Genomic DNA, 57,671 nt, shown 5'->3' with positions numbered 1-57,671 from the left:
TGAGTCCATTGCGCGCTCTTGCACTGCTTCATGGTCGCGGAACGTGCCTGATTGTTGTAGCAGTTTGTCAACCAATGTCGTTTTACCATGGTCAACGTGGGCAATAATTGCGATATTCCGTAAATTCTCTCTTGCTTGCATAACTTGTAATCCACTCCAATTGTTTTTTATTTAAATCTTTTACCAACGCTTGCGTTTGCTTAGCATCATCCAAACACCTGCTGCAATTAACGCAACAGCAATCGCATAAATCCCCCAGCTCCACAAAAGCACAAGAATGACAAACACAGCCGATGCGGCAGCAAGCGCAATCGATGCCGTGAGTACAACACGCGGTCTGGATGAACCGAACAAATAATATTCGTAAAGACCAGCTGCCACTCCAAAGATAAACAGCGGCCACAAATATTTCATACTATCCCATCCAAAAAGGTTGCAAACGACAAACAGCAGGGCATATACGACGAGCATTCCGCCTGGGACGAGCACGACCGCCGGAACTAATCTGCCGAAGTAGAGAACATGCAGAAGCACGCCGGGAATTAAGACGAGCAGCGGCCAGAAGATTGCGCCCAGAAAGCTGAATACACCTAACTTGCCCAACAAAATAACGACCCCGGCTAACAGCAAAATGATTCCAGCGGAATATTTGTTATTAGGCATTCGCGTTCCGCTCCTTACAGCGCCTTTCGCATATGTTGACGAAAGACGACAGTTTTTATCTATATTAGTTTATAGGAACTGAGGCAAAAATACCAGTACGTTGCGAGGGTCTTAACAAAAAAAAAACCGTCCCGCATTATTTTGCGTGAACGGAGCGAGTCATAATCCTTATAAAACAGCCTTTTTTTTGACAATTGCGAGTACAATGACAAGCGGAACACAGAGCAAAGGAATGGCTTCAGCAAGCGTTTTTGACCCATGAAACAGCAAATCATTCATGCCAGGGTCATGCATTAGCATTCCACCTGCCGCATAAGCGAGTAAAGCTGCCCCAATATAGGAAAGAGCAGGAAATTTTTGAAGGAGCGTTCCCAGCATTTGGCTTCCCCAAATAATCATAGGTATGCTGAGCGCAATTCCGAGCAAAATAAGTACAATATCTCCATCTGCTACCGCTGCAATAGCGAGAACATTATCAAGACTCATAACGAAATCGGCTACAACAATTGTCCATATCGCTTGACCAATCGTTTTTGCTTTTTTCACCGTATGCATATCCTGATTGCCGCCTGCCTCTGCAAGCAGCTTAACCGCTATGTAGAACAATAGCAAAGCTCCTACGGCTTGTAAAAAAGGCACCTGAAGCAGTTTAATCGCAACGACGGTCAACACGCATCTTAAGCCTACAGCAGCCATTGCACCCCACCATACAGCCCGTTTACGCTGCTCTGGCGGCAGTTGGCCGCTAGCCATTGCAATCACAATGGCGTTATCTCCGCTAAGCAATACATTAATCAAGACGATTTCGATAAATATAATAAGGCTGTCCAAGTTACATACCCCCTCTAATCAGCTGTATGAACAAGCTGTGAGGAATATGTCCATAAAAATTTTTGAATCCCTCTTCACTGTGCAGCGTATTTATTGTAGACTTCAAGATATTCCTTTTTATGGAAGGTGGAAATGACTTATGGAACTATTCTCTGTCGAGTTTTTCTCCGCCCTGCTGACCATCGTTTTCATCGACCTTATATTGGCTGGTGACAACGCCATTGTTATTGGGATGGCAGCACGAAACCTACCTAAGGATCAGCAGAAGAAAGCCGTTATATGGGGAACGGTTGGAGCGATTATCATACGAATCATTGCCACCTTGCTTGTTGTTCAGCTTCTAAATGTTCCTTGGCTTAATCTTGTTGGAGGACTTCTCCTAATATGGATCGCATACAAGCTTCTCGTACAGGATGATGCACATGATGGCATCAAATCAGGCAATACCCTTTGGCAGTCGATACGCACAATCATTATTGCCGATGCGGCCATGGGACTTGACAACGTAATCGCAGTTGCAGGCGCAGCCCATGGGAACACTTTGCTCGTTATTCTTGGGCTTCTCATCAGCGTACCAGTTGTTGTATGGGGCAGTACGATATTCATCAAACTAATCAATCGCTATAATTGGATCGTTTATCTAGGCTCAGCGGTTCTTGCATATACCGCTGCAAAGATGATCACACATGAAAAATCGTTTAAAGCATTTTTCGAGAATCAACTCCTCTTCTGGTCCTTTGTTATCATAGTCATTATTCTTACAATCGCAGCTGGATTATTGACCAATAAAGGCAAAAAACAAAAGGCAGAACAATTAAATAGCGATTCCACTAAGGGAGAACATTGAAAAGCCGTTGTGTTGTTGCATCCAGCAACGATACAACGGCTTTTTCTCATGCTTTAGAAATCATTTTATTCAGTTTATAAATAACCGCGCATTAGGAACAATTTGCTTCGCTTGCGATGGGCTTGACCAAGACAGCCGGGCATGCGCATTCCCGCCATTTTCTAAATATTCCATCTTAATATCGTACTTAACTCCCGCTGTTAATGATATAGTCGCGCTGAGCTCACCGTTCATCGACTGCCACTGGTTAATCAGCTGCTGGCCATTTACCCACAAGCGAACCCCATCGTCCGTATGGGTATAAAAGGTATAGGTTTCGGTGTATTGAGGCTGTACTTTGCCAGTCCACCGTGCCGTGAACCACTCTCCCGGCACATTTACGGTAGGTCGATCGCCGCCCCAATCGAAGTCAATAACAGCATCTACCCGCTCAAGCTCAAGACTGCCAAAATCGCCAGCAAAGTATTGCCCGAGCAAACCATTTCCAGTGCCGGTTCCTCCGCCAGGTGCCGCATTTGTTGTAACGTTAAGGGTATTGCTTGCGGCGGAAATATTGTTTGCAGCATCTTTGGCTTTCACCGTGAAGCTGTAAGCTGTGCTCGCCGTTAAACCGGTCACTGTAAATGAAGTCGCATTTGATCCTGTTGTCGTACCTGACAGATTGCTTCCATTATAGATATTGTAGCCTGTTACACCCACATTATCTGTCGATGCGCTCCAAGTTAGATTAACGCTTGTATCTGTTTTGCTTGGCGATGCTAGATTAGCTGGCGCGCTAGGTGATACAGTATCCCCTGGATTTGGATTTTGGCCGCCAGATGCTGATGCAAGTCGTGCATTGGCCCAATCTGCATGATCATAGCCGATTCCGTCACCAGCATCACCGACAACAAGCTTGAGCACGTTTACACCCGTAACATCAAGATCAATACTTTTTGTCGCTGTATTGGCATTCATAACCCCGCTGTCATAGGCCTTAACCCCATCTGTCCATACCTCAAAAGTAACCGTTCCGTTGTTCACAGCCTGTACCTCGTCATCTACTCCGACATCGGATTGAAACCGATAGTAGCCGCCATTTAAGTTATAAGTGATTTCAGAGATTGCATGAGTACCGATTCCTTTGGCATATGTTGTGCCATTTAAAGTAATCGTGCGCTGTTCATTGCTTTTATCCTTCTGCACATTGCCCCAGCCCGTCGTAGCTGATGCCCACGTCAGGTCGCTAATATACGTATTGACTGCCGGAGCGTTAGTCGTTACATTGACCGTATTGCTCGCCGCAGATCGATTGCCCGCTCCGTCCTTCGCTTTAACGGTAAAGCTGTATGCTGTGCTAGGCGTCAACCCTGTTACCGTTAAACTTGTCGAACTGACACCAGCAGTTGTTCCTGCCAATACGCCGCCGCGGAAAACTTCGTATCCTGTAACAGCCACATTGTCACTTGATGGTGACCAGGTCAAGCTGACGCTGACATCCGTATGGGACGGAGAAGCCAGATTGGCTGGCACCGTAGGCGCAGTCGTATCAGGAGCGTTCGTTGTCACGTTCAGCGTGTTGCTTGCCGCCGATAGATTATTTGCAGCATCCTTCGCTTTGACCGTGAAGCTATAGGCTGTGCTTGGAGAAAGACCTGTGGCAGAGAATGCTGTACTTCCAGCGCCAGTTGTTGTTCCTGCGAGTGTACCGCCTCGATAAATCTCATAGCCGCTTACACCTACATTATCCGTGGATGGTGACCATGTGAGGTTCACGGATACGTCTGTCTTTGAAGGCGACGCAAGGTTTGTTGGAGCGCTAGGCGCCTGTGTATCTGGCGGTCCGGCATTTACAATAACTGTTTGCTCCTTCAAGCTGGCTCTTCCTTCATTGTCCCAAACTACGAGTGTAACACGGTAGGTACCTGCTTTCTGATACGTATAGGTAGGGCTTACCGTTGTGCTTGGTACACCTTCTCCGAAATCCCATAAATGTTCAGAAATGGAGCCATTATCTGTTGAGCTGTTTGTAAACGTTATTGGTGTGCCTAATTGAACAGCAGCCGGTGAAGTAAAGTTTGCCACCGGCTTCGGATTCGAGAATCCGCGGCTTGTCAGCTGCGTATTCGTGCCGTTACCGCTAACGGTGTTGCCGCTCCACTCCAAATTCGCTGCACTAGCAGGATACTGATCAATGGATTCACCTGTATTGCCTGTAATTACATTATTGATGAAGCTCAAACGGTCGATGCCTGATGCGGTTGTAATCTCGATCCCCTTGCGACCGTTGTTGATGATCTGATTGCTGTCGAACGTCAGATTCTGTGAATTGCCATGGATACGAACGGCATTGCCGCCATAACCAGAATAAGCGGCTTGCGGGTTGTCGCGCGGACCGTCCTTAAATGTATTTTTGTAAAAATATTGATATTGCTCCGTTTGGCCGGTACCCTCTCCTTGCAGCTGCATTCCCCACATGACTATATTTTGAATCGTATTGTAGCCCCAATATTGATACCCCGTTCCAGGCGACTGCTGCATTCCGACCTGCTGGCCTCCATCAACAAGATTGCCTGTCGTTACGCCATGCTCAACCATCACCTCAAGGCCCATATTCCCCACAGAGCCGTCTGTAGCCTTAACGACATTATTGCGGACTGCGATATACTTGGAGCGCACAGCGCTGATCCAGTGGTCAACCTGGTTGTTCTCAATTAAGGAATAATCACAATCGGTGTGAAGCTCGATGCCTAATCCCTCCGTATGATGGCCCGTTCCTGTAATATTGTTGCCTCGGACGACTACGTATTGACAGCCGTCATTAGCAAAAATGCCTCCTCGCCCCGTATCTTGAATCGTATTATTCAAAATTTGAGCGCCATTCGAGCCCCAGCCTGCTCTTACCGCACCGCCCCATGCGGAGTTAACGCCAATATTTGTGATGATATTGTCGCTAATCTCAATATTTGGAGAGCCGATTGCATACAGCGCAAACGGTCCAAACCCCGCAGAGGCTGTAAAATCCTTTACGCGCAATTGGCTCATCTTATTGTTGCTGCCGCCCTCAGAAACAACCGCTGACAAAATCGTATTATTGCTGTTGCCATCGAGTGTCAGGTTAGATATTTGTACATTGGATAGATTATAAAAGCTGAACATTCGTTCTTGCCCTGTCGAGGTTGACTTAATTATTGTCGTATCGCGGCTTTCTCCTTTAATATGAACACCTGATTTTCCAGTAACCGTTCCGCTCAAATAATAAGTCCCTGCTGGAATATAAACGGTATCACCAGAGACTGCAGCATTAATCGCATTTTGGAACGCCGTTTTATCGTCTGCGCCATCCGCTCCATTCGCGCCGTAAGCGGTTACATTTAAGTTTGCAGCAAATGCTTCTGGCACTGGAACAAACGGCAGCATCAACGCAATAGACAAGGAAACACCTAGCAGCTTAGCTTTCATTGATTTTAAAGTCATCTTCTTACATCCTCTCTTTAATCAAATGTTAAGCGACTTCCTTACTATCGACCTAATGTCATTAACGATCCTCCCTTCCTTTTTCTATGGAACAGCAAAGTATCACTCCTGCCTCTCTCTACATCTATCATGTCAAATCTACTTCACGAAAAAAAACTGTACAATAACATAATCCTTGCAAAAGATGACTATATTATTTACGGTTTACTGGATTAACTAGGAATGAGAGGAATAGATCATAGAAGCTCATTTCGAAAAAATCCCACCCCTTTCTATAGGGATGGGATCTATTTGTATTTTTACAGCGGCATTTGAATCGTTTCGCCTGCATTTAACTTGATTCGCGGCCACGAGATGGAAGCGCATTGTCCTAAAGGATTGAAACTAGCATCCTCTTCCTCAACGAATAGCTTTACCCGCGCGGGGTAGTTTGTATTATTGATTATGGTTAGCATTAAACGGCCATCCACACTTCCCTGAAGGCGGCAATCTACCTGATCGATTACGATAACCTGTTCTGTCTTCTTATTTACATAAATGCCCGGAAGCTCTGTATAAGATAACATTAACGCTACCTCGCACCAGCAGGAATAAGGAATAACCTCGCCGACGCAAGCTGCTCCCTCCCAATCGCTCATGTTTACTCGCTCACTCATATAACCAGGCGGCATGTTCAATCCATCCCAGCCTTTAACCGGCCGTTCCTCACGCGATAAGTATTGCGGCAAGTTCCCAGCAATCTCTCTTAGCAGCTCTATATACTGCTCATTTCCCGTAGCACGGTATAGCTTGAACAATGAATCCCCGGATAAAGTACATATTCCTGGGGCGCTATGCTTGTTCTGAACATTGGCAATAACCGAACCCGTCGTTCGTATGCCAAGCTTCTCAAAGGTTGATCCTGCCGGAAACTGATAGTCATAGGAAACGCACCAGGTTATGCATTGCAAAGCAGCTTCCTCCGCACGCGAGAGCCATATGCGGTCGCCGCTCTCTTCAAAAAGTACGATATAAGACTCGAGCAGAGCAAAAGCAGATTCGCTGTCCGGACATTGCAATATTTCGCCTGGTCCGCCTGTTGTAACCCCCTTTAAGGTAAACTCGTTATAGAAATAGTCCGCCGATTGTTTAGCTGCTTCAATAAAAGCTTCCTCTCCAAAATAAGCACCGCATAGAGCGAGTCCAGCTGGGGCTATGCCTGCACCCGCTGAACCGCCAACTAGAATATCTCCAGTACCGGTATGGACCCATTGGCCGAATTGGCCATAATTATTCCACAGTCTAACAAACGCATCAGCAAGCCGCTTTGCACCTTCAATCCAAAGCTCAGGTACAACGAATTCAGGTCGAATATGCTTCAAAGCGATGATATGCTTCATCATAAAATACAAAGCATCCGCACTCTTGCGTAAAATATGCCACTGCTCGGGGGCATTCCGATTCGGGTCGTCGTTGAACTCATCGCCGTACCATTGCCCCTTGTAGCATACGCCATGAAAGAATCCTGACTCGGTCTGACTGCTGAACATAAACGAAAGCGTCCTTAGCGCACGTTGCAACGAAAGCTCAGTACCTTCAAGCAGCAGTGCATAGCTTGACATACCGCCGCCAACCCAGCCGATTTGCCAATCCTGATGCTTCATATCGATCGTTCCTACCGCATAATAACCCAGCTGATCATTCCAATTCATCGCATTGTATTTCTGTTCTTGAATTTCCCAAGCAGCGGAGAAAGGCAAGCTAGCAGCTAGAGTTGTCTTGGGCTGACCACTCTGCCTTACAATGGAAAAATAATGAAACAACTCGTTAACCCGTGTGCATGGGAAACGATATACCCGAATTCTCAGCGTCACTTTATCTCCCGGCTTGAAATCATATCCTTTATCTGTGCTCGGCACTTTCGTTGTAGCCATTTCATATTTCAGCTTAGCTCTAACTCCAGGCGCTTGAAATGAAATCTTAGCAGTCCTACGATCTTCACTCTCCTCGACATGCATCGAAGTATTCCCAAGTGCAGTCGCTTGTTCTGTTATAAACAACCAGCCTATGCCCGAGCTTTCATCTGCAATGCCAACAGCAGGCACAGCTGCATCGCCCGTCAGCAAATGAAAGGCGGAATGGTTGCCTTCGTCTAACGATAGCCGTGGAACATCCGTAATCAGCGTTGGTACCTCAGGACCTTGGTCGCTAAGCTTACTCCAGCATGGGGCATAAGGAAGCTCACGCACGCCAAATCGATTGCCGGCATATACAGCACCAGGTACAAGTACATAGTTTCTCTCCGACCATTCGCTATAGTGAAACGCTAGTGACACAGCCGACTGCTCTGAATACCCGACCGATTGGAACTCAGCATTCAGCTCCAGCCCCGCTGAATGGTCAATAAACCCTTTCGTTTCGAGCTTTACGAGCCATTCCGCTCCAGCTGCAGTTGCACCTTTTCCTTTCCCCCCGTTCCATACAACATCGCAATCTTCAAGCGGTTCTGCATTGCTGTACCTTGTGATATGGCCTGTAAGCTTTAGGTCATCCAAATCCAGCGGTAATCCCATATTTGACATCCGGCTCCCCTCCTTCTCTCGCTCTATGAATTAAGATCTGACTAGTTTAGTGACTAGCTGACCTCAATGATTGCATCTGCAGACTGCAACCCGGCGGAGATAGCCTTCAGCGTTATGCTGCCCGCATCCGCTCCTGCTTGCAATAGCGCGAGGGCGAGGCCGTTAAATGCTCTTCTGCTGCTTGCTTTATCTGATTCATGGCTGCTTGGATTGCCATTGCCTACACCGATCAGCGCACCTGATCCTTCCACATAGAAATCTACATGAGAGTCTGCGTAAGGCACTACATTTCCGTTCTCATCCACTATGCTTACCCGGACAGCAGCAACATCCAGACCATCAGCTTGTATAGCTGTTCGATTAGGCTCAAGCCGAATCGCATGTGGTTTACCTGTTGTAACTCGCTTACCCTCTGCTGCTATAACCCCGCCTATTTTACCGACTGCCTTAAGCTCACCGGGTTCATAGGCGATATCAAAGTCCAGACTTCTGTGCGGCTTAACAACCCGTTCACCAAGCGAGCGGCCATTTAAAAATAGTTCAATCGAATCGCAGTTGGTATATGCCGTCACTCGAATCGTCTGTCCGATTAGCTCCGGCCAATTCCAATGCGGAAGCAAATGAACGAGCGGCTCTTCGGTCCATAATGCTTTCATGAGATAATAAACATCCTTCGGAAACCCGCAGGTATCCATTATGCCAAAATGTGAGTTAATGCAAGGCCACTCATACGGCGTAGGCTCTCCTCTGTAATCAAAGCCCGTCCAAACGAATATGCCAGTCAAATAAGGATGTTCCATCACATCGGACCACGATTTTTCAGGACTGCAGCCCCATGATGGAATGTTCGTACCATGAGATGAGCAGTACCCCTTGTTCGGATCATCTGCGTAGATGCCTCTCGTCGTCGTATAGCTTGATGATTCGCTCCCGATTATAAGGCGGTTCGGATATTTTCTACGTCCATCTACATCTGCACCTCTGTGGCCGTAATTATAGCCTACAATGTCGACAGCGTCCGCATATCCGCCGCTGCTCCAGCCATGATTCATCGCAGCCATCGTCGGTCTGGTCGGATCGAGCTTATGCGTAAGCTCTGTCATTGATTTCAAGATGCGCGCGCCCATAACGGTTCCTTCCAGAACCTCTTCATTCTCCAAGCTCCATAAAATAACCGATGGATGGTTGCGGTCACGCAAAATCATGCTTTTTAATTCGTCCATGCCTCGTGAGCTGCTGTCGAGCTTCCGATTCTCGTCCATGACGAGCAAGCCAAGCTCATCACAAAGTTCCAGCAACTCAGGCGAAGGAGGATGATGGGCGCTTCGATATGCATTGCAGCCCATTTCCTTTAGTAAGCTCAGCTTATACGCAATCAGCGCTCTTGGCATGGCAACGCCGACGCCGGCGAAGTCCTGATGATTACAGGTGCCTTTGATCGGATAAACATTTCCATTTAGCAAAAATCCTCGTTCAGCATCAAAATGTATCGTGCGAACCCCGAAGCTGGTATCGAATTGGTCAATCAACACCCCATTTTCATACAGCTCCGTAACAGCTGCATAGAGGTAAGGGTGCTCTGGAGACCAAAGTTCAGGCTCTGTTATCGTAAGCTTCTGCTCAACCGTTATTTCATCCAAGCCGTCTACACTTGATCGAACAGCTTGCTCGGCAACCTTGCGCCCACCTGCTCGCTCTGTCATAACGGTAATCAGTTCAAAAGCTCGATTTGAAGCAGATTCGTTCAATACTTTCGTTTCTATTTTGACTGCTGCATGACTTTCGGAAACTTCTGTTGCCGTAATGAACGTCCCCCACTGAGCAACATGGAGCGAATCCGTCGATTGCAGCCATACATGGCGGTAAATGCCGCTGCCTTCATACCACCAGCCCTCATAATCAGTTGCATCTACCTTCACGAGTACGATGTTGTCTCCTTCTGAGCCATACCGAAGTACATCGGTAATATCGTAAACAAAGCTCGTATAGCCGCCAAAGCGTTCACCGATCAAATGCCCGTTTACCCATACGGTGCTCCTGCCTGTAACGCCATCGAAGCATAAGGATATTTTTCTGCCCAGCTGATCAGCTGGAATAGTAAACATTTTGCGATAAAAACCAACCCCCGTATACAAGTAGCCATGACTGCCTGCTCGCGAGCCCATTGAAGGGTCATTTATAAAAGATCCATCTGGGCACCAATCATGCGGTAAGCGAACTGCTTCCCAGCCCTCTTGAGCCTGCTGCGCCTCCTTATCTACATAGGCAATATCCAGCCATTCCCCTTCCTCCCGCTTGGCGCAATCCGTTAGGCCGCCTGTCATTCCCCCTTTAACTGCATAAGGAATATGAATATCACCTTTGTGAAAAAACCAGTTTTCATCAAAGCTTTCTCTGCTTCTTTCTATTAATGTCATCGCCTTCTCCTCCATTCAAAAGCTTCACTGCAATGGCCATGATCCTCTTTTTCGATCGATCGAAGGTTAAGTTAACACGGGATTTGACAGCAGTCTACTGTGAAAAAAACGATTAAGTGTACTTTATTTGAAAGCCCTTGCAACAAATAGGACTTCGGTTTTATAACTATAATGTACAGTTCCTACAAGGGGGTCTTAAAAAAATGATTACCAACTATTATGTTGCACCAAATGGTAACGATAACGCACTCGGAAGCTTGGATGATCCATTCCTGACGATACAGAGAGCGCAGGAAGAAGTACGTGAACAAATCAAGAACGGAATGAGTCATGACATTTCGATTTTTCTGCGAGGTGGCCTTTATGAACTAGATGCCCCGCTTCGTTTTGATAATAGAGATTCCAGCAGAGACCGCTGCCATGTTCAGTACACCAGCTATCCGGGTGAGAGAGCCACAATTGCTGGCGGCAAACAAATTACAGGTTGGACGCCATATAAAGGAAAGGTTTGGATCGCTAAGCTGGAGTGCGGCATGCACTTCCATACCCTTTATGCTGACGGACATCGAATTCATCAAGCTCGGCTTCCAGCCACTGGTTATTTTGAGACCGAGATGCCCTCTGTTCATGATGATGAACAGAATAATAAACAAGGCATTCACTATCGCAGCGAAGACTTGCCCTCTCATTATGATTTGACAGGGACTCAGCTTTTCGTCTGGCCAGGTGAGGGAGAATGGAATTGGTTCACGGAAACAAAGCCAGTCGCCTCCAATCATGCAGAGCGCCAGCAATTGCTATTCGAAAGTGACGCCACATGGCCCATTGGAGCAGGTTCGAGGTACTATATACAAGGTTCGCTCGACTTCCTCCAAGCGCCTGGTCAATTTCATCTTGATAAGGCCTCTAGCACGCTTTACTACTATGTTTCCGATGACGTGTCAGATCCAAATGAACAGACTATCATTGCGCCAACAATTAAACGTCTGCTTGAAATTAACGGGGAAAGCCCGCATGAACCCGTGCAAAATATTAGCTTTACAGGACTGACTTTTGCGTGCACCGATTTTTTTCGCGAATATCGCATGATGGATGATAATGTCGAGCAAGCCGAACACCGCGAGGGCTTAATCTATATCAACCATGCGAGGCATATCCAAGTTACCTCCTGTAAGCTGGAACAGTCCGGAAGCTGCGGCATTTATTTGGACCACTACACATATGACATAACGATAGATAGCAATGACATCCAACATTTCGGCTACATCGGCATTAGTTTGAATGGTTTTGCACCGGGAACTGGTCCATTCACAAGCCCTTTAGCCTCTTATACAAATAGTTATCACAAGATTAAGAACAATCGGATCGAGCATGGCGGCGAGCTCGTTGGACATGGCTGCGGCATCCTGCTCTACCAGAGCGGAAACAATGAGATTACGAACAATTTGATTGCCAACATGCCAAGATACGGCATTTCCTTGAAGGGTCTTCGCCATAAAACGATGCCCTCTAAACTTTACGGAATTCCCGTCACTTGGGAAAATCATTGGGATTTCCTTCACAGCAGAAGCAACTTTATTGCTTATAATGATATCTCTAAAGTGATGACAGACAGTCAAGATGGAGGTTTGATTGAAGCATGGGGTGTTGGGAGAGGCAATGTCATTCATAGCAACTATCTCCATGACAGCGGCATTCATTTTTCTTTTGGGTTTGGCATTTATTTGGATGATGCAGCCGATGATTTTACAGTTACGAACAACATAATCACCTCTCTTTACAGCACTGGCGAAGGCAAGCTGTGGATGCTTATTTTCTCGAAAGGAATCGGCAATCGCATAAAAAACAATCTGCTTTTTGCTAATCCTGATGCGATCTCGGCAATCGGCTCTCAGGAAATGGCTGATGAAGAAAACAAGCATATCGAAATATGCAGCAATATCATATACAATTCAGGATATTTATATTATTTTGTTAATTATAGCGATGAACGGTTCAGCTCCTCCGACCGTAATCTTTATTGGATGAACAATAAACCATGCATAATAGCAGGTAGTCTCCCACTCCTCGCAAGCGGAGATGATGCCCTTGGAAGACAGGAGTACAGCTGGGAGCAGTGGCGATTGCTCGCTCAAGGCAAATACGATAAACATACCATTCACGGGGAGCCACTGTTCCAGTGTGCTAAGGATGGCGATTACCGCCTGCATTCAAGCTCGCCTGCTTATCAGCTAGGGTGGAGCGATATCGAGTTCGAGAAAATCGGACCCAAATAATCAGGATCATAATAGGGAGGCTTGGATCGGATGAAAGTATTCGGATTTTACAAATCCAAAAAATATTTGCAGCGAGTCATGTTCTCCATTATGGCTACGATGGTCATTGTGCTTGTTGCATCATCGATAACCAACACATACATTCTTGAAAAATCGGTTAAGAACATTCAAGAACAGTCCAATTTAAAGGTGCTCTCGCAAATTCAGTACAATCTTTCCTACATGAACGATATTATTACGAGGCTATCGAACTTTGTATATCGCGATCACTTTCTAATTCCGCTTATGTTCAACGATGACTTGCCAAAAATGGACCTGATTCGCGGCCATAGACAAATGTCCAATATTATGGAGAGCTCCTCCTTTCTGCACTCCATGGTCATTTATAACAAATCACAATCCAAGCTATATGGCACAAGCAGCAGCCTTCTGCTTGATGGCGGCATTACGGATCAGCGTATCAGGAGTATGCTGCTGGACCCGAAACAGCCACAGCCAACCAATCGTTTAATTCCGATGAGCCTTGAGCAAAATGATGGACTAATCGATACTTTTGCGTTTATAGTCACCGATTCCTTGAAACCGTTTACAAAAAATAATTCAGCTATCATATTGTTTATTAAATCAGATTGGGTATTCGACAGCCTGCAAAAAATGAATGTCGCTAGTGATCGAGATCAGGGATTAATATATATTCAAACGCAAAACGGAAAGCTTTTGTCCTCCGATCCGAGTGCACCATTCACTGCTTCACAAGATCAAGCGAAGGTGAATGAGCTTGTCCTTGCTCACAAAACAAATGAAAGCCATTCCGCAGGGTTCTTTATCGGCAAGCTTTCAGGGAAAAAAGAAATGGTCACCTATATGGAAGACGGTCTCGGCGCTTGGACTATCCTCTATATCCAGTCCTATGACAAGCTGATGGGCGAGGTGAGCCAGACACGGAATCAATCGCTGCTTTTGTCAGCATTGTTCCTGCTGCTCGCGATCGGATTGTCGGTAGGGCTCTCTTACAAGCTGTATAATCCGATTGAAAATATGCTGAAGCGAATTCGTCCTCATCTTCAAGGTGAGAAACAAAATGCATCCGGCGTAAGCGATGAGCTGCTCCTGATGAGCGATAATTATATGAGGCTGTCAGAGAAGCTGAGTGAAATTAGCTCCGAGCAAATCGTGAGCAAATATTATATTCGCCGATTTTTATCGGACAGTCAGCTTTTCTCCGACCATGATATGCAGCATCTCATTGAAAAACATGATTTAAACATTTCCGTCAAAGATGAGCTGCTTGTCTGCGTGTTGAAGATCGACCACTTTGCTGCCTATGACAACAGCATCACAGGCGCTTCGAAAAAGCTGTATAATTTCGCCATTATTAATATTGCTCAAGAAATTATTCGTGAGCATTATCTTTGCGAAGCTGTCGAGATTCGAGGCGATCATGTCGTACTCATTTTATCCTGCAGCGCTAAGGGTACGACATTGTTATTTCCACAAGTGGTACGACAGCTGCGCGAGATTCAACAAATGATTGAACATTATTACCATATTTCACTATCCTGCGGAATCAGCGACATCATTTCACAGTATAGTTACCTATCAACGGCTTATACGCAGGCTCTGCGGTTTAGCCAGTATATGATTGTAAAAGGGTTCAAAGCGATTATTACGTCGGAAGACATTAAAGAAAACCTGGGAAGCAAGCAAATGTCGCTGCCCGATTCGATCGAGAAGAAGCTAACTGAAGCGCTCAAGAAAGGTCAGCTAACGAATGCCGGCAATGAGCTTGAGAAGGCATTCTCCCTCATTTCCACCTTTCAGTATGATGATATGATTCGGGCGGTATCCAATCTAGGATGGGTCATTAAAAATGCATCAAGCGAAATAAACGATAATCGGATCGTTCCTTTCTCTGTTGATCTGGATTACATTCAACAGATTTCGCAAGAGAAAGAAACGCTCGAGGAAATGTACCTCTCTTTGCTCTCGCTTTGTGCCAAAATCTGCGAAAATCAGCGCCCAGCAAATATGGAACGAAATGAAATGATGCTCGAGACGGTCAAAGAGCTGATTGAGCAGAAATTTCCTGACATTAATCTTAGCCAGCAATCCATTGCCATGAGTGTAAAGCTATCTTCCGCATACATCGGCAAGCTCTTCAAAGAGAATTATAATATGTCGATTACGGAGTATATTAATGAGGTTCGTCTAGGTCATGCCCAATCTCTCTTGGAGCAAAACAACTATACGATTGCAGAAATTATGGATAAATGCGGATACGCTAATCAAAGCTATTTCTTCCGCTTGTTTAAAGGAAAGGTCGGAAGCACGCCAAAGGAATATCGGATGAAGAAATCAATCTCATAAGTCCATGTATTCCGCTAAAAAGGTCCCTCGTTCACTGCTTTCAGTGAGCGAGGGATCTTTCTATTTCCTGTGATATCGATGAATATTCACAAAATCGAATATTTTACACTCACGAAATACAGTAATTCGCAAAACCTATTCTACCCGCCGTCGTTTCTACGTGGCATGATGGGCATCAGAACAGGAACGCTTCAGATGGAGGAGATCGCAAGTGGCCAAAACAGAGCTCGGAGCTCCTGAGCTATCGACAAGGGGCTCGAAGAACAAGGTCGGATGGCTGAGCAAGGAATGGAAGCATTTGAAAAAAAACCGGGAGCTGCTGCTGCTCGCTATGCCCGGCATATTATTTAAATTTGTAATCGCCTACATTCCTATGATTGGACTCATCCTTGCCTTTAAGTATTTCAGGTATGATCAAGGAATTTTCGGCAGCAAATGGATCGGATTCGATAACTTCGAGTTTCTATTCAAAGCCCAAGATGCTATTCGCATTATCCGCAACACGCTGCTCTACAACATTTCTTACATCGTTCTAGGAACCGTTGCCGCTCTTCTGCTCGCCCTTCTTCTTAATGAGCTTAGCGGGAAGCTTATCAAGCTCTACCAAACTACCATGTTTCTCCCTTACTTTATTTCTTTTGTGCTAGTCGGCTACATTACGAACGCTTTTCTGGATCATAAGGGAGGTTTCCTCAACACCATAATCGGTTGGTTCGGATTAGAGCCTCACAAGTGGTATTTAGAAACAACGCCATGGATCTTCATCCTGCCGCTCGTTGCTTTATGGAAAGGAATTGGTTTCTCCACTTTGGTCTATTACGCAGGAATTACCGGTATCAGCACCGATTATTACGAAGCAGCTAGGTTAGACGGCGCTTCTCGCATTCAGATGATGTGGCGAATTACTTTGCCGCTGCTTAAACCGCTTGTCATTATCCTATTCATATTGGGCCTTGGCAACATATTCCGCGGTGATTTCGGCTTGCATTATTTTGTCCCTAATAACGTCGGACCGAATTTTCCTACAACGGATATTATCGATACCTATGTATACCGCGCTTTAACTAAGCTGGGAGACATTAATTCAGCAGCTGCTGTCGGCTTCCTGCAATCCGTCGTTGGATTAATTACCGTAGTATCTGCAAATTATTTGGTGCGCAAAGCGGATAAGGATAATGCATTGTTTTAAAAATGGAGGAATCTTTTATGCCAAATACTAAAGGCTTTAACCTGATGAATGGGTTCATTAACATCTTTCTAACCATCCTGTGTCTTATGATTGCCCTTCCATTCGTTCTCGTTATCATCATTTCATTGACCTCTGAGAACAGCCTTGTACAGAATGGCTATCAATTTTTTCCCAAGGAATGGAGTATGGAAGCTTATCGTATCGTCTTTCAAAAACCCGACCCACTGCTTAAAGGATATCTGGTCACCATCCTCATTACAATTGTCGGTACGGTCTTATCCCTCCTGCTGACTGCGATGACGGCGTACCCTATTTCCCGAATGGACTTCCGTTACAACCGTCCAATTACCTTCTACATTTTCTTTACGATGCTGTTCAACGGCGGGCTTATTCCGTTCTACATCATGATGACGCAATATTTGCATCTAAAAAACTCTTTGTTGGCTTTGATTCTTCCAACGCTGCTCAGCCCTTTCAACATTATGATTATGAAAGGTTTTCTAGATAAGATCGGCAAAGAAATCATTGAATCAGCAAAGGTAGACGGCGCCAAAGAATTCCGAATCTTCTTCCGAATTATTTTACCCTTGTCGACACCTGCTCTAGCAACGCTAGGTTTGTTCATCTCTTTTGGCTACTGGAATGAATGGTTTTATGCCCTGCTGTTCATAGACAATGATAAATATATCCCGCTTCAATTGCTGCTTGTTCGCATTCTGTCTCAAATTGAGTTTTTGGCTAATTCTCCGCTCGCTCAGGTAGCCGACAAGCTGGCTTATGCCAATTTCCCGACTTTATCCGTTCGCATGGCAATGGCAATTCTTGCAGGCGGGCCGATGCTAATTATTTTTCCTTTTTTTCAGAAGTATTTCGTAAAGGGTATTACGGTAGGTTCCTTGAAAGGATAAGGAATGACTACTGTGCCATATATAAAATCATATACATGGAGGGTTTAATGTGAAAACAACAAAAGCAGCGTTACTACTCAAGTGCTTCGCTCTAATGCTTTGCTTGGCGATGATCGCAGCATGCTCGAACAATGGCAATACCCCTGCAAACCCAAGCACCAATGAGCCAAGCAAAACGGCAGAGACCACGCCGGATGCGACTGCTTCAGCAGAACCATCCCTTCCTGAGGCTAAGCTGACCTTCATTTATCCGGTATCCGCAAATCCCGGCCCGGATCAAAAGCTAGTTAATGATGAGATTAATAAATATTTAAAAGAGAAAATCAATGCGACCGTTGTGCTCAAGCCGCTGACGTTCGATGAATACGAGCCTAAGCTTAATGCCATGCTCGCAGCTGGTGAAGAATTTGACCTTGCGTGGAGCTCGAAGGGCTGGCTTGGCAATTATCAGCCTTATATTGATAGAGGTGCCTATCTAGAAATTACAGATGATATGATCAGCAAATATGCACCAGAAGCGCGCGCTAACATCCCTGATAAATTTTGGCCGGATATGCTTGCTGTTGATGGCAAGGTGTATGGTTTTCCAATCTATCAGGTAGCGGCAAAAACAAAAAGCTTAATTATCCAAAAACGCTTCATCGATAAATACAATCTTGATGTAAGCACGATTCAATCTTACAAGGATATCGAGCCTTTCCTAAAAACATTAAAAGAAAATGAACCCGGCATTATTCCTCTCGGACTTGCACAAAATTCTTGGGGCTTGTACAGCGATCGCACAAAAGTAGGTGACGGTCTTGTTCTAAGCTATGCGAAAGACGATGCATCGCTTGGTTATATTGGGACATTGCAAACGCTTGATGAGAAAAAAGGATACTACGATGATATGCGAAGATGGTACCAAGCAGGCTACATTAACGAAGATGCGCCAATTATACAGAACATCAATGACTTGAAGGGCAAAGGCAATGTTGCGGTCTCGCTGGAGTTTACGTCCAAACCAGGCGGAGAAGTTGGCGAGATGGCTATAAACGGCGGCAACGAAGTCGTGTATGCTCCAATCGCCGACAGCTACTTTACAGGAATTGCGGGAGCGATGCATGTCATTAATAAAAGCTCCAAAAACCCTGAACGCACATTGATGCTTATTAATTTGCTTAATACGGACTCCTACCTCTACAACTTAATTTGCAATGGTATTGAAGGCAAACACTATAATAGAGTAGATGATAAAAATATCGAACCGATTAAAGATTCAGGTTATGCGCCAAACGGCGACTGGGTATTCGGCAATCAGTTCAACGCCTTCCTTAAACCAGGTCAGGCCGCTGATACATGGGAGCGGACGATCGCGCTTAATGACAGCGCCCTTGTGCCTGCGACTAACGGCTTCGGCGTGAACGAAGAGAACATCAAAGCCGAAATAGCTAACGTAACGGCAGTTAACAACGAATATCAGGCCGCTCTCGAATCCGGTTCGGTGGACCCCGCTAAGGAGCTGCCAAAATACAAAGATAAGCTCATTGCCTCCGGTCAAGAAAAGATTCAAACGGAAATCGCAGCGCAATGGGATAAATTCAAACAAGAAAAAGGGCTAGTAAAATAATAGCGATACAAAAAAGAAGCTTTGCAGGAACTATACGCCTGCAAAGCTTCTTCATTCGCAATTAAAACCAGCTATCCTCGCCAGCGGTTTGGGCAGCCGTTTGAAGCTGCGGTGACAATAAAACTTCCTCCGTACCGTCAACAGCGGCAGTAAGCAATTGATTATAATTAGGAATTAGAGCCTCAATCTTCTCAACGATACGAAGATTCGGATTCGTACTTGGCGATTTCGGCAAAAATAACGTACAGCAATCCTCATATGGCAAAATCGACGTTTCGAACGTCCCGATTCTCTCCGCCATCCGAATAATTTCATGCTTGTCCATCATAATTAACGGCTTAAGCTGCGGCAGATCTGTTGCTCGACCAATGACATTCATGCTCGGCAGCGTCTGGCTCGCAACCTGCCCTAAGCTCTCGCCAGTAACGATACCGTTTGCCCCATTGCGTTCTGCCAGCTGCTCTGTGATCCGAAGCATCGCCCTTCTCATTAATGTAATGATCAGATTATCGCTCTTCGCTTGTACTAGCGTAGTTTGAATTTCGGTAAACGGAACAAGATGAAGCTTAATCGGCTCCCCGCTGAAATAGGATAATCGCTTAGCAAGCTCGATTACCTTATCTTTCGCCTGCTCGCTCGTGAATGGATAGCTATGGAAATGCACAGCCTCCACTTCAAGACCTTTACGCAGTGCCAGCCAGCCTGCAACAGGACTATCTATCCCCCCGGATAGCAATAACATAGCTTTGCCATTTGATGCAAACGGAAATCCGCCAGCGCCAGGGATGACATCGTAGAAGATGTAAGTAGCTTCCGCTTGAATATCCACCCGCAGCTCAATTTCCGGCTTGCTGACGTTAACTTTAAGTCCCGGCATCGCACGTAGAACATGTCCGCCCACCAAATGATTCATTTCCTGCGAATTATGAGGAAACTCTTTCCAAGCACGTTTCGCACTCACCTTGAACGTTTTTGGTTGCTCAGGCAATGCTTGCATAAGAGCTAGCGCAGCTGCTCTTATTTTCTCAAGATCAGCCTCTGTGCTGACAACTGGACTTAAAGAAACGATGCCGAACAAGTCCTTCAAGCGATCCGCTATAGGCTCATAGGGATGTCCATTCAGCTTGACATAAAGACGTCCAAACGATTTGAAATAAGTAATATTATCATAAGAAATTAATGCCTGCTTTACTTGATCAAGCATTCGCTTCTCGAATTTGTTCCGATTTCTTCCTTTTACCATTAAATCTCCATAACGGAGCACGATCTGATCATAAAGCAAAATTAAGTCAATCTCCTCTCAAGCGGCTTAAGTTGTGCGACAACATGACGCAGTGCAGCTCCTAAGGCTGCAATATCCTGCTCTCCATGCTCGTCTCCGAGACTAATCCGAATGCCGCTGCTCGCTTGCTCATGACTTGCACCGATGGCTAGAAGCACGCGGCTCGGCTTGTCATCCTTAGAAGAACATGCCGATTTCGTTGAAGCCATTATACCACGTTGCTCTAACATATGGATGACAACCTCTGGCTTCATGCCCGGATAGGAGAAATGTATAATATGGGAAGCAGACGGTTCTGCCCCGTTCAGCTTAAGCTCTGGAATTTGCTCTATATGCGTTAATAGCTGCTGTTTGAGCACTTTCAATCGCCTTTCTCTCTGCTCCATCGAAGCAAGCGACATGCGCAATGCCTTCGCTGACGCAACGATAGCGGGTACGTTTTGTGTTCCAGCGCGATGCCCATACTCCTGGGAGCCGCCACTAAACAAAGGGGACAGCGTAATGCCATCACGCACGTACAAATAACCTACGCCTTTGGGGCCACGAAGCTTATGAGCCGAACCGCTAAGCAAATCGATGCCCCACTTTTCCAAATGAATCGGCAGCTTCCCAATACTCTGAACGGCATCGACATGCAAGATGACCTTCGGATATCGTTTAAGCAACTTTGCAATATTCTCGATTGGCTGAATGGAACCGATCTCGTTGTTAATATGCATCACGCTAACGAGAATCGTTTCCTCAGTAATTGCCGCTTCCAATTGCTCAAGCTCTACATGACCCGATCTGCCTACTTGCAAATAGGTGACTTTGAAGCCTTCTTGCTCCAGCTGCGCAAAAGATTCGTATACGGAGGCATGCTCAATTTGTGTCGTTATCAAATGTTTGCCTCGTCCAGCGTACTGACGAGCAGCACCCTTTATCGCTATATTATTTGACTCTGTACCGCCGGAAGTAAATACCCATTTCCCCTTAGAGGTTTGCATCTGCTCGGCTAGAACAGCACGCGAGCGTTCAATTAACTTGTCAGCGTCAGTACCTGCACGATGCAGCGAGGAAGGGTTCGCATACTGCGACTTCATCACTTCCATCAAGGTCTGAACCACTTCTTCATACGGTGGTGATGAAGCACAATGATCAAAATATAACATTTTCGATTTATCTCCTTTTCAAAAAGAAAAAGATCATCGATTGCTCCCGCCTGCATGACGGATCGCTAAATCGTGATCTTATTGCTGTCGTTCTACTTGGCCTGAAGCACCTTGGCAACATAGCGCTGCGTCTCTTCTGGCAACGCTTCAAGATTTTCTATTAGCTGCTCGTTCGTTTTTATTCCTGCACGGTCCACTCGGCCCGGGCCTGCATTGTATGCAGCCAGCGCAACCTGCTCATGTCCATTATACTTGTTTAGCAGCATCGATAAATATTTAGTTCCGCCATCAATGTTTTGCGCGGGATCAAAGGAGTTGCTAACGCCTAGACCTCTTGCTGTTCCGTCCATTAGCTGCATAAGGCCCTTAGCGCCTGAACCTGATTGTGCATCTGCTTGAAAGCCGGATTCAGTTTTAATTACCGCTTGAATTAATGAAGAATCTACGCCATATTTGGCTGATGCTTGTTGAATAAGCTCGTCATAAGCAGAAGGAGAGCTGTTAGACGCGCCTTGACTGCTGAACGACACGTTAGGCATGCCGCTAAGTGAACTCAGTTGCGCGAGCGCATCTGCTGGCATGACTTGCGCCAATGCATTATTTTCAGAAGAAGTATCGGTCATATATTGGGATAAAAGAGTATCAAATAAGGATGCCGAGCCATCGCCTGTTGTCGCTTGCAACGGATTAGTCGCTGCTTGTAAATTTACATTTGGTGAAAGCTGAAGCTGCAATAATGTTTTGATTATCCGAGGGTCAATACTCATCATATCCTCCTAGCTGAATCATTATGTAAGTTTGTTAAGTGTACTTTAAGTATATCGGTTTTAATTGTACATGTTTTTAGAGCAAACAGCCAGTTTTCCCTCATGAATCCTTTCAATGAGCGGCATTACCTGTTTTATCGTTTGACACTCCAAATATTTCACATGCTCATCCTCTGCAAGAGGCAGCTGTTTTCTGGGATTCAGCCAAATAGGCGTCCATACGGCATAAAAAAAGATCGCCCCTATAAATAGGAACGATCTTTGGCTCAAAGCTATTATATAATATAGTGCTTATTTAAATACTTTCACACGCTCATCGATCGGTTGATACGTTTTTTCGCCTGGAGCTGCTGTTGGTTTGCCAAATGGCATTTGAGCAACAAGCTGCCAAGAATCCGGCAATGACCATGTCGTTTTTACTTCTTCATCAATAAGTGGATTGTAGTGCTGAAGCGAAGCGCCGAAACCTTCATTCTCAAGCGCCGTCCAGATTACAAATTGATGCATGCCTGAAGTATGCTGCGACCAGATCGGGAAGTTGTGAGCATATGCTGGGAAGTTGGCCATCAAGCCGTCAACGACTTGTTTATCTTCAAAAAACAATACGGTACCGTATCCGCTTTTGAAAGCGCCCATTTTTTGCTCAGTTGCCTCGAATTGATCTGCTGCAATCATATTGCGAAGCGTATTCGTCGTAATATCCCACAATTTATCATGATTTTCACCAAGCAATACAACTACACGAGTGCTTTGTGAATTAAATGATGATGGAGTATGCTTGACCGCTTCATGTACCAATTCTACAATTTTGTCATCGGAGATAACGGCCTCCTTGCTAATGCCGTAGATCGAGCGTCTTTTACTTACTGCTTCCAAAAAAGCTTGTGATGTCATTTTTTCTCCTGCCTCTCACATGTTGTGTGTCTTCCATCTGTGAACTAAGTATCCGCCTTAAAAGGCAGTTACAAATCCAAATAAATTTAATTACTTTACGTAAGTAACTTTATTGTATTGGAGTACACTTGTCAAGACCAACAGGTTCATTATTCCCCCTGCGTTCTTAATTATGATTCAGTGACAGCCTCTTCACCTTTGCCATTAATTTCTCCATTCTTAACACGCCATTTGCTATTTATCCACGTAATAAAAAACGAAATCGCTCCTAGTATTAACAATACACCTACCTTGTAAAGTGCCTCTTGCCCGCTTAAATCCATAAACATCGCTTTAATTGCAACGATAACAAGTACCGCTGAACCGAATGCACGAAACAGCAGCTCGCGATAATAAGCCCCCCACAAAATTAGCAGCAATGCATAGCAGCCCCAAGAAACAGACAAAGCCAAACCTAAATAACTTGAAGCGGAATCATACATATATTCTGTGAACATATTTTCAATTTGCCTTGTCAGCAATCCGCCGACGATGAGATGGGATAACAGCGCATACACACGAGCAAGCATCCGATTCGCTTGATCAGTGAGCTGAGGAATGACAAGCCTTCTAGAAAAGAAGAAACCCAGTGCAGCTAGCACCATCCATGCAACGGCCCCCCAATTCAGAAACGGGATGTACATCCCAAACCATTCGCCGCGAGGAGTGTCCCAAGTGACTACATACCAATAACATCCGACCACAAACCAGATAGCGAGCGAGCCGATGCTCAGCAGGATCCAGCGCTTAACATAGCCGATTGCAGCTGCTATCGCAGCTATGCAGCCCCATAGCAGCACCGTAATTAAAGGCTTTGACTCATATCCGCCGCCAATGCTGCTTACCGACACGAGAATCAACAGCAAACCGCCAAGGAAATACACGCCTGAGGATGGCGTAATCTTGTTTGTTAACATATAAATAACGAAACCACCGATTAAATAAACGATTCCGATAAAAGAGAGTATGTACCCATAAGCCACTTCACCGTTCAAAATGAATAGTGCCCAAAATCCAAATAAAATGCCATTTATCGCGTTCATATACAAATCGATTCCCTCAAAGGATAACTTATTGCTCCATGAAGAGACCATTAGTCCGATTGTATAAAAGAGAAAAGCTGCGAGCGCATATCGAAACGGCATACTCCAAAAACCTTCAGTCGATGGATTATAATGAATGAAATATACGATATACATCAGCCATGATCCGATAAAGCTGATGAACCGCAGCTCATGCCAATTGCGCGAGATGCTAAGAAATAGGAATGCAACATTTAATACAAGAAGATAAAGGAATAAAGCAAATACTTGATCTGTTTCCGGCCGCATAAGCAGCGGAGATAATAAACCACCCAGCATCGCTATATTCATTAGCAGCCGAGACATAAACTTATACGCATAAACGGATATTCCAATGGTTACTGCACTCATTCCAAGCAAGACGGTCATTGGGTCCCACAGCCGGTAATAAATTCCCGCAAAAGAAAACGTGGCATACAAAATGCAAGCCGCCATGCCAATCAAGATTTCACCAATCGGATTGCGCGGCAGCCGGCTTGCGAGCTTCAAACCGGCTGCGCCTACACCCGCTCCGCTTATCATACCGAAGCCAATTTTCATCGACTCCGTAATCCAGCCTTGATCTATCGAATATTTGAACAACGTAATAAAAGCAGCCATAACGAACAATACCCCAAGCAGTGAAGTCCAGTGTCTATTCACCATTTCCTGCATCTCTTTCACTTTCCCACCTTCTCTCTGTTAATAATAAAATCTTATATGATGTTACTGAGCAGAACTGCTTGGTTTAACGAATATTAAGCGATCGAGCAGCCTTACAGCGGCATATAGCAGCAAAAATATAACAAATGCAATAAGCTCCAGCTGTAGCAAATACCATGGCCATGGTCCCAGCATATCAAGCAACGAGGCTGTTCCCGGTTTTTCAGCTAAAAACATAAAGTTTGTTTTACCCGATGCCACGTTCGTAATCGCAGCCGGAATAGCGAATACATGCAGCCAGAGCTGAGCCTTCACTACGGAAAAGAAAGTCGGTCGATAGCGTTCTACTACGACGATAAATAGCGCTGCGCTAACGATACCTATATGTGCGATGAAAAATTGAAAATAACGAAAATGCGGAAACGCTTCATCTAAATTAGGAGTTAACAGCGCCTGCAGCGCCCCCATGCTTCCAAGAAAAAATAAAGCATCATACAGACTTTTTGGATTCCAAAGCAATACGACCGCGCTAACCAAAAGCATTAAGCTGCAAAGCTGAAATGGCAGAGAGCCTACTCCCCAATTATCATTGAGAATATAAGATAGCTGAAGCGAGATCTCGCAGCATATTAGCAAAATAGCCAGCCCTACTCGTACCATCTTGTTTAATCTCGGCACTCTCATTCGCTTCCGGAAAACGATAATACAGATAATGGCTGCAACGAGAATCGCCAATGCCCCAAAATGAGCAGCCGAGAACATTTCAAAATCCATCGGTATGCCTCCAATCTGTTGATGTAAGCGTTCTTCTACTCTCTATTTTGTAAAAAATGACATAAAAAAAATAGTACCAACTTTACATGGTACTATCCTCGTCCTTTTTCTTATGAAATAAGCCCATCTCTTTGGCTTTATTTGCTGCTTCGCGCGACCCGCTTAAATTCAGCTTTTTTAATATATGATTAACATGGTTTTTGACGGTACGAATCGATACAACCAGCTTGTCGGCAATCTGCGGCTGGGTATATCCTTGATCAATTAAATCAAGCAGCTGAAGCTCAGACGGCGTAATGAGATCACCGAGCTTCTTCGCCTCGAACTCGCGCTCCATCTGCTTCAGTCGGCGGAATTCCTCGCGCATCCGTTCTGCTACAGCCGCGTTAATGGGGGATTGGCTCCGGTATGCCGAGCGTACAGCTTCAGGCAAGCTTTCAAAATCAGATTTGATTTGGTAATCGATAGCTCCCGCTTGGAAGGATCGAAAGATAAGCTCCTTCTCCTCCATTGACGTAAGCATGATGACCCTTGCTCTGGTAGCTATTGCCGCCTCCTCAGCGAGCAGAACGCCTTCCGGCCTTCCGTCAAGCATGATATCCATCAGCACTACATCAGCAGGCACAGACTGCTGCTTCCCTTCCATAAGCGCTTGTCTAACGTCGTCAGCCCTGCTGGCAGTCCAAACCACTTCAATATCTTGCTCCTTGTTTAAATAAGCGACAAGGCCGCGCAGCCAATCACGATCATCCTCGACGATCCATACCTTGATTTTATCCATTTGCTTCCCTCCTCTGCGAAACATGTACATCTATTTTTGTGGCTTGAACATTCCGTTTCGGAAAAGTCATGTAGACCGATGTTCCAGCTCCCGGCACGCTTCGTAAGCCAAGCATACCTTTATGCTTGCGCATCACATGGTACGCATAGGGCAGTCCGAGCCCAAAATTAGTATCACTGCCGCTTTTGGTCGTATAGAACGGCTCCATTACCTTCGTTATCTCACTTTTGTCCATGCCAAGGCCCGTGTCTCTAACCTCAATAATAAGCTCTCTTTTGGTTTCGCTTAACAGAATAGACAGCACGCCTTTGTCTTGCATAGCCTCTAAAGCGTTGGCTATTATATTGCCTAAAGCCTCGCTTACCTGCGCGGGGTCGATGCGACAGCTCCAGCCTTCGTTTAACACGCTTTGCAGCTTGATGTTGCCAAGGCTTTGGGCGTATCCTTTCATCGTCTTCTCGATAAGCGCTGCAATATCGGTCACTTCCACACGAAGCACCAAATCCTCTGTTCGACGATGCACCCTTTGCAGCATCTCCTGCATATGGCGAGAAGCGTTCAGCACCGTTTCAACATCCGCCAGCAGCTCTTGTTGATCGGTTTCGATGGCATAAGCTTTCATCTTCTCCGAGAAAAGCCGCATTTTTCCTGCATCGTTTTTGATCGCATGATTAAGTATGGCAGTTCCTGAGGTGACTGCTCTTAACGTGGAATCGTATCTGCGGCGATCGATCTTCACTCGCACACCCATGAAGCCATAGGTGAATAATGCAATAACAAATACAGTTACGGCTAAACCAATGATCCATGTATTATAGACCCACATCCGCAGCATCCCGAAGCTCGGAAATACGTAATTCATGACCATACAGAACATAACCGGCGGCAGCACGGTTGAACATATTATCCAGTGTGTGCGAGAAAAAGAGGCATGCAGCTGCCGCTTGAGCAGTACCTGTATCGCCCCGTACATAATATAAGGAACCGCCCACCATACGACAATCTTGAACGATATGGGATACATCGTATTATAAAATGGAGTAAACAAAACACATAAAACAATCGGAATTAACAGTAAAAAGGGCATAAGCTGCTGCAGCCGTTTTGGAAGCCGTACAGGTTTGTAAGCTATAGCAAACAATGCAAAGGAATACGGCAATCCGTAGTAGGAGGTCAACGAGGAGAACGCTTGCAAGCGATAAAGAAGCTGCTGCGCTACTTGATTCATTCCAGCTTCCGCTGCTGCTGGCAGCCATTGCAGGTCAAGCACGGCAGCAAGCGCACCAGCTCCTCCGCTAAACGCCACAGCGCCTAACCAATGATTAACGGATGCTCGCCGATCGGAGAGCCATATAATGGCTGCAATAGCCCACAAAGCAATAAGAACGAATAGCATAACGCAGCTCCTTCATAACAACTTTACTCTTTGATTTCTATTGTAATGGGAGACCATTCTCCGATCACAGTCTGTCCGTGCACCGACACGCTGCCCTCCGGCGACAAATCCTTTTCCGTCATAATGCCTAGCGCAACGATAAATTGGTTAAATTTAACCGGAACATCACGCTCTCTCCGCACTTCTTGGCCATTCACAAAAAATACGACTTCATCATTGGTGCGATTGTACGTAATTTTGTACGTATTAAATTCGCGCGCCGCAAAGTTTGTGTCTTCCTTAAACACACAGAAATATCTCGTTTTATCCGTCTCCGGCACCTTTACTCCCGGAAAAGGAAGAACGGCATATACACTTGCATATTTGTCATTTCCCGCAAAAAAGTCGAGCGCACCGCCCGTCGTGAAATCGAGCAGATTCAAAGAAACAAAACCATCATAAAGATCATCAGGCGCTGTATTTTGCGAACGTGCGCGAATTTGCAGCTCAAAGCTAATCTCACCGAATTCAGGTACAAGAACAGGTTCAGCAGAATAATACATATGCTTAGCATTATCCAGTATTTGAATTTGATCGTTCGAGCGGCTAAGCGGTGCTCTTACATACAGCAGTCCATTGCGAACAATGACAACCGCATTAGGCTCTCGGTACTGCCAGAAGGTTCCGTCTTGCAGCGGAAAACCACCGATTTTCCATACTTCCCCTTCATTTAGAATCGTATGAAAATCTCCTAAAGTCCATTGCTTCTCCATATCCATGACCTCTTTCTAAGTTGTATGTTTTAAATAAGACCTTGAATGATTAAGGCAACGATTAAGATCACACCGCATCGCATCGTTGCTTTCAGCGAGGCACCCATAAGCGGTACGTATGCAGTCGATACATTATTTGATGATAACCTGCCGTATACCAAATATAAAGGTATCGCTGTTGGCAGCGCCAGCAGCCCGTAAATAGGCAATGCTTTCACGACCACGCATAGGATAAGCGAAATATAGGCGAGAAAAAGCAAAACGCGCGAGAAAACGAGTGCTCTCTTTTCTCCCCAAACGACGACTAATGTTCTTTTCCCTGCTTGACGATCAGCCTGCCAGTGCAGGAAATGGTGATTAAACAAAATTAGGGTAGTCAAAAGTCCTATTGGCAGCGATAGCCAAAATGCCCGAGAATCTAGCTCCGAGGTTTGTACAAAATAAGCGCCTACGACAGGCAGTATGCCGAAGGAGATCAAGATCGCGACTTCACTGTAGCCTTTGCCGCGGTATCCGAACTGGATCGGCGGAGCTACATAGAAATAAGCAATTAACGCCCCAAGCCCGCCAAATACGAGCACTGGCCATCCGCTTGTTATACTAAGTATAATGCCGCAAATCGCTGCAATGCCAAATAATGCCCATGTTACGGTCGCAAAGGTGCGAATGCTCCACGTCCCTTTTGTCAAATAGCCAGAGTTGGTTGCAATTACCCCTTCCGTCGATTGAGCGGCCGTATCCGTACCGTTATAATAATCCCATAAATCATTGATCATATTAGAAAATAAATGGGCTGTTCCTGCCCCAACTATGGTGATGATAAATAATAAAGGATTGAAAATGCCGTTCCACACAAAAGCCCCCAGCGCACCTAACGCCACGGGAATAAGCATAACAGGAAGAACGCTCAGCCTGGATGCTTTCATAAATTGTTTAAACATAAGCTGCCACTGCCCTCTCTGTTGTCGATCGTTCAATTGAACCACTTCCATTTGCTATACGTCAACACATGGATTAAAAATGGCTTAGTTTTTGAACTTGTTTAAGCTTCTGTTTGAGCAGCTCGGTGCAATAATGATTTTGGTTTCTTAGATCAAAAGCAGCAGCTAATTGTTCGGTATCCTTTACAATCATCTCATACGTAATATCGCTGCTAACATTCAGCTTTCTCCGACGGTTTTTCGCATGCCACAATTGTAGAAATGCTCTAGCTGAAATCATATACAACAACCGATCCCAGCCTACTTTCGTATCCAGCGCATATTGTACGGTTTGTTCAAACCATTTGGCGGCTTTATGAATGTCGGTTGCTGTGTAATAAGCAAGGAAGCTCCCATATTCACTTAAGTAACCAGGGCCCTTTAACAAACGCGCGCCTTTTTTTGCCATCTTTACAGCTTCATCTGCTTGCTCTGTCTCAAGGAGCGGGAGAAGCAGATGGCTGTACGTATTTTGCGGAATGGATTTGCAGGTCATTCGACCATCCATAATAGGCTTCATAGCTTGCAGTCCTCGCCGATATCTGCCAACTGTAAAATGATAGTAGCCAAAGCCATTTTGCTCACAGGCGCTACAATCAGACATTCCATCTCTAGCCGTCTTGCGCCAAAGCTCATAGTTTGCTTGAGCCGACTCATGATCGCCTTGAGATAGCGCGTATCGATGAAGACATTGATAATATGGGCGCAGGCTGTGACCGTATTGTAAGCATTTTGCCTTAAAATCATTAAAGATCGAAGTGATTTGATCCGTACCAAATTGCGGAAACCGCCAAATTTGATTAACAAACCATTTATAGTGCCAAATAAGGGTGAAGCTCGAATAAGCAGCCGGATCTTTTTCAAACTGAGTTAAGCACCAGGTAAATGAAACAAGAAATCGCTCTTCATAGCCCGAATCAAGCGCTGCCTCGGAATAAGACATGCGGGCGTAATAGGAGTCTTCCTTCGTCATATGCAAATCGGCTATCCGAATAGCCTCCTCAAGCACCGCAAGCTTCTGTTTTCCCTGCGGCAAGCTCCATGCCTCGCTTCGCAATTGATCATATCGCTGCTTCATAGCTCTCGCTCACCAGCCTGACTAAGACCGATTTCCAGCACCTGCATAAACGATTTGTTCATTAACTTCAGCTCCTCAGGGCCAAGAGGATATTGACCAAGCAGCAAGGCCTGCGTATAAACGGTCTCAATGCTTAGCTTCTGCATATCCGCATTCTGACAGGTCATAGCCTGCTGCATAAGCGGATTGTTAAAGTTGTAGCAAATCGTCGCATATGGCACCTCATATAGCTCATGGATGACGACATCCACAATGTTTGCGAACAAATCATTAGCTTCATCTTTCGTTTGCTCTGCCATTCTCAGAAAATTCACTTCATCATTTGTATTGTATAAAGCGGCCAAATCCACTGGTTCAAATCGCTTTACTACGCTTCTGCATTGAAATGGAGCTAGCAGCTGATCCGAGAGCTCCAGAAAGGAAAGAATGCTTTTATGCTCCGCGGGAGTTATGGATTGGAAGACGTTCGAGAAATTAATCGGATCTAGAACTAACGCCTCGATATCCTCATCCAGCTCCGACAGCTTGCGCACAAGCTCAAAATCATGGACATAACCGCCATTAATAACCATCACATTTTGCGCTTTGGCAACGCGAGCCACTTGGCGGAATTCATCAAGCGTTGAAGATACAACGATACGTTTGTTCTGTTCCAATATTTCGCTCATCTTCATCATGCCAAATGAAGTCTCAAACGACAAGAAACGGATAAACAATCGATAAAGCTCATCATCTTCGGCAGCCATCGCTTTAATGGAAGCAGAATGAATAACAATAATTTTACCGAATAGTTCAGGGTTTGATTCTGAAAGCTGAATCATATGCTGTTTAATGTTTTCGCCAATTTCATCCTTTACGGTGTGAAAAAGCTCATTTTCCATAAATGACTCCCGAGAAGCCGTTGGTCGAAGTCCATTCGTATTCATGATACACGTAACAAAAAAAGCCCAATCCGGAAGCATATTGTTAACTTGATCGGAAAGCAGCATACGTTTCATATATACCTTATGTTTTTTCTCGGCTTGCAAGCTTACAGCATAAGGAAGAATATAAGCGACACCCTCAAGCTCACCAATTACTGATTTTAAAGGTATGGCATCCAAGAAGGTTTGATACAAGTGATCTTCGCCATAGGTGAGCGCATCACTGCTATTCATGGACCACGGAGGAGTTTCCTCGTTAATCCTAATATCTGTTTTCCCTTCGGACAAATGAATCGGAACAGGCAGGAACTGACCATAATGGCTCATTAACTCCATCACACGATCCCATTCATAATAATCCTCGTAACCCTCCTTGCATGTCAAAAACACGGTGGTGCCGATTGGAGCATCCTTCTCAAGCTTGCGAATCGTGTACGTGCCGTCAGGCCGCCCACGCCATTCTAAAGTATCGCCTTCTAGAGCGGAGCGGGTAATAACAACGATCTCGCCGCTCACTACGAAGCAGGACAGCAAACCCACGCCAAATTGTCCAATATAGTCGTCTGCTGAATCCATTTCGTCACGCTTGGAGGTACTTCCGATTTGAGCCAAAAAAAGCTGGATTTCGGATTCGGACAAGCCTATCCCATTATCGTGAACGGCAATCGTTCGAGAACCGTAAATTTCAACTGTTACGCGTGCATCAAAGCGGTGTCCAAGCCGTTTGCGTGCTGTAATCGCATCAACGCCATTTTGCAGTAATTCCCTAATGAACACGCCTGGGCTCGAATATAAATGCTTTGAGAGAAGCTCGATCATCCCTTGTAAATTAACTTGAAAGTTCATTTCGCTCATCCTGTCTCCCATAGTGGATCTGTTTTTTATTGGTCTATTCCATTCATTGATTCGGCATTATACTCGCTTATCCTTCTTTATTTGCACAAAGAGGCAGGCAGCACCCCAAACCTATGGATGCTGCCTGCCTCACTCGATTATCATTTTTGTTGCTTACACTTTGAAAACAGCTGCTTTCTCCTTCAAATCCTGTGAGGAAAGTGAAAGCTTCTCCGCAAGCGTGCGCAAATCATCGGAAATATCATTTTGTTTAACTGAAAGCTCGCTCATATGTTCCATTTTCCCATTCACTTCTGAAGACGTCGTCAATAGCTTGTCTACTGCAGACACGATATGAGACATGCCTGTTGTAATTTCACTAATTGCCGTAGAAATCTCGCTCACTTGATCTGACAGCATGCTGCTTTGTGATTCCAATGCTTGGAATGTGCTGCTTGCGGTTTCGGATGCTTGACGCGTCGTGTTAATAACATTCGCGAAGCTGCCGATCGTGCGGCTGCTTGCTGCCACATCGCTTTGTATGAGTGTCAGCTCCTTCGTGATCTGCTTCGAGATCATATCGGTCTGACTGGACAGCTTGCGGATCTCATCAGCAACAACTGCGAACCCTCTGCCATGCTCACCTGCTCTTGCCGATTCAATGGATGCGTTCAGTGACAACAAATTCGTCTGTGTGTTCAAATCCTGAATGCCATTCAAAAACTTAGCTACATTGTTATATCGTTCATTCATCGTTTCGAAAGCTTCAGTTAGCTTTGAGAACTGGTCTACTGTTTCATTTACCATCGAGACCACGCCAGCCATCTGCTGCGTGCCGTTATGAGATGATTGCTTCATATTTTGCATATCATTGTTTATGTATTCACTCGACGCAGCAATTTGCTGAGAGCTTGCTGAGATTTCTTCCGTAACTGCCGAAATGGATGAAGCATCGTCATACTGCGACAGCAACACTTTTCTGCCCAGCTCCACTTGGCCATTTACATCCTCTGATGCTTTTCGATTAATACCAATCATATTATCCATATTATTCGAAATGTGGAGCACAGATTCGCTCACTTCAAGCGTAGCTTTAATCGTTTCTCGCAGCTGATCGCCCATATTAGCCAAAGCGTGGTCAAGATCGCCAAATTCGTCAGAGCGAACGAGTTTTTCTTGACTTGTAAAATCATTATTGCCATACTGCTTAATTCTTTTTGTAATGCCTACAAGTCCTGTTCTAATCGATTGTGAGATGACAAAAATCATAATAGCAGGAAGAATAGCTAGCAAAATGACATTTATAAGCACAATAAGGTTCGCACTGGATATGTCTTTATCGAGAAGCTTCTGCGTCGCGTTAGCGTCTGCGGTCAAACGCTCGTGCATTGTATCGTTGGAATAACTTAGAATGACGGTATATACGCTTATTAGATTGCTTATGCGGAGCGATTTCTCATCTGATGATAATCCACTCACATCTGTATTCGTCACTTTCAAGTTATCTAATGCAAGCTTAAGAACATTAACCTGATTCGCATAATAAGGACCATCTTCCGTTGCAGGCGGATATTTCTTATCCATATCGATAAGCTGTTTCTCTAATTCATCGATGTTGGCAGGCATCGTTTCCAAATCCTTCATGATCAGCGTTGCATCGCTTTTGCCATTTTCAATGGCATCTACCATTAGAAGCATCACTTTCAGCAGCCTATTCGATATACCTTGATAATTGCGTTCAGCACGCTGCAATTCCTCTGAGCCTTCGACTGAGGTTGCTACTGAATGATTTTGAAAATAAATCAAAACGCCCGAGCCTACATTAAAAAGTGTGATGATTGCGGTAACAAGCAATAATTTGCTCGTTATTTTCTTCAAACTCAATTTCTTAAACAGTATTTTTGCTCTCTCTATCCTATCCTTAAAAACCATCCTGCTTGCTCTCTCCTCTGTCTCCTGAAAACAAAAAAAGCTATCCAGCCACAGGAGGCGGACAGCTCAGTTAGCTTATTATCCTTCCGGCGGTCTGGCAGCCATAGTGCGTACACCTTAGGCCCATAACTTTGCGTCCTTGTCTTTCAACAAGTTTGCCTTTTTCAGTTTGTCTATTTTGTAGTTTACAACTTAAACCAGTATAGGACTATTTAGTGAATTTGTCATCCCTTGAACCATATTTATTCTGTGGCTAAAAATAAGGTTGCATTGCAATAACGCCTTGCTAACGAATGAAAATAGGAGGTTTGGATGGAAATAACCGCAACGAGCAAAATATTTCGCACCGCTTCCCATTGTTTTTCCGTTAAATTCGGCAATCTGCTTGCAAATTGATTCGCTGAAGAGCGAATGACATGCTCTGTCAATAAATCTTGATGCGGATTTTCCTTCAAATGACCGGAAATGTCGAGCAGTTGATCGTTATTCGCATCTAGCTCCTCAAACATACTGGTATAAGATGCATATAATTCAATAGGCCCAACTAAATCGTCTGCTTCATCCTCTGGTTTCTTGAATACGATCTCAAAAAGCTTGCGTATTGATTCAAAATCAAGATTTGACTTTAAATCATCAATAATGAATAATAACGCAGCTTGGTTCAGAGAATATTTTTTCCCAGCTTTCGGACAATCGAAATAAGGTTTGAAATCTCGCTTTACCCAGTTTTGCATGGAGGTAATCGACAGATTCGAATATTCGATTAGTTGGCCCAACGCAGCAATTTCATGTAGTGAAAAGCCTTTAATCTCATTTCCTTTAATGAGCTTTTCAATAATTGGAGGCAGCAGCGTAGACATAAATGCAGGCAGTCCCGTGCCTTTCTCCAAGTCACATTGATGCGTTTTGGTCCATGCGGCTTGCAGCACTTGCAGTGGCTTCAAATTATACTTTCCGTCCAGAGCCAGCAGCAAGCAAGCCATCTCTTTTCGAGTAAGCGTAAAGGACTCCATATCGCTTCCTCCTCGCGCATTCGTCTTGCATTCCTATATTACAAGTTCATATGAACTCATCATATGCCGGAGAATGACGCTTGTAAAGGCTCGAAAATCAATGAGAATAAGCCTTTCATTCTCGTTAAATCGCTTTTAAAGCGCGTATAAGGCTGTTACCGTTGGATATGGCATTTGTCATATCATGTAATCATTCGTTATAGTAGATCATAAGAAAAAAAAATATAAACATAAAAGGGTAGTGAAAAACGAAAATGGGTATAGGATTCAATTTATTCATGATTGCTCTTCTTATTTTATTAACTGCTTTTTTCGTCGCAACGGAGTTCGCCATCATCAGACTTCGCTCCAGTCGGATCGATCAGTTAGTGCTTGAGGGCCGGAAGAACGCACTTGCCGTTCAACGGGTTACGAGTAATCTGGATGCCTACTTGTCAGCCTGTCAATTAGGTATTACTATTACAGCGCTCGGGCTGGGCTGGCTGGGAGAACCGACAGTTGAAAAAATGCTTTTACCCTTGTTTGAACGTTTTGCTATTAACGATGACATCAGTCATATTCTATCCTTTTTAATCGCATTTATTTCAGTCACATTCCTGCATGTTGTTGTCGGGGAGCTTGCACCAAAAACGTGGGCGATCCAGAAAGCTGAATTTATTAGCTTCTTAACAGCAAAACCGATTATTTTATTCCACAAAATTTTATATCCTTTCATTTGGTTGCTAAATGGCTCGGCTAACGCTTTGGTTCGCTTGTTCGGATTGAAACCAGCTACAGAGCATGAAGAAGCACACTCGGAAGAAGAAATTCAAATTATTCTTAACGAGAGCTACCAAAGCGGAAAGATTAACAATACAGAATACGGATATGTAAGCCGCATTTTCGCTTTTGACGAATTGCTGGCCAAAGAAATTATGGTGCCCCGCACCGATATGATTTGTTTGTATACAAACAAATCATTAGCTGAGAACATGGAAATTATTCGCAAGGAACAATATACGCGTTTCCCGGTTGCACTTGAGAGCAAGGATAACATCGTCGGCATGATTAACACGAAGCAGCTTTTCCTAGAATATGAATCTGATCGTGATTTGGATTTCAAAAAGCTTGTTCATCCTGTACTGAGCGTTTCCGAGGTTACGCCAGTCAAAATGCTTCTAAAGCGAATGCAATTAGAACGTGTTCACATCGCTATTCTCGTCGATGAATACGGCGGTACTTCCGGACTAATTACAATTGAAGATATTTTGGAAGAAATCGTTGGTGAAATTCGTGATGAATTTGATGCTGACGAACGCAAGGAAATCGAACAGTTGGCCGATAACTGCTATCTTCTCGATGGTAAAGTATCACTTAGCGAGTTGAGCGATCTAACCGGCATGAACTTCGAGGAAGAGGATGTGGATACAGTCGGCGGCTGGTTGTACAGTCAAGTGACCGATCCAAAACCAGGCAAAGAGCACTTTTACGAAAATTATAAATTTATCATTCGTGAGACGAGCAAAAACCGGATTCGCAAGGTCGAAATGCTAATTGAGCAAAATCAAGAAGCCGTTGAAGGCGAAACCGCATAACGATAGGTTAACAAGAAAGAAGCAGCCTTTGCTCACTGCATAGGCTGCTTCTTTTTTGTTATGTCTTTATAACAAGCTGAAAATATGAACGATACGATCAAGCAGCCACTCATCCGTGTGGTCTATCGCCTCTTCTACAGAACATGGACCCGGCACGAGCGAGAAGCCTGCACGAAGACCAAGCTCCGACGTGTATGCTGAACTCGCATCAATTGACCCGCAAACGGCGATTACAGGGATGCGCTGCCCCCGAGCGGCATCACATATCGCCTTGATCACCTTGCCTGATCCCGTTTGGCTGTCTAATCTCCCTTCGCCTGTCAAAATCCAATCAGCGCCAACAATATGCTCCTCAAATCCAATTCTATCCATTACAAGTTTTGCTCCAGCGTGCATAGCGGCGTCAAAAAAAGCTAAAAGTGCTGCACCTGTTCCTCCTGCCGCTCCGCTGCCTGGCAAATTCGCCACATCAATCCCAGTATGCTTGGATATACATTCAGCAAAATGAGCTAATGCAAGGTCAAGCTGCTTGACTGCTTCTGACGATGCTCCCTTCTGAGGACCGTAAACCAAAGAAGCTCCATGCTCCCCGCACAATGGATTACTTACATCGCCAGCAATAATGAAGCTGCTTTCGCGAATGCTCGAATGGAAACCAGCATCATCAATCGATGCAAGCTTCGACAAATGAACGCCTCCAAGCGGCAGCTCTGCTCCACTTTCATCTAACAGCTTCATTCCGAGCGCCTGCAGCATGCCCGATCCGGCATCATTGGTCGCGCTGCCTCCTAAGCAAATAATAAATTGACGATAACCAGAACCGAGTGCATGCCGAATCAATTCACCGGTGCCAAATGTTGAAGCGATAAGCGGATTTTTCTCTTCACTCTTGAGCAAAGCAAGACCAGATGCTTCAGCAAGCTCAATAACCGCGGTTTGGCCATCTCCCAGTACGCCATATCTTGCATGAATGCTTCGGCTGAGCGGATCGTGAACAGGAACCTCGATAAAACTCCCGCCTGTAGCTTGTACCAAAATCTCCATCGTACCTTCACCGCCATCAGCCATTGGGAGCTGTACGATTTCAGCATGTGGATGTACTGTGCGAATGCCTGCTTCCATTGTGCTAGCAATTTGAAATGCGCTGCTTGACCCCTTAAACGCATCCGCTGCAATAACGATTTTCACCCTAATCATCCTTTCAGAAAAAAAATTAAAAAAACACTTGCAATTATTTCAGTTTATATGCGATAATACATCTTGTGTTTAGCGAATACATCTTGCCGTTGTAGCTCAACTGGTAGAGCAACTGACTTGTAATCAGTAGGTTGGGGGTTCAAGTCCTCTCGACGGCACCATCTTTTCCCGGGACGTAGCTCAGCTTGGTAGAGCACCTGGTTTGGGACCAGGGGGTCGCATGTTCAAATCGTGTCGTCCCGACCATCCTAAACATAAAGAATTGAATATACATAAAAGAAAGAAGCTTGAGCAATCAAGCTTCTTTTCTTTTATATTTGATCGCCTAAATTTTGCAACAGCTCGGCGAGCTCGTCAAACCCAGCATCAAGCGCATAATCCTCAGCTGTATATCCTGTTTCATCAACTTTCAACGGATCAGCCCCTGCTTTTAGCAAAAGTTCCGCTCCCTCTATGTCACCATTTTTTGCTGCGGTCATTAGCGGTGTCCATCCGGTACTATCCTGTAAATTCGGATTAGCTCCTTCATCCAGCAATAACGCTACCATCTCTATGCTTTCATTATACAACGCTATCGTTAATGCCGTTTCTTCATAACTTTGCTCAATCACATTCAATTGCGCTCCCGCATCTATCAAAGAAGAAGCGATAGCTGTTTCATTTAGCTGGGCTGCCCACATTAGCGCTGTCCACCCTTCATCGTCTGCTGCATTCGGATTTCCTCCAGCATTAAGCAGAGATTTAACGAGCTCTAAATCAGCCTCTGAAGCTGCACCAAGCATTTGATCATCGGTTGGCGGCCCATCAAGAGAAGACATGAAGGTATCAATCGATTTCGAGAAGGTCACTCCGATCGTAACAGATCCCCCGAGAACAAGAATAACAGCCAAAACGATGATAAGTGCTATTCGCGAAGAGGATGTCTTAAAAATGATATTCGATGAGATGCCTGCATATTGCTGAATCGCGTAGATACGCTTCGGCAGGGGCGGGTGAGTCGATAGCTTCTCAGCCAGCCATACAAATAAACCTTTCTCATAGCTGCTTTGCAGCATATATTCCTCACGGTCTACCCGTTTGTAGAGCGTTTTGCCGATCGCTAATATCGTTAAACCATTCATTGCGGCTTCAGCATCATTGGTGTAATAAGCAGCCATACGGTCGCATGTATATTCGCAAGCCCGCGAGTATGCTTCACCAAGAAATGGAAGCCATAACGCCGGCAATATGAGCAGCTGCTTCGACAAATGATTTCGTTTGATGTGGGCGAGCTCGTGTGAAATGACAAAAGTGAGCTCTTTTTCCCCACCCGCCTGAATCATTTCGAACAAATCGGAATAAAGCACCACCATATTGCGGCCAAAAAAGCGCGAAGCAAACGCATTTAATATCCCGCTCGACTCCATGACATAGAGATCAGGTACAACAGTAAAGCCCATCCGCTCACACTGTGCCTGGGCAATTGCGAACACTTCCGGGAATTGTCTCGGCGTGATCCGAACGCCATTGGTTCGAATGCTTGCCATCATAATCGCTTGAGCGAATAAGGGCAGGAGTATAAGAATCGGTAGGATGAAAATGAAAATAATAGAAATAAACAGACATAAATAAATGAAAACACTAAAGATAAGCGCAAGAACGAAGTAACGATTCTCTTTCTTATGTATGAGCGACGTTTCTAAATCAATTGCATTCAATAAATGGCATCCCCTTCTAAAATAATACCCACATTATACACGATTTCCCAAAGTTATTATACAACCTTCAGCATAACAAAAAAACTCATCTGCAATTTAGGATAGCAAATGAGTTTCTTTCAGTGAATGACATCTAGCTTTGCTCAAGAAACTGATATACAGCCATCATTTCTTGTTTATTCAACTCACGAATGCGATTGAAAATTGGAATATCAGCCACTGCCTCAATATTTGAGCTGTCTTTAACAACATCACTTACTTTGCCGGTCAGCCATGTTTGCACGTCTATGCCTTCAACAATTTCCTTAAGCCCTTCATCATTGATGCCACTTGCATAACAGCTAACACATGGTACCGATAATTTGAACACGCCATCATGGAGCCCATCTTCCGAAATTACTCTTTTCCCTTTGCAGAATGGACATGGCTGGCTAGCTTTAATTTTATTTATTAAGGTGACAATTTTTTTGTAACCAAACGCTTCATAGACATAGGTCAGTTTTTTGTATTTACCATTAGTGAAATACTTATCAATGATCGTTTCTCTCGTTTCGGTGATATTGGCAAAATCACAGACGGTGATCCGATTATTAATACTGATGGATTCGATACTGTTGCTAATACTGCCCCAGAATGGCAGCACATTTTGCAAGACCATTTCGTAGTGGGAAAAGCTCGCAACCTCTAGTTCAAGCATTTTCAGCGCAGCTTGCGTCTCCCTAGGCAATAGAGAAACCTCTTCCGTCAAAACCATATCGCCCCCGACAATCGCTTTCATTTTGTCTAGAACCTGTAGATTTCCAACGGTTTTAATGACTTGATCAAGAGGCTGCTGAATAATCTCACGAATATCCGTCTCGCCAAACTTTAGCTTTTTATGATGCTTTAATACCGTTCCTTGACAAATTGGGCAAGTAATCAATTTTTTGGATTCTTTTATACGCTCTTTAATCTCCGATTTCGATACCACCATATACATCCCAATGATGTGATTAAAGCCTTCCCAAGTCCTTGATGCCTTGCCTACTTTATCATAGAATGACTTTTCCCAATATCCGTACAAAAAAGTATGCTTTTCTGCGTCTGTCATCTCTGCATAACTTTTGCTTATATCCTGGCCGAGCTCATTTTTAATCTCTTCAAAAATAAATTTTATTTTTGGGAATTGATAAAACTTCAAAATATCCATCACATCTGGATGCAATAAGCCATCCCAGAATGGCGCGGTTTTGTCCTGAATAACAATATCAAAATCAAATTTTTCAATTACACGGCGGCCCGAGCAGCATGGGCAATGATTGCCTTGATTATAGAAATCGAAGCTATTCGTATCTTTATTGGTTGGATGTGCCGCCACAATATGGTTGATTAAGCCGCCAATTTCGTAGAGAAAAGTATATTGGCTGTACAAGTGGCGTTCCAAATCAATGGCGATGACGGGTGCAATGGTATCCGATTCATATTCGCCATAAATGAGACGAGCCATAGATGATAAGCTTTTTAAGATGCCGCCTTTATAAACGTTTTCTGCATTTTTAAAATAGGCAATCTGGTTTTCTTTTAAATAATTTACGCCATTTTTTTGATCTAGTGTTGAAGGAATATGGAAAGGAGCAGCTTTATCTTCATGGTTTTGTTCCCGGTAATAATCATCATGACTGACCACATCAAGATGCTCCACGGGTGCAAGCTGTCTTTTGCCAAAATCAACGATAAAATCAGAGCTTTCCAGCATATACGAATTATGTTCAATCATGATTATGGAGACGGATTCATCCTGTAGAATGACCCTCACACTATCAATGAATTGATTCAAAATATTTTGTGATAACCCTTTTGATGGCTCGTCAAAAATAAATAGCGTATTCGGGTTTCTGGAGCCCGCAAACAACTCAGAAACTAAATGAACACATTGAAATTCACCCGTTGATAAGGATTGTGTTTTTCTCTCCAACGTCAAATAACCAAGTCCTAGCTTGATCAATAAGCTCAAGCGTTTATGAGCGATGTCTTCATTTGGCAGCTCAACAATAATATCTTCAATCGAGCGCTGAAAAATATCATCAATATCATCACTATATTTTGTAAGCTTCTTTTTAATATCTAGAAAAGTGGCAACGGTTGACCGGCTAGTGATCGATTGGTTTCGATCTTGCCCAACCATAACCAGCTTATCTTTCGGATAGCGCTTCACAAAATCTTTGGACATGCACTCATTAACAAGTGTGGATTTGCCACAGCCTGACTCGCCTGTAAATGTGACAAGTCTATTTTTAGGAATCTGAATTTCACTGATTTGAATATTCCGGCAGTGAAGATCAAGAAATTGATAATATTCTGTTGGTGCTGCCTCGTTTCGTTCCCCGTGGATTGGCTTTGGACGTGGTGATTCTTCCACTATTTTTCCGCCGTATTTACCGCTGCCAGGGCCAAAAAACAAATGCTTATCCGCTGTGTCCAGCACCGTGTCAGAATGGTCAATGAGCCAAATTTGATTTTTAACTCCCAATTGTTTAATCTCAGCTAAAATTTTCAATAACGTTTGATGATCAAGACCTACGGAAATTTCGTCGATAATAATAACCGTATTCTCACTTGTAGCCATAAATTCAGCCAAGTAGAGCCGAGTTACTTCTCCACCTGACAATGTTCCCATAATTCGATTTAACGTTAAGTAACCAATATTCATATTGATTATATTTTTTAAAATGTTTTGTTTACCTTCACTAATCTTTAGAACTTCTGCTAGTGAATAAATTGTTTCCACACTGAAGTCGTTGATGTCCGATACACTCTGTGCTTGATCCAATAACTCAAATTTATATTGTTCAACTTCTTGATTGTAACGTTTCCCCATACATTTTTTACATTCGATATTTTTAGTTGTTCCGCGGCCTTTACAGTCTGGACACCAGCCTAATTCATTATTAAAAGAAAAAACTTCTGGAGAAAGATTATACTTTTCAGCAAGAGCAACTCGAATTTCAGTAAACACGCCAGTATGCGTACCAATAGTTGAACGAGGATTTGAAGAAATGGATGATCGACCTAGAAAAAGGACAAGCGGCATTTCCTCCATCTTAATGGCACTGAAATTGGTTTCCATAATAGTAGGAAATAGATACTGATACTCCGCCTTTGGCAATAAGGAAACGAGACGTTTCTTCGACTCTTCACCAATGGTTTGAGAAAAAGTTGTTTTTCCAGATCCAGATAAACCAGCTATGCCTAACGATTTATCTACTGGCAGTACTTCATCTAATTTGTTAATATTGTTCGCAATTAATTGCTTTATTTTCATTGTGATCTCCTCTCCAATCTCTAAAAATTTGTCTCTGTATATGATAAAAGCAAGCTTCTACAGCCAACCTGCTATGTTTGCTCATTTAAAATGATTTCAAAAGGCATCTTATCAAAAAGAAAGAGCACAATTCTTACTGCGGAATTGCGCCCTATTTTTTAAAAATGATTCATTTGTATTGATGAATTAAGTTTGGTTCTGAAAAACTGGCATCATGAAAGTTGAAAAATCATATTACAGTTCGGCTAACACTTTTCCAAGCTGATTGCCCTTGTAAGTCCAAGCAGATTTAGCTCCCTCAATTGCTCCCGGACGAGATTTTGTTTCTTCACTAAATCCAGTTTGATCGAGGTGTAGATGAACCGTTCCATCTGAACCTTCTTTCAAAGTCCATGTAATTGTCGTATTTTCTCCGGCACTTATCCAAGTGTAAGATAATGTATGAGGCTCGTCCACTATAAGCACTTCGCAATCTACAATGCCGTTCCACCATTCGGAAGGCTCCGTTTTGAACTGAAATTTATGTCCAACGACCGGTTCAAAATCATTATTCCAAATCCATTTCGCAAGCGTATCTGAATCCGTTAGAGCATTCCACACTTGGTCGATTGAGCTTGTAAATTGATAATCTAATGATACATCTGGTTTCATTTCTTTTCCTCCAATATAAGTTTTAATTTATCTATTCTTTCATTCCAGAAACCTTCATAAAAAGATACCCAATCTTTTATTTCTTTCAACGGATTAGCATTCAATCGATATCTCGTTTCTCTGCCAACCTTTTGAGCAATGACGAGATCGGCATCTTTCAGGATTGCCAAATGCTTGGAAACCGCTGTTCGACCCATTTGAAAATGAACCGTTATCTCATGTAGGGGCAAGTCTTCAACTTCTGCCAACAATTGAATTAGTTTTCGCCTTGTTGGATCGGCAACAGCGTCGTAAACATCCCTCATTTGACCTTTATCGTTCAAAACCACCCCCACCTTTTCATTATTATTTACTGTAATGTTGCCGATTAAACGACATAACAGCTTATTAAGACACCTTTTGGAGTCATATTGATTATAGGACACCAAAAAGTGTCCTGTCAAGTTTCTTGCTCATCCACTATGTGGCCTTTAAATCTTACTTTGTTAGTTTAACAGAGTACCCTGCTTACACAAAAAAGACTCTTCAGCCGCTTAGCTAAAGAGTCTCTCCTTCTATCTCTTCTTATCTAAAGTTTAGTTTATCATTACAACTAATGATCCGATTCATCCCATTTTTTCGAATAGGCTTTTTTTGTAACCCAAAGTGTCAGCCATGTGAGCAATACAACGATAATACCCGAAAAAATCCATACACCTGCAGGAACGTTCATCTATATGTACCCCCTCTTTGTCTACTCCCTCTATTTTACAAGATCCCATTCGATTATTTTCAACAGATCCGTTAACAAATTCGTAACTTTTCTAATCATAAATCATCATGGACGGAGTAGCAAATAACGGATTACACTTCATGAATTAACCTCTATGGTGAACGATAATATCGATCGGATAACGACCAGCATTGCGTCCGTAAAGCGTCAAACCGCCTTGTTCAGCTTCGAGCTGAAGCTTAAAGCTGCGATTTTTGTTCAGCTTAGCAGTCAATGCACTAGGTAAAATAACTTTGCAGAGATAACCGTATGATCCTGCATCCTCCAGCTTGTTAGAAACCGCTTGATAGTGCCAAGACAGAACGCCACGGCTATCCGCTGGATCATCTCTCAACACAATCGTATCAACTAGCTGTCCATCAATGAGAACATTCAGCTTAGCTTCATGGCGATCCGAATCCGTCATAAAATATGAGTTTATGTTGTACTCAGGATCTGACAGCGCACCATGCATAAAGGAAATGTCCAGCTTTTTCTGAATGCTTTCCTCAAGATCACGTTTTAGCAGACGCTTGGAGCCCGCTTCAAAAAACAGTTCAATATCATAAATCATCGTTTGCTCCGAAATGGATGGCAGCTGTACATCATACGTAAATTGTCCTGCAATTCCGCCATTCACTTTCTGATTCTGCAACGAATTCCAGCTATGCGGCCACTCGCTATTGGTGAAGCTTGCAACCGGTACGCTTATCGTTTGGCCGTCAACCTCATATTTCCCATTGGTTTGACCGCTGCGAACGTCAAAAGTAACGAAGTTGCGTGTAATCGTTTTGCCATCGGAAGACAAGAGACGTACTGCAATTACCGCAACCGCATCCTGCTGAGGCATTTTCAAGGAAAGCGGCTGCAATACACTCACGCCGAATCCGTTCCAGTCAATGATTTCGTGTCCTGATTGTGCGACAGTACGTACACCAAAATGATCATACGACAGCTCCCACGCCAGTTGAAGCGCTTGACCATGATAACGGTCCGAGAAGCTGGAACGCAAAAGCTCCAATGTAACCTGCGAGCCTGTATCCAGCGTTTGACAAGGAGGTGCATCAATAACGATAAAATCTGGCGAGTGCAAATCTGCGATCGTCATGCCGGGAACGAACCACTCGTAGCCAAAATGCTTGTCGGTGCCGTCCAAACGGTAATAACCGTTAAACTCATTTACAACATCGCGGAATTCTGTAAATACGAAACCGCACATTTTATCATGACGGCGGAATTCATTCATCATATATCGGTAATGCCAAGCTAAGTCGCTATCTCCTGCTCCGCCTTCGATCCCCCACACATTGCCGCATTCGCTGTTCATTAATGGTGCATCTGATTGTACATTGCCCGCAGTATAGTTAAAGGTAGAACCTACGAACGTTTTATCAACGACCTCTGTTACATGGTTGCGTAGCTCATTGTAGCCATTAATGTAGAAATGCCAAGTGTTAATATCAGACTCCACATGATCATAGTTACATGGTGAGTTATCTTCAACTATACGGGTTGGATCAACTTGTTTGGCCCAACGATAGATGGAACGAACCCACTCCTGCGTTTGCGGCAAATAATTTTGCGGATGTGATGCATCTGTTGTTAGTGACGCGGATTCACTTTCCGTTTTCAAGCCCCATGTCTCATTAAACATGACCCAAGAGAAAATCGACGGGTGATTGTAGTCACGATCAATAATTTCACGCGCTTCACTCTCGTAAGCAAGCCGTGCCTGCTCATCCGGGTCCCCCCAGAAGCATGGCATATCCTCCATCACGAGAATTCCAAGTTTGTCGGCCCAGTAAAGCTTGCGCGGCTCTTCCGGCTTTATGTGAATCCGAACAAAGTTCAATCCTAAACGTTTTAAAAGGAAAATTTCATCATGCATTTCTTGATCGGACGGGTACGTGAAAAATCCGGTTGGATGGAAGGATTGATCCAACGTTCCATTCAAATAAACAGGTTTGCCATTCAACATAATCCAGCGATAATTCCGATCGCCTACAAGTGCAGTTGAAATTTCACGAATACCAAAATAAGTGCTTATAACATCCGACTGACCATTGCTGGATAGGGAAACTTCGCCTTCATATAAGAAAGGAGATTCTGGACTCCACAGCTTAGGATCTGCCACTACAAATGAAGTGCTGATCGTATTGGGTCCTTCTGTCAGCTCTGCTTCGAATTGATGTGATACAGCACCCTCTGCAAACAAGAAGGAAAGCTGAGCATGACCTGCGCGGCTTGCTATCACTCTAGTCGTAACTTGTATAGTACCGTCCAATTTTGTATTAAACTTCGAATCCTGTACATAGTTTTGAGGACGAGCCTCCAGCCATACGGGCTGCCAAATGCCGCGAATTTCTCCATAACCTTGCTTGCCACGGCCTTGGAATGAATGATCAAAATCTTCAACACGAACCGTAATCGAGTTTGTGCTGTCGATTGACCAAACGTCTGTTACATCAAATTCGAAATGGCCATATCCGCCTTCATGCGAACCAATGGAGATCCCATTTACCCATACGTCGGACTTAAAATCGACTGCTCCAAAGCGAAGGATTACTCGCGCATCAGCTAGCTCTGGTGCCCAATCCACTTCCTTATCGTACCAAGCGATGCCTTTATCATTGCTTCCGATTCCCGACAACGGGCTTGACCAGGAGAAAGGAACAGTGATTTCTGACTTTAAGGATTGCCCCTTCGATTTATGCCAATCTGCACCGATGCCGCCATTCACATGATCAAATTCAAAGGACCATGCTCCATTCAAATTCAACCATTCCGAGCGCTGCCAATCTGGCCGAGGATACTCAGCTCGAGGGATGTTCACTTGTGATGCATGTACCGTATTTAAAGACATTATTAATCACACTGCCTCTCCATTGATATTTTGATGACGTTCATAAGATTAATTAAAAAGTTAATAATAAACTGAAATAACAACCATTTCGTAACAAGAATACGTCTTCATTAACTTGTTTGTCAACTATTACTTTGAAAACCCGTGATAAACCTATTATATAGTTAACTATTAAGTTACTCTAATATATGGTGAATCCTCATTGAAATCAAAAAAAGGAAGCTGGCCTTAGCCAAGCTCCCTCCAAATATAATGCTAAAGCTTTCTGATCTGACCGATAAATATCTCGGAAGTCAGCCATCTCCGGAATATAAGAAATAACATAACTGACGGCAGGCTTGTCAATGCTCCAAGCTGCAGCATTAATGTACTGTCCATTTCTCCTCCTGAGCTTGCAAACTGTACTAATTTCATTATCGGTGTTTGCAGCTCCATATTAGAAATATAAATTAACGCTGGTAAGTATGAGTTCCATAATATGACGAAATGGAGGACGCCAAGCGCAAGCAGTGGCTTCCATATTTTTGGGATAAACAGAGTGAAGAACGTATGCAGTTCCCCTTTTCCCGATAGCTCGGCCTCAGTCTTTAAGTCGGCGTATCTACTGTTGAAAATACTTTTGAGAACAAAAACCGCCGCTAAATTAAAAAAGCCGAATATCATTTGCGGAATAATCGTATTGACCATTTCCAGGCTCCGAACGAATAGGTACTCATTAATCATCCCGCTTCCCATCGAAATGACGATAAGCAGAAACAACTTATACCAGCTGCGCCCTGGCAAATGTTTGACAGTCAGCGGATAAGCGAGTGTGACGGTCATCAATAAAAATATAATTACAGCAATAAAGTTAACGACCGAATAAGAAAAAACGTTCCAGAACGATATGAAGCTCCACACCGATTGCCTTACTTCTCCGGCTTCAGTGAACGGATAGATGAACAGCATATACAGTAAAAAAATGACAACGATTGAATATAAGCAAGCTGTCACAATCCCAATTATGCTGCGTCCATTATTCGTTGTTTTAATGTCAGCTGCACCTGTGTGATTACTGAATAATTGCTTTAAAAACAATCTTTTTACAATGAAATATGCGATGATCGTAAAGAGCAGTTGAACCGCAAATTGAAAAATGCCCGCAGCAGCTGAAGGACTTACGTTCATCATCAAAAAACCTAGTTGAAAAATATAAGCGTCAAGCGTCTCTCCTGTCTTCGATACCAAGGGATTCAGCAAGCTTCTAATGAGCTCATAGTCCGTGGACATGATGGCAGACAGCTGCAGCACCATAAAAGCGGCTACCGCTTTCAGTGCTGGAATCACATTCATTACAAGGTAGCTATTCCCGATGCCTGCAAGCCCCGTTTCTTGCCGGTTCACTGAAGCATGCTTCGAGGCTATAGCTGCAAGCGCGATGATGATCGGAATACCGCATGTTTTTAACACTTCAACGAATACAATGATCGGTCGAAATAATGTCTCATCCCCCAAAATCAGCGTCCCAGAGGTTAGAAAAGGAGATGTGTTTATCGACAGTATATAAATGAAAATATACACAAAAACAATAGAAGGAATGAAAAAAGGAATAAGAAATAAAGACGAGAACAGCCCTCTCAACCACTTGTAACGAATATTGCTCAGAGCAAGCGCCAAAAGGAATGCGATACATCCGCTAGCCAGTGTATAACCCGTTTTGATAATAAATGTATTTACAATTACCCTTCGGAAGTTCTCATCGTTAAACAATTGGGCAAAATGATTAAAGCCTACCCAAGAACTCTCAAATAGGCCAACAAAAACTTTGTAGTCGACAACCGATAGAATTATACCGTTAGCAAATGGAAGCAGCTTAAAAATCAATATGAGCATAAGAGCGGGAATGACGATCAAGTAATGCAGCTTGAACTTCCATATTCTCTGAGGCAGACTGTCTGGATCATGTAATTGGTTATGTAGATTGCTTTGGGCATTAGGCGGTTGATGCTCCATAATAAACCCCTTTCTTTTTCCGTAATTTTACTAAATTATAATGATTTAGTTGTATGTTGTATAGCTTCAATATCGCTCATTTTCGCTGCAGCTTTTGATTATTCGCCTGTTCTTGTATAATAATCCGATATAAATGGACGCAGTAAGGGAGTTGTATAATGTCTAATCGTAAATGGAACATAGGCATTGCCATTCTGTTTATTGTATTTTCCAGTCTTTTGCTAAGCTTCTTTCTCTCCACGCTTCGGATAAAGGATCTGCTGCAGCCAATTCTCTCAAGCGAGGTAAGCCAGAAACCTCCTTATCACATTGTCCTCATCTCCCAAGAAATCGATAATCCATATTGGCGATCAATTGAACGAGGTGCAAAAGATGCAGCGGTTGAATTTGGGATGGAGCTTGAATATACAGGACCGTTTCGCATTAATCCCGCGGAGCAAATGAAGCTGCTGGAGAAAGCTATTGCAGCCAAAGCTGATGCGCTGCTCGTACAGGGGCTTAGCGACCCGCAGTATATCGGATTAATTAATAAAGCGATTAGCTATGGCATTCCTGTCTTAACGATTGATACAGATGCTCCGAACAGCCGCAGGCTCTCTTATGTCGGCACAAACAATTTCGATGCAGGCAAAGTTATGGGTGAATTGGTTGCCGAAGCGGCTGGAAATCATGGGCAAATCGCCGCTTTAATCGGAAACGAGCAAGCCCCCAATCAGCAGCTGCGGCTTGCTGGATTTCGAGAGGTTATTTCACGTTACCCCGAGCTGAATCTTGTCGAGGTGCGCTCCTCAAACATTTCACGCCTCCAAGCATCAGGTGAAACAGAGGAACTGCTTCAGCACTATCCACAGCTGAATGTAATGGTCGGATTAAGCGCACTCGATGCGATCGGCATCGCGGAGGCCACTGAACGCATTCGGCCAAAAGGCCTGCAAATTTTTGCATTTGATGCGCTCGATGAAACTTTGGAGCTTATTCGCAGTGGAATCATCCATTCAACCATTGTCCAGCAGCCTTACGACATGGGCAATGAAGCTGTATCACAGTTGAACGATTACCTCCATGGCAAGGAGCTTCCTGTGCAGCATTTTACGAAAATATCGGTACAAGGCCAGAAGCCCTTCGTTCAAGAAAATGGAGAAACTAGCCCATGACCATTCGGACTAAGCTGCTCATTTTCATCCCATTACTCGTTCTCCTCATTAATATGGTTACGTTCTTTTTATTTCAAAGTGGAAAGATGGTTCAGCAAAGCTATAATCAAATGATCGATCGTATCCTTTTGTACAACCAGTCCTCCAAGGTTGTAAATAACAACTTAAGTACGCTGCATAGCTATTTGCTTAATCCAGACGACAGCAAAAAAAAGCGATATGATCATAGTCGAGTGGAACTTCAGGATCTGCGCTTGCTGCTCCAAGAAAAGTCGAATATTTCCATATCTTCCTCGACTATTACTAGCTACGTTCATCTGTTAGATACTTTTTTGGAGCAGCAGCAAGACGCTTTCACTGCAGCTTCTGCCGAAAGGTCGAAGGTGTCGCTCACTCAATACGAGAATGCGGAAAGGACAGCAAGCTTCATACAAGAGGACAGCCAGCAGCTGGTTGAATTGGAGTTAAACATTTATGAACCTGTATATGAGCAGATTCAAGCTGAAAATAAACGCATGTATTTGCTCGGTGCCGCCGTCTTCATAACGAACACCCTGCTGAGCATTTTACTTGCCATATGGATTTCACGCAGCATTACTGGACCTGTAAGCAGTCTTGTCTCACGTGCGAAGCAGATCTCCAAGGGACATCTAAAGCAAAGCTCAAACGAGCTGCAAGCCAAGGATGAGCTTGGCGTATTATCAGGCGCATTCGAGCAAATGTCGAGCGACCTCCTCGAATTGATGGAGCGGGATAAAGAAAGCCTGGAGAAGGATCGACTCGTTAAGGAATTAGAGCTGCAAGCGCTGCAAAGCCAAATTAATCCGCATTTTCTCTTTAATACGCTCAATGTATTATCCAAGCTAGCGCTCATTGAAGGAGCCGAGAAAACAAGTGATCTCATTATTTCGATGTCCAATTTACTGAGATATAACTTGCGCAATCTGGAGCATGCGGTCACGCTCAGAGATGAGGTAGCACATGTAGAGGAGTACTTCACCATTCAACAAGCACGCTTTCGCGACCGCATTCAGCTGGTGAAGGATATCGACCCATCTGCATTGTCATTTCACATCCCTGCGCTCACGCTTCAACCCATCGTAGAAAACGCCTTTGTTCATGGCATTGAACGTATGGAGAATGGAGCGAAGATTCGCCTTGAAATAAAGCATGATCAACATCATGTACGTATCTCTATATCCGACAATGGCAGCGGAATGACTGAAGAGATTCGAGTTTCGCTGCTCCGAATGGAAATTGGCGCATTCACCGAACAATCAACAGGCCTTGGCACAAAAAATGTGTTTAAGCGCCTCCAACTATTTTATGGTCTACATGGATTAGTCGATATTGAAAGCGAACGGGGCATCGGAACGACAGTCACAATCCGAATACCTGTTAGAGAGGACGGTGAAAACATACATGTACCGACTGTTAATCGCGGATGATGAAGCACTTGAGCGGGAAGGCTTGGAATTGATCATTGAACGAATGCTTCCGAATACCTTTCAAACAATCCATGCCGAGAATGGACGTGTCGCGATAGAAAAAGCAGAGGAATATCGCCCCCATATCGTACTTATGGATGTCAATATGCCCGGCATTCAAGGTTTAGAAGCAATCCGCGAAATCAAGCATACCTTGCCGGATGTGAAGTTCGTCATGGTGACCGCTTATGATTATTTTGCATATGCCAAAGAAGCCCTTTCTCTCGGAGTGAAAGAGTATTTAGTCAAGCCTGCCAAACGCGAGCATATCATACATACGCTTCAGCAGCTCATACAGGAACTCGAGCTGGAGAAGAGGAAACGCTCGGACGAACTAGAGCTGTGGCATAAAGTTTCTCAATTAATGCCTTTAGCAGAAAATGAACTCGCTATGATGTTTATGGTCGATCATGTTACAAATACCGATATCGAGCAATTATCAGAATGGCTCAGCTTTCCACTAGGACAAGGCTGTGCGATCGTGATCGCATTTCCCGAGCATGTCAAAGCTAATCGTAAGCAAAAAGTTTACGATACGATTAGAAGCTTTATCAAATCATCTTTAACGAATAGTGTTGTAAGCTCCTTAATTGATCGCCATATGGCTATCTTCATCAATCATGATAAATCTGTTGTGGACGCAGATTGGAAGGCAGCCGGAACCGCTTTAGGTGAAGAACTATGCACGATCGCAGCACGTCAGCTTGAGGTTGACATCTTAGTCGGAATCGGAAAAACGCGCTCGGGTGTTGAGGGTTTGCGCAAATCCTATTTTGAGGCTGTATTTGCCTCCAATTATTATGAGCAATGCGGCAAGATATGCCACTTTGATGAATTGATACATGGTGCAGTCCCTTCACTGAATCGTGATAACAAGCAGCATGAACATGTGGAAGCTATACCTGAAGCGTATGTTATCTCAGCAATGCAGCGCATTCGAGAGCAGCGGGAGCAGCAAACCCAATCCGTGCTAGACCGTGCACAACGTTTTATTCAGGACAACTATACAAAGGACCTCTCACTCGAAGAAGTAGCCGAATCCGTTCATCTAAACCCACACTATTTCAGTAAAATATTTAAGCAGCAAGTAGGCACAACCTTTATCGAATATGTCACTGCCCTTCGTATCGAAAAGGCGAAAGCGTTAATGGCAACTGGAAAACTGAGTTTAAAGGAAGTTTGCTTCGAGGTCGGTTATAATGATCCAAACTATTTCAGCCGTGTCTTTAAAAAAGTGACCGGTGTTCCCCCCTCCGACTACCGGGGATAAAAAAATGAGCAAATAAGTAAAGTCCATGCTGCAACGACATGGACTTTTTTGTGCTGGGATGACAACAAAATGCTAGTTCTCTTTATTCGTTTCCCTATGCGTGCAATGTCTAAAATAAATGCGGGAACAACACTCATTAATGCAGGTTTTTACGAGCGGATTCGCTCTTTTTGCATGCTATAATAAAGTTCGTTTTCACGCAGGAAAGGTTTTTGACAGAGAGGAGAAACGGAAATGGAAATGCCGATTACTAACAAAAATGAACAAGTAAGCATGAAATTTGTGACGCTTGTTTCCATTGTTTCCGCTCTTGGCGGATTATTATTCGGATTCGATACAGCAGTCGTATCAGGTGCTGTCGGTTTTATGGAGGATCGATTCGACTTATCAAAGCTACAAGTGGGATGGGCTGTATCGAGCTTAATTATTGGCTGTATTGTTGGCGCGGCTATGTCTGGTATTTTGGGAGACCGCTTCGGACGTAAAAAGGTACTTATTGCTGCCGCGATTCTATTTATTATCAGCTCAATTGGCTCAGCTGTTCCGGATACTTTTTCCGCGTTTATTGTGGCTCGGATTATTGGTGGAATCGGAATCGGAATTACCTCTACGTTATGCCCGCTTTACAATGCCGAAATTGCACCTGCAAAATATCGCGGCAGACTTGTTGCACTTAACCAACTCGCCATCGTTACAGGCATCTTTCTTACTTATTTCGTAAACCTATGGATTTCCAGATCAGGTGACGAAGCATGGGGCATCGCCTCCGCTTGGCGCTGGATGTTCGGAGTTGGCGCTATACCTGGTTTGTTATTTATGATTTTGCTATTTTTTGTGCCCGAGAGCCCAAGATGGCTGATCAAGCAAGGGCGCGCAGCGGCAGCTCTTCCGATCTTATTGCGTATTCACGGCGAAGAGCTCGCCAAAAAAGAAGTGATCGATATTAAGCATTCGTTCGAGCAAGAGAGCGGTTCGATTCGGCAGCTATTCTCTCCAGGGCTTCGAATTGCTTTAATTGTAGGAGTTGGACTTGCTGTGCTCCAACAGGTGACAGGCATCAACGCTGTCATGTATTATGCGCCAGAAATTTTCAAAGCAACAGGCGCAGGAACAAACGCTTCATTGATCCAAACGATTTTGGTCGGCTTTATCAACTTATTGTTCACCCTCGTTGCTCTATGGCTCATTGATAAAGTAGGACGCAAAGCGCTTCTGCTCGTTGGTTCGGCTTCCATGTCGATTTGTTTGATTGTTATAGGCATCGCTTTTCAAACGGGACATGCAGCAGGTCCACTCGTGCTTATTTTTATTTTATTGTATGTGGCTTCATTTGCTATTTCGCTTGGACCAGTCGTATGGGTCATCATGTCTGAGATCTTTCCTAACCGTATTCGCGGAAAAGCGACGGCTATTGCTGCAATGGCGCTCTGGGCAGCGGATTATCTGGTTTCACAGTCGTTCCCGCCTATGCTTAGCTCTACAGGACCTGCCGCTACGTTCTGGATTTATGGTGGCATGGCCTTGCTCGCCTTCTTGTTTACATGGCGTGTTGTACCGGAAACCAAAGGAAAATCACTTGAAGAAATTGAAGCTTTGTGGGTGAAGTAATATCTCTGTATAATGGGTTTAGGTTATAAATCTATTTATAGGAGATAAACAAATGGACTTCCGACTAGATTTAATTGAAAATAAGATCGAATTTTTTGAAGCCTATGACTTGAAGACGCTAGAGCTAAAAATCGATCAGCAAATTGAAAATAATAAAGGTTTGCTGCTAGAGGTGTTCCACGTCAGCCATCATGCTGTATTTAATCCTAAAATTGAAAAGATGCTATATAGCGCGGTTGTTCACTTTAAAGCGAAGAAATAGCGCTATAAAGGCATACAAATCCTCCCGACTCCAACAGTCGAGAGGATTTTTTTTAAATATAGGAAAGTATATCATTTTCTCATACTTATCTTATATTTCACCATCAAAGCTACACAGCGTCTAAAGGACGACCAAGGCGTTTTTGATTGTTACGCGCTTAAAAAGCTCTGAGTCAAATCTCCGTCAAACGTATAATAGTCGAGATGCGGCATCTCGTCCTATTCCATTAAATAAAGCTCTTTAATGAAGGCGGACGCCTCACCATGCTGTGCTGCTCGTATGCATAAGCGAGTTTAATGAGCATCGGCTCCTCGAAAGCTCTCGCAGCGAATGTCACACCAAACGGCACTCCTTTTGAAGTATAGCCAGCTGGGACGACAATCGATGGATAACCTGCACGCGATGTAATCCTTGCTCCAAAGTCAGCAGGAAAAAGCAGCGCGTCAAGCTGATGCTCCTTCATCGTCGCATCTATTCCCTCTTCCTTGCATAAACGGAGATCTGCAATCCGATCTCGAAGATATGGAAGCTCAGTCTGCGTACCTGAAGTCGTCGTTTCTGCTAGCAGCAGAGTGGACTGTCCATACTTCAAGGTTTCAACCGGATACTCGTTATTAAAAGCAATAATGTCTTTGAGCGAGCGAATTTTGCCGTTTGGAGGCAGCTTGGACAAATAAGCGTTTATCGAGGATTTGAATTCATTCAGCACTACCGATGAATAAACGATTTGCCTAGCAGTTCTTACATCAGCCGGGTCAATGATGACCGCGCCTTGTTTTCTCATCACCTCTACTGCGTCGTTAAATATGGCTAGCTGCTCGTCCGTTAATTCCTCAAAAAAATAATCTCTAGGAATGCCAATTCGTGCACCCCCAAGACCTTTCGGATCAAGGAAAACACGATAATCCTTATGTTTTTTAAAGTACCCCGCACCCATTGCAGCATCCCTGTCATCATGCTCCGTTATAGCGTTTAATACGATTACTGCATCCGTTACGGTTCTTGCCATTGGTCCCGCAGTATCCTGTGAGTTCGAGAGTGGTAATATGCCTGATCGGCTCACCAGTCCAACGGTCGGCTTAATGCCCACGGTTGAGCTTAAATTGCCTGGATTTAAGATCGATCCTGAGGTTTCCGTGCCAATCGAAGCCATACAAAAATTACAAGCCACCGCGACGCCTGAACCAGCGCTTGATCCGCCTGTCGGCGTAGATATGTTGTAAGGATTAAGAACTTGGCCGCCCCGCGAGCTATAGCCAGACGGCATTCCATCAGTCATAAAGTTAGCAAACTCCGTCATATTCACTTTCCCTAATATAATGGCCCCCGCTTCGCGCAGCCTTTTTACAATAAAAGCATCTACTCCCGCATAGGAATTGGCAAGCGCAAGCGAGCCAGCGCTCGTATGCATGTTATCCCCTGTATTAATATTATCCTTGAGCATGATGGGGATGCCGTGAAGCGGACCTCTTGGGCCTTGGACAGCTCGTTCGCTGTCTAATGCAGAAGCTATAAATAAAGCATCGGGGTTAAGCTCAAGCACCGAATTTATCGTGAGTCCATCTTTATCATGCGCTGCAATTCGGTCAAAATAAAATAGTACAAGTTCGCGAGATGTGATCTCGCCAGTTTCCAAAGCGGCTTGAATGGACGAAATGGTTGCCTCTACGATTTCCATGCCTCTTATACCCCTCATCAACCCGAATATGTACGATATGAGCCTAGTATATACTATTTTTTGGTAATGAACATCATTGATAAAGGCAAGCTAATGAGCTTAGACTAGAAATATTGCAGACAAGGAATGATTTTCATTAGAAAAGAAACAATAATAACGATTGATTCCATAAAGAAGCTGGCAATACCTTTATAATCTCCACACTCAAACCATCACTTCAACAATCCGCTCCCTTTTAGCAGCTTTCTTCAGTATGATAGAGACATAGCACAAATTCACACATAACCGCCTACTTGGAGGAATGAATGACTATGACGATGCTGATGAGCAGAATTGTACTTGGAATAGGAGGTTTGGCGGTCCTTTTTATCGGTTTACTTACCGTGATTAGTTATTATTTCTATTACGTGGCAATCAAAAGAAACTCAAAAGCATTTTTAAGCAATAATCATGATTTAGCGCAAATTCACGGAGAAAAGGAAACGGATGATCAAGCTGCCATTGCGTTAGCAGACGAAACTGGTCCAACACCGGTTGAGGCTATAGGGGTAGAATGGATAGAAAAACAAGCTTATGAAATTTGGCACCTTACTTCAAGTGACGGTCTCTCCTTGGTTGGCTATTACCTTGAAGCCAAAACTTTGACGTCCAAAACCGTCATTCTTGCACACGGCTATTCCTCGCAAGGGAAAGATATGGGCAGCTTCGCTAAATTTTATTATGACAGGCTTGGGTATAACGT

At 44.1% G+C, this 57,671-nt stretch carries 41 protein-coding genes, 2 tRNA genes and 1 riboswitch (2 of these 44 running past the window's edge); of the genes, 15 read left to right on the top strand and 28 right to left on the bottom strand.

The genetic code is table 11. From position 1 onward, the window contains the following. The 3 genes from typA to AC1DOV_RS19290 all read right to left on the bottom strand — a co-directional run. Positions 1–141: the 5' portion of a translational GTPase TypA gene (typA, locus tag AC1DOV_RS19300; RefSeq protein ID WP_441882957.1), read on the bottom strand. 1,701 nt of this gene lie to the left of the window's left edge; only the first 141 of its 1,842 coding nucleotides appear in the window; it begins with the start codon at positions 139–141; its stop codon lies beyond the left edge, outside the window. 39 nt (positions 142–180) lie between these two features. Next, complete coding sequence (locus AC1DOV_RS19295) at positions 181–663, bottom strand: hypothetical protein (protein WP_054027942.1); 483 nt, start codon at positions 661–663, stop codon at positions 181–183. Between the two features lie 168 nt (positions 664–831). Beyond that, the gene (locus tag AC1DOV_RS19290; protein ID WP_441882955.1) at positions 832–1,494 is read right to left on the bottom strand and encodes a TerC family protein; all 663 of its coding nucleotides are present in this window, start codon (positions 1,492–1,494) and stop codon (positions 832–834) included. Between the two features lie 139 nt (positions 1,495–1,633). Between AC1DOV_RS19290 and AC1DOV_RS19285 the strand changes: the two genes are divergently transcribed. Beyond that, the gene (locus AC1DOV_RS19285; protein WP_477550784.1) at positions 1,634–2,341 is read left to right on the top strand and encodes a TerC family protein; all 708 of its coding nucleotides are present in this window, start codon (positions 1,634–1,636) and stop codon (positions 2,339–2,341) included. Between the two features lie 69 nt (positions 2,342–2,410). Here AC1DOV_RS19285 and AC1DOV_RS19280 read toward each other — a convergent pair whose 3' ends face one another. The 3 genes from AC1DOV_RS19280 to galA all read right to left on the bottom strand — a co-directional run bounded on the left by AC1DOV_RS19280 (position 2,411) and on the right by galA (position 10,775). After that, the gene (locus tag AC1DOV_RS19280; RefSeq protein ID WP_477550783.1) at positions 2,411–5,797 is read right to left on the bottom strand and encodes an NPCBM/NEW2 domain-containing protein; all 3,387 of its coding nucleotides are present in this window, start codon (positions 5,795–5,797) and stop codon (positions 2,411–2,413) included. A gap of 299 nt (positions 5,798–6,096) precedes the next feature. Then, on the bottom strand, positions 6,097–8,358 hold the full coding sequence (locus AC1DOV_RS19275; RefSeq protein WP_477550782.1) for a glycoside hydrolase family protein: 2,262 nt from the start codon (positions 8,356–8,358) through the stop codon (positions 6,097–6,099). A 53-nt stretch (positions 8,359–8,411) separates the two neighbouring features. Continuing rightward, a complete protein-coding gene (gene galA, locus AC1DOV_RS19270) occupies positions 8,412–10,775 on the bottom strand; it encodes a beta-galactosidase GalA (RefSeq protein WP_477550781.1) in 2,364 nt (787 codons plus the stop codon). Between the two features lie 203 nt (positions 10,776–10,978). Here galA and AC1DOV_RS19265 point away from each other — a divergent pair, with 203 nt between their 5' ends. From AC1DOV_RS19265 to AC1DOV_RS19245, 5 genes are all read left to right on the top strand, one after another. Next, a complete protein-coding gene (locus tag AC1DOV_RS19265; RefSeq protein ID WP_477550780.1) occupies positions 10,979–13,051 on the top strand; it encodes a right-handed parallel beta-helix repeat-containing protein in 2,073 nt (690 codons plus the stop codon). Positions 13,052–13,081: 30 nt separating this feature from the next. After that, complete coding sequence (locus AC1DOV_RS19260) at positions 13,082–15,418, top strand: helix-turn-helix domain-containing protein (protein WP_477550779.1); 2,337 nt, start codon at positions 13,082–13,084, stop codon at positions 15,416–15,418. A gap of 211 nt (positions 15,419–15,629) precedes the next feature. Beyond that, entirely contained in the window at positions 15,630–16,607 is a 978-nt protein-coding gene (locus AC1DOV_RS19255) for an ABC transporter permease (protein WP_441882941.1), read from the top strand. Between the two features lie 17 nt (positions 16,608–16,624). Beyond that, entirely contained in the window at positions 16,625–17,515 is an 891-nt protein-coding gene (locus tag AC1DOV_RS19250) for a carbohydrate ABC transporter permease (RefSeq protein WP_441882939.1), read from the top strand. A gap of 49 nt (positions 17,516–17,564) precedes the next feature. After that, entirely contained in the window at positions 17,565–19,124 is a 1,560-nt protein-coding gene (locus AC1DOV_RS19245) for an ABC transporter substrate-binding protein (protein ID WP_441882937.1), read from the top strand. Positions 19,125–19,185: 61 nt separating this feature from the next. On the opposite strand, the gene thiI is transcribed toward AC1DOV_RS19245, so the two are convergent. The 14 genes from thiI to AC1DOV_RS19175 form a co-directional block, all read right to left on the bottom strand. Continuing rightward, on the bottom strand, positions 19,186–20,406 hold the full coding sequence (gene thiI / locus AC1DOV_RS19240) for a tRNA uracil 4-sulfurtransferase ThiI (protein ID WP_441882935.1): 1,221 nt from the start codon (positions 20,404–20,406) through the stop codon (positions 19,186–19,188). Between the two features lie 2 nt (positions 20,407–20,408). Further along, positions 20,409–21,557 carry a cysteine desulfurase family protein gene (locus tag AC1DOV_RS19235; protein ID WP_477550778.1) on the bottom strand — a complete coding sequence of 383 codons (1,149 nt, stop codon included), beginning with the start codon at positions 21,555–21,557 and terminating at the stop codon, positions 20,409–20,411. A 92-nt stretch (positions 21,558–21,649) separates the two neighbouring features. After that, complete coding sequence (locus tag AC1DOV_RS19230) at positions 21,650–22,327, bottom strand: lytic transglycosylase domain-containing protein (protein WP_477510059.1); 678 nt, start codon at positions 22,325–22,327, stop codon at positions 21,650–21,652. Between the two features lie 288 nt (positions 22,328–22,615). Next, positions 22,616–23,218 carry a nitroreductase family protein gene (locus tag AC1DOV_RS19225; RefSeq protein WP_339208690.1) on the bottom strand — a complete coding sequence of 201 codons (603 nt, stop codon included), beginning with the start codon at positions 23,216–23,218 and terminating at the stop codon, positions 22,616–22,618. A gap of 170 nt (positions 23,219–23,388) precedes the next feature. Beyond that, the gene (locus AC1DOV_RS19220) at positions 23,389–24,993 is read right to left on the bottom strand and encodes a DUF2339 domain-containing protein (protein ID WP_477550825.1); all 1,605 of its coding nucleotides are present in this window, start codon (positions 24,991–24,993) and stop codon (positions 23,389–23,391) included. A gap of 51 nt (positions 24,994–25,044) precedes the next feature. Further along, positions 25,045–25,755: a YwaF family protein gene (locus tag AC1DOV_RS19215; protein WP_477550777.1), complete on the bottom strand. Its 711-nt coding sequence runs from the start codon at positions 25,753–25,755 to the stop codon at positions 25,045–25,047. Positions 25,756–25,837: 82 nt separating this feature from the next. Beyond that, entirely contained in the window at positions 25,838–26,536 is a 699-nt protein-coding gene (locus AC1DOV_RS19210; protein WP_477550776.1) for a response regulator, read from the bottom strand. Continuing rightward, on the bottom strand, positions 26,529–27,932 hold the full coding sequence (locus tag AC1DOV_RS19205; RefSeq protein WP_477550775.1) for a sensor histidine kinase: 1,404 nt from the start codon (positions 27,930–27,932) through the stop codon (positions 26,529–26,531). Before AC1DOV_RS19205 ends, AC1DOV_RS19210 begins: the two co-directional genes overlap by 8 nt. Positions 27,933–27,955: 23 nt before the next feature. After that, the gene (locus tag AC1DOV_RS19200) at positions 27,956–28,684 is read right to left on the bottom strand and encodes a DUF6081 family protein (RefSeq protein WP_477550774.1); all 729 of its coding nucleotides are present in this window, start codon (positions 28,682–28,684) and stop codon (positions 27,956–27,958) included. 29 nt (positions 28,685–28,713) lie between these two features. Then, positions 28,714–29,625, bottom strand: a complete 912-nt coding sequence (locus AC1DOV_RS19195) for a prenyltransferase (RefSeq protein ID WP_441883070.1) — start codon at positions 29,623–29,625, stop codon at positions 28,714–28,716. A gap of 73 nt (positions 29,626–29,698) precedes the next feature. Continuing rightward, a complete protein-coding gene (locus AC1DOV_RS19190; RefSeq protein WP_477550773.1) occupies positions 29,699–30,742 on the bottom strand; it encodes a hypothetical protein in 1,044 nt (347 codons plus the stop codon). Beyond that, positions 30,739–32,511 (bottom strand): HSP90 family protein, encoded by a 1,773-nt coding sequence (locus AC1DOV_RS19185; RefSeq protein WP_441882917.1) that lies wholly within the window; start codon positions 32,509–32,511, stop codon positions 30,739–30,741. Before AC1DOV_RS19185 ends, AC1DOV_RS19190 begins: the two co-directional genes overlap by 4 nt. Positions 32,512–32,673: 162 nt before the next feature. After that, entirely contained in the window at positions 32,674–34,431 is a 1,758-nt protein-coding gene (locus tag AC1DOV_RS19180; RefSeq protein ID WP_477550772.1) for a methyl-accepting chemotaxis protein, read from the bottom strand. 85 nt (positions 34,432–34,516) lie between these two features. Continuing rightward, positions 34,517–34,601: riboswitch (cyclic di-GMP riboswitch) on the bottom strand. A 72-nt stretch (positions 34,602–34,673) separates the two neighbouring features. Next, positions 34,674–35,444: a DUF1836 domain-containing protein gene (locus AC1DOV_RS19175; RefSeq protein WP_339208676.1), complete on the bottom strand. Its 771-nt coding sequence runs from the start codon at positions 35,442–35,444 to the stop codon at positions 34,674–34,676. 254 nt (positions 35,445–35,698) lie between these two features. On the opposite strand from AC1DOV_RS19175, the gene AC1DOV_RS19170 reads away from it, so the two are divergent. Next, entirely contained in the window at positions 35,699–37,018 is a 1,320-nt protein-coding gene (locus AC1DOV_RS19170) for a hemolysin family protein (RefSeq protein ID WP_076268110.1), read from the top strand. A gap of 66 nt (positions 37,019–37,084) precedes the next feature. On the opposite strand, the gene AC1DOV_RS19165 is transcribed toward AC1DOV_RS19170, so the two are convergent. After that, positions 37,085–38,206, bottom strand: a complete 1,122-nt coding sequence (locus tag AC1DOV_RS19165; protein ID WP_477550771.1) for a glycerate kinase — start codon at positions 38,204–38,206, stop codon at positions 37,085–37,087. Positions 38,207–38,300: 94 nt separating this feature from the next. Between AC1DOV_RS19165 and AC1DOV_RS19160 the strand changes: the two genes are divergently transcribed. Continuing rightward, positions 38,301–38,376 (top strand) — tRNA-Thr (locus tag AC1DOV_RS19160). A gap of 8 nt (positions 38,377–38,384) precedes the next feature. Next, a tRNA-Pro gene (locus AC1DOV_RS19155) sits at positions 38,385–38,461 on the top strand. A 65-nt stretch (positions 38,462–38,526) separates the two neighbouring features. Here AC1DOV_RS19155 and AC1DOV_RS19150 read toward each other — a convergent pair. From AC1DOV_RS19150 to AC1DOV_RS19125, 6 genes are all read right to left on the bottom strand, one after another. After that, positions 38,527–39,912: a M48 family metallopeptidase gene (locus AC1DOV_RS19150; protein WP_477550770.1), complete on the bottom strand. Its 1,386-nt coding sequence runs from the start codon at positions 39,910–39,912 to the stop codon at positions 38,527–38,529. A gap of 133 nt (positions 39,913–40,045) precedes the next feature. Next, positions 40,046–43,213 (bottom strand): ATP-binding cassette domain-containing protein, encoded by a 3,168-nt coding sequence (locus AC1DOV_RS19145; protein ID WP_477550769.1) that lies wholly within the window; start codon positions 43,211–43,213, stop codon positions 40,046–40,048. 234 nt (positions 43,214–43,447) lie between these two features. Beyond that, positions 43,448–43,864, bottom strand: coding sequence for an SRPBCC family protein (locus AC1DOV_RS19140; protein ID WP_477512148.1), 417 nt, complete (start codon positions 43,862–43,864; stop codon positions 43,448–43,450). Further along, positions 43,861–44,169 (bottom strand): ArsR/SmtB family transcription factor, encoded by a 309-nt coding sequence (locus AC1DOV_RS19135; protein WP_372238995.1) that lies wholly within the window; start codon positions 44,167–44,169, stop codon positions 43,861–43,863. Before AC1DOV_RS19135 ends, AC1DOV_RS19140 begins: the two co-directional genes overlap by 4 nt. A 552-nt stretch (positions 44,170–44,721) precedes the next feature. Continuing rightward, positions 44,722–47,478, bottom strand: coding sequence for a glycoside hydrolase family 2 protein (locus tag AC1DOV_RS19130; RefSeq protein ID WP_477550768.1), 2,757 nt, complete (start codon positions 47,476–47,478; stop codon positions 44,722–44,724). Positions 47,479–47,733: 255 nt separating this feature from the next. Then, positions 47,734–49,470 (bottom strand): hypothetical protein, encoded by a 1,737-nt coding sequence (locus tag AC1DOV_RS19125; RefSeq protein WP_477550767.1) that lies wholly within the window; start codon positions 49,468–49,470, stop codon positions 47,734–47,736. Between the two features lie 158 nt (positions 49,471–49,628). Here AC1DOV_RS19125 and AC1DOV_RS19120 point away from each other — a divergent pair, with 158 nt between their 5' ends. From AC1DOV_RS19120 to AC1DOV_RS19100, 5 genes are all read left to right on the top strand, one after another. Then, a complete protein-coding gene (locus AC1DOV_RS19120) occupies positions 49,629–50,624 on the top strand; it encodes a sugar-binding protein (protein WP_477550766.1) in 996 nt (331 codons plus the stop codon). Then, positions 50,621–52,072, top strand: coding sequence for a sensor histidine kinase (locus AC1DOV_RS19115; protein ID WP_477550765.1), 1,452 nt, complete (start codon positions 50,621–50,623; stop codon positions 52,070–52,072). Before AC1DOV_RS19120 ends, AC1DOV_RS19115 begins: the two co-directional genes overlap by 4 nt. Further along, positions 52,047–53,381: an AraC family transcriptional regulator gene (locus AC1DOV_RS19110; protein ID WP_477550764.1), complete on the top strand. Its 1,335-nt coding sequence runs from the start codon at positions 52,047–52,049 to the stop codon at positions 53,379–53,381. Before AC1DOV_RS19115 ends, AC1DOV_RS19110 begins: the two co-directional genes overlap by 26 nt. A 234-nt stretch (positions 53,382–53,615) precedes the next feature. After that, on the top strand, positions 53,616–54,989 hold the full coding sequence (locus AC1DOV_RS19105) for a sugar porter family MFS transporter (RefSeq protein WP_441882897.1): 1,374 nt from the start codon (positions 53,616–53,618) through the stop codon (positions 54,987–54,989). A gap of 52 nt (positions 54,990–55,041) precedes the next feature. Then, the gene (locus AC1DOV_RS19100) at positions 55,042–55,251 is read left to right on the top strand and encodes a YrzA family protein (protein WP_076268099.1); all 210 of its coding nucleotides are present in this window, start codon (positions 55,042–55,044) and stop codon (positions 55,249–55,251) included. A gap of 226 nt (positions 55,252–55,477) precedes the next feature. On the opposite strand, the gene AC1DOV_RS19095 is transcribed toward AC1DOV_RS19100, so the two are convergent. Continuing rightward, positions 55,478–56,929 (bottom strand): amidase family protein, encoded by a 1,452-nt coding sequence (locus AC1DOV_RS19095; protein ID WP_477550763.1) that lies wholly within the window; start codon positions 56,927–56,929, stop codon positions 55,478–55,480. A 305-nt stretch (positions 56,930–57,234) separates the two neighbouring features. On the opposite strand from AC1DOV_RS19095, the gene AC1DOV_RS19090 reads away from it, so the two are divergent. Next, positions 57,235–57,671 carry the 5' portion of an alpha/beta hydrolase gene (locus AC1DOV_RS19090; protein WP_477550762.1) on the top strand. 583 nt of this gene lie beyond the right edge of the window, so 437 of the gene's 1,020 nt are visible here — the first part of the coding sequence; its start codon is at positions 57,235–57,237; its stop codon lies beyond the right edge, outside the window.

The sequence above is a fragment of the Paenibacillus sp. 01T47 genome, assembly GCF_056398245.1.
Note: the sequence above shows the minus strand (reverse complement) of the source record. Positions and strands in the feature narration are given on the sequence as shown.

What these genes read in the sequence shown, in the direction of transcription:
- AC1DOV_RS19185 (WP_441882917.1), bottom strand. Translation starts at nt 32,511, where the DNA reads ATGAACTTTCAAGTTAATTTACAAGGGATGATCGAGCTTCTCTCAAAG.
- AC1DOV_RS19120 (WP_477550766.1), top strand. Translation starts at nt 49,629, where the DNA reads ATGTCTAATCGTAAATGGAACATAGGCATTGCCATTCTGTTTATTGTA.
- AC1DOV_RS19225 (WP_339208690.1), bottom strand. Translation starts at nt 23,218, where the DNA reads ATGACATCACAAGCTTTTTTGGAAGCAGTAAGTAAAAGACGCTCGATC.
- AC1DOV_RS19105 (WP_441882897.1), top strand. Translation starts at nt 53,616, where the DNA reads ATGGAAATGCCGATTACTAACAAAAATGAACAAGTAAGCATGAAATTT.
- AC1DOV_RS19260 (WP_477550779.1), top strand. Translation starts at nt 13,082, where the DNA reads ATGAAAGTATTCGGATTTTACAAATCCAAAAAATATTTGCAGCGAGTC.
- AC1DOV_RS19200 (WP_477550774.1), bottom strand. Translation starts at nt 28,684, where the DNA reads ATGGAGAAGCAATGGACTTTAGGAGATTTTCATACGATTCTAAATGAA.
- AC1DOV_RS19190 (WP_477550773.1), bottom strand. Translation starts at nt 30,742, where the DNA reads ATGAAGCAGCGATATGATCAATTGCGAAGCGAGGCATGGAGCTTGCCG.
- AC1DOV_RS19220 (WP_477550825.1), bottom strand. Translation starts at nt 24,993, where the DNA reads ATGCAGGAAATGGTGAATAGACACTGGACTTCACTGCTTGGGGTATTG.
- AC1DOV_RS19235 (WP_477550778.1), bottom strand. Translation starts at nt 21,557, where the DNA reads ATGTTATATTTTGATCATTGTGCTTCATCACCACCGTATGAAGAAGTG.
- AC1DOV_RS19135 (WP_372238995.1), bottom strand. Translation starts at nt 44,169, where the DNA reads ATGAGGGATGTTTACGACGCTGTTGCCGATCCAACAAGGCGAAAACTA.
- AC1DOV_RS19180 (WP_477550772.1), bottom strand. Translation starts at nt 34,431, where the DNA reads ATGGTTTTTAAGGATAGGATAGAGAGAGCAAAAATACTGTTTAAGAAA.
- AC1DOV_RS19170 (WP_076268110.1), top strand. Translation starts at nt 35,699, where the DNA reads ATGGGTATAGGATTCAATTTATTCATGATTGCTCTTCTTATTTTATTA.
- AC1DOV_RS19130 (WP_477550768.1), bottom strand. Translation starts at nt 47,478, where the DNA reads ATGTCTTTAAATACGGTACATGCATCACAAGTGAACATCCCTCGAGCT.
- AC1DOV_RS19100 (WP_076268099.1), top strand. Translation starts at nt 55,042, where the DNA reads ATGGACTTCCGACTAGATTTAATTGAAAATAAGATCGAATTTTTTGAA.
- AC1DOV_RS19285 (WP_477550784.1), top strand. Translation starts at nt 1,634, where the DNA reads ATGGAACTATTCTCTGTCGAGTTTTTCTCCGCCCTGCTGACCATCGTT.
- AC1DOV_RS19215 (WP_477550777.1), bottom strand. Translation starts at nt 25,755, where the DNA reads ATGGATTTTGAAATGTTCTCGGCTGCTCATTTTGGGGCATTGGCGATT.
- AC1DOV_RS19295 (WP_054027942.1), bottom strand. Translation starts at nt 663, where the DNA reads ATGCCTAATAACAAATATTCCGCTGGAATCATTTTGCTGTTAGCCGGG.
- AC1DOV_RS19210 (WP_477550776.1), bottom strand. Translation starts at nt 26,536, where the DNA reads ATGGATAAAATCAAGGTATGGATCGTCGAGGATGATCGTGATTGGCTG.
- AC1DOV_RS19145 (WP_477550769.1), bottom strand. Translation starts at nt 43,213, where the DNA reads ATGAAAATAAAGCAATTAATTGCGAACAATATTAACAAATTAGATGAA.
- AC1DOV_RS19110 (WP_477550764.1), top strand. Translation starts at nt 52,047, where the DNA reads ATGTACCGACTGTTAATCGCGGATGATGAAGCACTTGAGCGGGAAGGC.
- AC1DOV_RS19250 (WP_441882939.1), top strand. Translation starts at nt 16,625, where the DNA reads ATGCCAAATACTAAAGGCTTTAACCTGATGAATGGGTTCATTAACATC.
- AC1DOV_RS19195 (WP_441883070.1), bottom strand. Translation starts at nt 29,625, where the DNA reads ATGTTTAAACAATTTATGAAAGCATCCAGGCTGAGCGTTCTTCCTGTT.
- AC1DOV_RS19095 (WP_477550763.1), bottom strand. Translation starts at nt 56,929, where the DNA reads ATGGAAATCGTAGAGGCAACCATTTCGTCCATTCAAGCCGCTTTGGAA.
- AC1DOV_RS19140 (WP_477512148.1), bottom strand. Translation starts at nt 43,864, where the DNA reads ATGAAACCAGATGTATCATTAGATTATCAATTTACAAGCTCAATCGAC.
- AC1DOV_RS19230 (WP_477510059.1), bottom strand. Translation starts at nt 22,327, where the DNA reads ATGATGAGTATTGACCCTCGGATAATCAAAACATTATTGCAGCTTCAG.
- AC1DOV_RS19205 (WP_477550775.1), bottom strand. Translation starts at nt 27,932, where the DNA reads ATGCTATTCGTTCTTATTGCTTTGTGGGCTATTGCAGCCATTATATGG.
- galA (WP_477550781.1), bottom strand. Translation starts at nt 10,775, where the DNA reads ATGACATTAATAGAAAGAAGCAGAGAAAGCTTTGATGAAAACTGGTTT.
- AC1DOV_RS19125 (WP_477550767.1), bottom strand. Translation starts at nt 49,470, where the DNA reads ATGGAGCATCAACCGCCTAATGCCCAAAGCAATCTACATAACCAATTA.
- AC1DOV_RS19280 (WP_477550783.1), bottom strand. Translation starts at nt 5,797, where the DNA reads ATGACTTTAAAATCAATGAAAGCTAAGCTGCTAGGTGTTTCCTTGTCT.
- AC1DOV_RS19175 (WP_339208676.1), bottom strand. Translation starts at nt 35,444, where the DNA reads ATGGAGTCCTTTACGCTTACTCGAAAAGAGATGGCTTGCTTGCTGCTG.
- AC1DOV_RS19275 (WP_477550782.1), bottom strand. Translation starts at nt 8,358, where the DNA reads ATGTCAAATATGGGATTACCGCTGGATTTGGATGACCTAAAGCTTACA.
- AC1DOV_RS19265 (WP_477550780.1), top strand. Translation starts at nt 10,979, where the DNA reads ATGATTACCAACTATTATGTTGCACCAAATGGTAACGATAACGCACTC.
- AC1DOV_RS19115 (WP_477550765.1), top strand. Translation starts at nt 50,621, where the DNA reads ATGACCATTCGGACTAAGCTGCTCATTTTCATCCCATTACTCGTTCTC.